Here is a 48,339-nt window from a genome sequence, read left to right on the forward strand (position 1 = left end):
TCATGAGTTTAAATATGTATTTGGGAGAAGTACAAAACCAAACTCAAAGTATGAATGCTGTATGTACTGCTACCATTCAAGGTATGGAACACTCGGGGGATCTTTTGAAGCTGGAAAAAGTGGATTCAAATTCCATGCACCATTTGGCCCTGGTGTAGGTTTATGGGGATTTGGTTTAGAAGTTAGTGTTAAGGAATAAAGGAGATAAGTAGTATGAATAAAAAAGTGAAACAATTTAAATATTTTATGATTATATTAGCTTGTATTGCAATTTTTGGTACAATTTTACCTAATGCATTGGATCCAAATGAAACATTAGCAGGTAATATCTCAGTTGCAGTTTTTGGTACAATGGGTACTTGTTTATTATTTTCCATTACTTATTTTATTATAAAAAAGGCTATTTTAAAAAGGGGAAACTAAGATGGGACAAAATTTAGAGTTGGAATTACTTCCAATAGGTTCTGTTGTAATCTTTAAAGATTGGGAACATCCATTAATGATTTATGGAAGAAAACAGATGGATTCTGAAACAAAAAAATATGGGATTATGTATGTTGTTATTTTCCTCATGGTAATATTTCTTCGGAGTATAATTTCTTTTTGAATCATGAAGATATTTCTAGTGTTTTACATCTTGGTTTTATTAATGAAACCGAATTAGAGTTTCAAAAATTATTTAAAAAAGAAGGTCAAGAAAAAAGGTGATTCTTTTAAGCTTTTGGTATTTTTGAAATGATTAATGAATGAATTTTTAATATATATATTTAAAGGAAGGGGCATCTCTATGAAATTGTTTCGTTCATTTCTCATTTTCATTCTTGTTATATTGTTAAGCGCATGTAATACAGTAACACAAGTCACAAAGGTTCAAAAAAATGGAGAAACGACTTTAACAATTGGTTCTTTGCAGGGGTATTATGATGTACAAACCCTTAAAGTTGAAAAAGGAAATGTAGAAATTCCTTATGAAGCAGCTGTTGAAGAAGGTACGATTTTTTTGCAAGTTACAAAGGATGATAAGGTCATTTATGAGGAAGAAGTTACTTCTCAAAAAGAAGGTTTACTTTCTTTTAAAGTATCAAAATCAGGATCATATGATTTAATTGTACGTGTGAAGGGTGAAGAAGAGAAAGCAAAAGGAATTCAAATACATACAAAGCTATAAAAAATGGCAATCGGATTGTACCCGTTTGCTAATTCTATTTCTAGTTGGTTTTGGTAATACATGCTTATTAATTTTTAAGAAGTAAACGTAAAGTAGCTCCAAAATATACAATAAAAATTGATTTTGGAGTTACTTTCACTTTTGGTGATTCGATTCTTAATAAAACATTTAATAAATTTCATAATAATTTAATTCTAATCATTAAAAATCCTACTCTTTCTTACTTTAATAGTTTCTAAAATATAAATAAGAATACCTAAACCAAATATCTTTTCAGAATTAGAAATCTTATTACCTAATTTAATAATAGGTACATTCAATCCGAATTTTTCACTCCATTCTAAAGGCATATATCCTTTTTTACAGTTTATTAATATACGATCATCTATTGTACGAAAAGATGTTTCAAAAAAATCAAATTCAACTTCTATCTCAGAAAGTTTTATCTCTTTTTCATTTATTAAAGAACCACGTACCATTCCAAATCCTTGTATAATATTTTCTTTAAACATACCTACACAATTATAATTTGAATCATAAATAGCCCAATCATAATTTTCAATTTCACTATGAAAGTATGCAAGAATTTCTCCATCATTTGCTTCTAATCCAAAAACTTCTTTATTTTTTAAAATAGGTAATGTTGAAGAAATCATTTTTGTTCCTGCTACATATCTTCCATCAGGAGTATATAAACCTAAATGTTTATTATTTCCAGGTAATTCTAACAAAACATAAGTATCAATATCCCAAAATGTTAAATCATTTTTAACTATATTTTTTTCTAGTAAATTTCCTTTTCTTAATTGCCAAAATCCAATACTAAAAAATACCAGGGAAGCTATAGTAATTAAGATTACTGGTCCCCAATTAATATTACCCCAAGTATTATACATACCAATTAATCCATAAAGAAAAAGCCCAGTTCCAATTAAACACTTAAACTTCCCCTTTTTTTTATAATACTCAAATAATTCCACACAAACACCCCTATCAGTTGATCTTAATACTCCAATTATTCTTCAAATATAACAAAGAAAAAATGTATAATCTAACGTTTTTTCGAAAATATGATTGAAAAATAGTAATTCTAAATAAATTAAATTTGAAATGTATCAAGAATATTGTCTTTTTCTTCTTTATTGATTCCGATATATTTGAGTGTAATTTGTGGTTGTAAACGCCAAGGAAAATTTACAATTCCCGCTAAGTTTCCTTTTACACATTAGATTACGCATAGCCCACTTGACATGGAGCCTCTACAGGTATGATAAACAGCCTTGAAGCCTTAGTAATAAAAGAACCATGGCTGATTTTACAAGGCTATCATACCTGCTTCTCCAAATAAAGTGGGCGACAAATGTAGATAAAAATGTAAAGTTCATATTAGAGAAAACTGTAAAATTTATTCTGGCGTTTACAATTGCTTCTTCCATTGATAAACCGTTGTAAAAGAAGGAATCATGAATGTAGCCACTGTATCCATTAACGATATACCCGATTGAGCCATAAAATTTAGTACGTCTGATTTAAACTCTACGGTGTAATTTGTATAGCTCTCGTGTAAACCTTCTTCCCCATGGAGTTTGTATAAGCGCAACCAGTATTGAAATTGTGCCTTTGTAATCTGCATCTGTTTTGCATATTCTGTTTGAGAAATTGTTTTTGGATTAAATCCTTGAACGATCGTTACCTTTGAATCCTTCGTAAATTTTGTCATAAAAAAAATGCACCTCCAATTGTTAGACTGTGTCTAACAATTAGGGTGCAGTTCAATCGTAAAATTTCACCGGCTTTTTAGTTTAGAGATGGGTTTTATCCCAGCTTCAACTTAGACAACAAAAGTACTTGAATAACATAGTAGAACAAGATCGTCGCTTTATAAAGAAGCGAATCCGTTCTATGCTAGGGCTCAAATGTTTTGACACAGCTACATCCATTCTTTCTGGGGTAGAAGCCATGCATATAATAAAAAAAAGAACAGCTTGATTTACTGGATCAGTCTGTCCAAAATCAGAAAGAATTCATCCATCAATTGTTTGGGCTTGCACCATAAGACACGATTCCGTTAGGGATATATGCGCTTTATTCTCTTTTATTTTTGCACCAGAACCTTATTTATTATTTATTATTTAATTTGTCTAATATATTAACCTTTGATAATTTGATTGCTGGTATTAGAGAAGCTATAATACCTAAAATAGGACTAATAGATAGGCAAATCAATAAGATTTTTAAAGGGAATATGAACGCTGCAGTTTTTAGTAATACTAGTAATTGATAGACTAAGATACTCCCACAAAATACCCCTATTATTCCTCCAGAAATTGAAACCATAGAACCTTCAAGTAAAGAGAGGCGAATAATTTGATTACGCTTAGAGCCTATAGCTCTCATAGTTGCAAATTCTCTAGCACGTTCCCTTAAACTACTTGCCATTCCATTCATTAGGGCGATAAAAGCCAAGAAAATTATCATGCAAATTGTATAGAGTAGTATCGCGATTCTTTGATAATATTGCTGAAGAAATTTATTTATCTCTTCTTCTTGACTATATAAAATTATCTTTGAAGAAGATTGATTTTGAATAAGTGATTTTATTTTTGCACTTACTGTATTTTTGTTATGAGTGATATTAAAATAAACTTTATCTATTGTATTTACACCTGCAATATTTTTCATTAATGTAGGGGAAGTATATATACGCAAGTCAGATTGATCATTTGTCAAAGGGTTGCGATCGATGATGCCGATAACTTTTAATGAGATAATGTTTTTTTCGAAATCGACATTTTCAAAATTATTTTTTTGATCTTTCGTTGCTAATTGCTCCTCGGGAATTAAACGAATTGTATCGTGAAGTTTGTATCCCAACATTTCAGAAGCAAAAGAAGTTAATATAACTCCTCCTTCATTTAAACTTTCCTCGGTTATAGTACCTTGTTTAATATCAATAGGTAGTGTTTTTTGAAGGGATGAAAAATCTAATCCTTGTATACCGACTAAAAATTGCTTTTGACCATTTATATTATATGTTACAGTATTTTCGGAATTAATATTTTGACCTGAATTTAAAGTGAAAAAAAGTTTAGATTTATATACTGGTATTGCATTAATATGTTTAATACTTTCTATGTTTTGATATAAACTTTCAGATAATCCGGGTTCTTCATAGGATGAATTAGAATGCAGTGTGTAGTTAAGTGGATATTGATGCTCTATATCGGTTTGAGTTATATCTTTAACCACTTTAAGAAAATGTAATCCAACAATACAAGTTACTATACCTAATATTAAAACACGTACTACTTGAATATTTCTTTTGATTTGTTTCAGTACGTTTCTACTAGCTAATAAACTATCGCCTTTAGAAAATTTTTTTAATAATATAGTTATTAGATTCGTAATTATTTTAAACATTGTAGGTAATCCTAGATGTATAGACATTAAAAATAAAACAATGCCTATTATATATATCTTGGATTGTTGCCAATAGTTGTAATTTAAAAGGTAGATGGTGCAGGATACTAGAAACATTAAGATACTAGCAGCTATTGTCAAAGGATTTTGTTTATAGTTAAGGTTAGTTGAACTATGATAAGCTTCAATAGGTGCAAGATTGCTAGCAGACAATGCCGGGAAAATACTTGCAGTCATTGTTAATATTATTGCTGAAAGAATTCCTATTAGAATAGAGTTCCATGGAATAGAAATAAATCCAAGTTGTAAATTCATTAGGTTTCCAATAAGTTTATATGAAAGCATAGATAAGAATATACCTGTTATTAAACCAGTTAATGCTGAAATTATGGCTATAATAAAAGATTCATTCATTACCAAAAGAAAAATCTTTCCTCTTTTAATCCCTAATAATCTTAAAGTAGCTAGTTCTTTTTTTCTTTCTTGAATAGACATTTGTAATGCCCCAATGATAAGTAACATACTACCAAGTAAAATAGCAATGCTTAACCATTGAATAATTGGTTTTAATCCACCTATATTTTCTCTCTCTTTATCTGCTTTAATTTGACTATCTATAGATAAGTTCTTATATTTGTTTTTTAAAGTTTGTATAAATTGTTCTTTATCCTCTAAATCATTTAATTTAATTATTAATGTAGTTGTATGACCATATTGGTTGGTCATATCTGCTAACCATTTATAATTAAATAATACAATTGAATTGAGGTATTGATTTTGCTCCATAATTCCTGATACTGTTACCTCCTTCACACCATTTGGTGGAAAAGGAAACTCAAGTTTAGAACCTATTTTTAAATTTTTAGAATGCGCCATATTATAAGGAATGACGATTTCATTTGAATTAGGTAATTTTCCAGAAGATAATTTTGCAAACATATGTTGTTTTGCTAACTCTTCATCTTTTATGCCCACATACATAGGTTGTTCAGCCATTTCTTTGTATGGATTTTGTTCACCGATGTATGGATATAGAAGCGGAGTGCTACCTTTAACTTCTTTTAAATTATTAATAGTGTTTATATCTTCTTGTGAAAGAAACTGAGTAGAATCTTTATATCCAATTATTAAATCGTAGTCCCCATATTTTTCTTTTATAGTTTTTTCGTTTGACTTTTCAACAGTGTGTATTAAGATGTTAGAAAAAATTAATAATGCTATTCCTATAGTTACACCAACTATAGAAAAAACAGTCCTGCTTTTTTGAGATTTTAAGAATTTTATTGATAGTAGAAAGGATCCTTTCATATAGAAATCTCCTCTATTTTATTTATTATTAAGCTAGTTTTTTCTCTGTAAGATAGATTTGAATTTTTCAGAATCAGTTCATCTTGGATTCTACCATCTTTTAGAAAAATCACTCGATGAGAATACGATGCCACCATAGCATCATGGGTGACAACAACTAAAGAGTGTTGTAAACGCTCACAAAACTCTCGCAATAAATCCAAAATCTCTTTACTTGTTTTTGAATCTAAGCTTCCTGTTGGTTCATCTGCTAATATAATTTTAGGTTGTGTTACTAGAGCCCTTGCAATGGCAACTCGCTGTTGTTGACCGCCAGACATTTTGGAAGGATATGCTGATTTTAAATTTCCTATACCAACTAGATCTAATAGTTCTGATGCTTTTTGTCTGATCTTTTCGATGTTATGTCCAGCTAATTCCGAAGGGAGCGTTACATTCTCCATAGCAGTTAAAACTGGTATTAAGTTAAAAAATTGAAATATGAATCCTATTTGATTACTTCTAATCTCGGTTAATTCATTATCATTTAGGTTATTTATCTTAATATTATTTATAAGTACTTCTCCTAAAGATGGTCGATCTAAGCCTGATAGGATATTTAATAAAGTAGATTTCCCCGAACCACTAGTCCCCATTATTGCTAAAAATTCACCTGTTTTGACCTCTAATGAAACGTTTTTTAATGCGTAAAATGTATTAGCTTCCTCTCCGTATATTTTGGAGATATTCTGTGCTTTTAATATGCTAGTCATTAAAGTCCCCCCTGTATTTTGTGAATTATGATACTACGCCAAGATAATAGACACAGATTTCTACCACGCTCTCGCTAGGTGACCTTCATAAAAAATTTAAAGTGAACTACTCGCCACTTAGCAAAGTTTGAAATGGGAGCTTCTCAGTTCCACGACAAAAGCAAGCTTTTTTCTCCCTGAGCGTTACTTCGGGGCATTCCAACCCTGTTCCTAGATGTCCAACGTTTGAACGTTCTTTTTTACTGTTGATATTTTACGCATGAAACGAATAGCTTGGTTTTTGCATTTTATTTTCTTCCTGTAACCTCGTATACCAAGGTATCAAAGAGCTTCATATAGCTAATTTACCAAAAATTTTTGGCCATACAAAACCGAAATTCATATCCCACCTACCGTTGGGATATCGCCCTACACACGCTTGAGGAAGGGGAATTCTTTCGGGTAAATTCGATAAAGAACCGTTTTAAAATTTTTAGTGCTAAAAATTTGGTAACCTGCAATAGACTTATATAAACATCTAGTATTCCCATAAAAATTCAAGCAGATTTTTTCAATCAAATCTATAATCATTTCAATAAACTCTAACTCTTCACTCGTTAAATCTCTTAATTTAGTAACTCCCGCTTTATTATTTGCGAAATATGTATCGTAAACAAATTTAAATCCATTCTTCTGTAGTTGACTATCTATATTTTTAATTAAAAAATATATTTTTATATGCCAAATTGCTTTTGAGAAAATCATTTAATTTCAATCAATCCTTTCTCATATAAATTCTCTATAAATCTTTCAGTATCATCGGATAATTCCTTTTGAATAATATCATAATTATTAACTAAGTAAGTTTTGATTACTTCTAAGCTGTTTTTTCAACAATTAATTTCCAAATGTCTAATCCAACCTCATCAATTCCATAATAAATACCCTAAGGGATATTTAATAACACTGCCTCACCTTCAAATTCTGAAATTATCGTTCCTGGTTTAACACTAATTCTAGAGAATTCACTAATTGTTCCTTTCATGCTGCTCCCCCTTTATTCCATTAACTTTTACAAAATCATACTAATTATCCCAAAAAATAATCCATAAAATCGGGATGAATAAACTTTTTTTCAGATAAATAAATGTTTTTTAGTAACGCGCGACAAAAATATGTTAAATTACAAGGTTATGGTGCAAAAAATGATAAATTAAATCAAAAGTGAGAAACCCTATTGTACTATTTCTTTATACTGTTAATCCAAATAATTGGTGGATAAAGAGATTCTGATTTTGGACAGACTAATTCCTCATATAAATTTGTCCTTTTTTGACCATATACATCGCTTCTACAACTACTTAAGATAGATACAGACGTTGGGTACGATTTGAATCCCTTCGATCATCTTTTTTTCTTTCTTCAATTGCAATTGGGTAAGCTGGATTTTTATCCACTGTAATCACATACCTTTTTTTAGAGTAATAGTATCAGTACGCCCAAGATTTAAAGATTCATTGCACAAGCTTTAAAATTTTTGCACAAGAACCAAAATTAATATCTTCTTCATATGAACCTCCTCTTTATAACATATAAAGACATTTTATCTTTTCCAAAAATCCCCTCTGATAATCCAAATTAAACTATTCATTACGACCCTTTATTATTAATAGATTGTTATTTTTTAAAAATTCATATATTTTAATTTTTAAAATTAAAACTTTACTTACACTGTAATTTTATAAATAATATGTTAAAATTTACTATAATGTAAACTATATTCACGCATAGGAGAAATAGTTATGAATAATCAAAATTTCGGGAGTACTTTAAAGCAAATTAGAGAATCACGAGGCCTTAGTCAAACATATTTAGGGAGAGATATCGTTTCAAGGACTTCGATTTCAAAAATTGAAAATGGAAAACAAGAACCTACTATTTCAAATGCAAAAAAATTAATTACGAGATTAGATTTAAATACTAACGAATTTTTTTATATTCAAAACGGCTATAAATTAGATTCAAAAATGCAAATACTTTATGACTTTATGAACTTATCTGAAACAACACAAGATGAACCTATATCTAAAATTATTAATGAATGTAAAAATTATCTATCTAATACCTTTGATGTCAAAATAAATAGCATTTTAATAGTTTTAGAGTCCCTTCAAAATTTCGAAAAAGGATATGATTTAAGTACTATTTATGAAAATTTGAAACCAGTGTGGGAGCGATTATCAAAATTAGACGATTGGTTAATTATTGATTTATTTTTAATTAATAATATTCTTTACTTTTTTCCAATTGATACAGCATCTAATATGGCAATTCATGCCTTAAAGACAATCAAAAGTAAATATCCACACTTGCTAAAATTAAAAAATGCTTTCTATCTCAATCTTTCTTTTCTATTTTTGCAAAAAAATTTGAAAGACCAAGCAACAGAATATTTATTTAAAAGCATTGAAATATGTAAAATTACTCACAGGTATGATTTACTTTTATTAGCTAAAATTAGATTGTCAATTTGCAACAAAAACCTTGAAAAGATTGTGGAATTCTGTGAATTGCTAACAGCAATTGAAGCAACAAATTTAGTACAAGGTGTAAAAAGGGAAGTAAAGTATTTTTTAAATGTAGATTTAAGTATTTAGATGATTTTTTATTCTAATTAGTTCTCAATGTAAACTCTATAAAGCGCTGTTGTAACAAAGGGTAAAACCTATTGGAATACTTTGTTGAACCTGATATAATACACTTGGTTCTGGCGTGGAAAAATGGTAAATTAAGCTAAAATAAATAATATACATTATATTATCCATCTATAATGTTAATAAAATAATTGGTGGATAAAGAGATTCTGATTTTGGACAGACTGATTCCTTAGCTTGATGGTGATGTAGCAGAGCCCCATCGCTATCAAGCTAAGCCCATACAACGTCAAGTAGAGTAGAGGTTGTTTCTTTTTCTAAAAGCTAGGTGTAGAGCATTTAAAGATTTGCATGCGAAATAAACCCTATCGAATTAGGCCGCTTGATCATCCATCAGACATGGTACAATTGTAAACGACACCTAATATATCAAAGACGTTTTTTCTCATACCTATAGGATTTTCGCCCGTTTTGCTGTAGGAGGTTGAACAGGCGAATGAGAATCTTTGATAGTTCTTGGGTGTCTTTCTGTGTAGCTTGATAAATAAGAAGAAAATAATCTTTTGAACTGCATCCTCTAAAATGGACAGTTTAATAAAAAGCCCTTTAAAAATCAAGCACTTAAAAGATGGTTTCGGTACTGTACCGGAGCCATCTTTTTTAGTGTCCACGATTCGGGGTACAGTTCAATTATATATTTAAGGCGCTCTTCTATATAAATACCAATAAATATTAATTGTTCTTTATAAAAAATTTATTTTTACTTAGCTATTATCAAACTATATTACAAAAAATAATTGAATTAAACCTCTAACTCAATCTTCCGCTTTACCATCACTTGTGATACGGTTCCCCACGATTAATCCGAAACGCACGATAGATTTGTTCTAAAAGGACAAGTCTCATTAGTTGATGCGGTAATGTCATTTTTGAAAATGATAGAGATTCATTTGAGCGTTTCATTACTTCTGTACTTAAGCCAAGGGATCCACCGATTACAAAGGCGATTTTGCTTTTTCCATATGTAGCGAGGCGATCTAAGCTTTCTGCAAATTGTTCTGATGATTTTTGCTTTCCTTCAATTGCTAGTGCAATGACATGCGTATCATCTGAAATTTTGTCTAGTATACGCACACCTTCCTTTTCTTTTACGATTAACATCTCTGCTTCGCTTAAGTTTTCCGGTGCTTTTTCATCTGGTAATTCAATTACTTCCACTTTTGCATAAGATGATAATCGTTTTAAGTATTCTGCAATACCTTGTTTTAAATATTTTTCTTTTAATTTCCCGATTGAAATAATTGAGATATTCACATGTATTCCCCACCTTACAAACACGTTATCCACAAAACTTATCCACATATCCACAATCATTAGCCACATATTGTGGGAGAATCTGCGTTCGATACAACATATGTCGCTTTGTTTTGACAAAATTCACATGTTTTTTCTTCTTTTTCTGAGTTATCCACACTGTTAATAACAGGTGCGACTTCGCATTCATCCACAATGATATCCAACGCTAACTCTACATGTTCTAAACAACAAGGGAAATTCATATTTCTCACCTCACTTTTCTACAATAGAAAACAGGAGGCAGTCCTCCTGTTTTTAATATTTTTGACTACCCAATTTCACTGTTGTTGTGGAGCGCTTTGTACCACGATAAAAAGTAAGAGTCATTTTATCATCGATTTTCTTATTATATAAAGCTGTCCGAAAAGCAATGATATCTTGTATTGGCTTTCCATCTACCGCGACAATAACGTCATGCTCTCTAAGGCCTGCGGCAGCACCTGGTGATGGACTTTTCACGTCTAAAATACACACACCATTTGTAACGCCACCCGGCAAGTGTAACGTTTCTTCCCAGTAGTAGTTTGGAATTTCATTTAATGACCGAAGTTCAATTCCAATATATGGCCTTCTTACAGTACCATACTTTTCAAGCTCATTCATAATAGGAACGGCCCTTGTCACAGGAATCGCTAAACCAATTCCTTCTACTTCTTTTGCAGCGATTTTCATGGAGTTAATTCCAATCAGTTTCCCCGCTGCATTTATAAGCGCCCCGCCACTATTTCCTGGATTAATAGCCGCATCGGTCTGTAACACTTCCACTTGCCAGTCATAATGTCCATCTTGGTCTAAATCTACAGGAACAATTCGTTCGTTTGCAGATATAATTCCTTGTGTTACTGTCCCTGAAAACTGTAATCCAAGTGGGTTTCCGATCGCAATAACTGCTTCCCCGCGACGTACTGTATTCGAATCACCAATTTCAATTACCTTTTTGACAGGCTTCGCATTTATTTCTATAACAGCTAAATCGGTCACAATGTCGCTTCCTAATATTTTTCCAGGAACTTTTGTCCCATCACTTAAGCTAATTTCAATTCGATTCGCACCAGCAATGACATGATGATTTGTGACAATATAAGCATGACCATTTGTTTTTTTATAAATAACACCTGATCCTGTGCCAGCTTCTGCATCTACTTCAGAAAAATGATCACGCTGAATATTGATTACACCAACGACCGCTTCGGAAGCGCGATCAACAGCATCTACAAAGCCGGAATGTTGCATCATTTGTGATGGTTCATTCACTATGTTTCCTTCACTTGCTTCTGCTTGCTGCATATTTTTAGTCTCGGACTTTGAAAACAAAGGAGCTCCAAATGCAAACAATGAAGCTCCTACAACAGTCCCCGCTATGCTAGAAATAACAAGACCTTTGTGCTTCTTTTCCCTTGTACGTTTCATACGATTTTCTTCATCAATAAAGGACATATTTGTTCACCTATCTTCCTGTAAACAGCTATATTTACCTTTATTGTTTACTAAAATGAAGAATTATACGTATTGAATTTTTGTTGGAGTCTTTGGATCTGTGTCATGTATTTCAAACGCTTCTCCAACTCCAAATCCTTTTTCTTCTAGTACTTGCGAAACAGCCATACGCGCTAGTTCTTTCATATTATTATCTAAGCTTAAATGAGCTAAATAAATATGCTTTGTTTCATCTGTAATAACGTCGGTCATTGCAAGTGCAGCATCTTCATTCGAAACGTGGCCTACATCACTTAAAATACGTCTTTTAATACTCCATGGATAGCGGCCCATACGAAGCATTTCAACATCATGATTACTTTCGAATACAAAAGCATTCGCACCTTTAATAACACCCTTCATACGATCGCTTACATAACCTGTATCTGTGATTAGTGCTAATTTTCTACCACCATGATGAAAAACATAAAACATCGGTTCTGCCGCATCATGGGAAACTCCAAACGATTCAACTTCAATATCTCCGAATGTTTTTACATCACCAATTGAAAAAATGAACTTCTGATCTGTTGCAATGTTTCCAATTAAATGTTCCATCGCATTCCACGTCTTTTCATTTGCATAAACGGGTAAATTATACTTACGTGCTAACACTCCAAGCCCTTTAATATGATCACTGTGCTCATGTGTTACAAGAATACCTGATATATCTTGAATATTTAATTCAGCTTGCTCAAATAAAGCCTCTGTTGCTTTACCACTCAAGCCTGCATCAACAAGCAACTTTTGCTTGTCAGTTCCGACATACAGCGCATTTCCTGTACTGCCACTCGCAAGTACACTAAAATGCAGACTCATTCCCATTCACTCCATTGTATTTTTCTTTTTCTTCGCCTAGCTTAATAACTTGTCCCTCAATGGCATTTACAAAGTGATCTTTTTTTCCTTTTTCCTTTAAATTCCACGTTGGAGTCAATACTTGTTTATTCGATTCAGCTAAAGAAACGAGTGTTGCATAACCAATTTGCGCTTCTTTAATATGCGTATTTGGGGTTAATTCCTGCTTCACAAATAAATTTTCTAAAGCTTTCTGAGCCGAAATAATCTCTTGTTCTTTCGCTTTATCATTCTCACCCATTTCTTTCAAATCCGTTAACATAGTTTGCGTATATGAAACGATTTCATCCTTTTCATTTAAAGTAACGATAATCATCGCATGATCATTGTAAAAAATAGGTTTGTCTTTATATTTTTGAAAGAAATAAATTTTTGAAGCCTCTGATTTTGCAAATTCATACTTTTGACCATCTACCACATAATTTCTTAAAAAATCACCATATTTATCTTTAGCTAGTGTTTTCGTATTTTGTATTGGCTCCTTTAGATCACTTTCAATTTTTTTAGCATCCTCTTGTAATCTAGGTGTTTGATTTTTTAAAGAATGAATATCTTCTTCCTTAAAAACTTTATTTTTCGCTATAATAAATGAATCTTTCTTTGGTTCGTTTGGTAAATCATCAACCGTAATATGATCAGCTTTTAGTTGCTGATCTATTTTTGTTTCCGTCATAAGTTCTAATTCATTATTATTTTGCTTTTGAATGAATTGAAACACGAGAAAGAGGTCTAAAACAAAAAAGGTAACAATAAAAATTGTTTTAATCCTATTCCAGTCCAATCAGACTTCCCCCTTTCTCTTCACTCCACTCATACATCATATGGTCTTCCCCATACTCCACGTACCAAATTGGTTTTAACATACCAGTTATTGTTTTAGTACCCATCGGTCCACTCGGATGATTTCCTAACACAAACTTATAACCAATTCCGATATTTTGAATCAAATTCTTATCGATATCTGGATTATTGGCTAATGACTGAATTACGGTATGACCAGGTGGAAGTATAACTTTGTCTTCTTGACTGCTTCCTGCAAATTTAAATAACGGCCTTTGATAACTAATCAGTCCCTCAGAACCCCAGATTTGTTTTATTGTCGTTAATCGATCTTTATTAAATACAGGTAGATCATTCTCATATAAACGGAATTTTGTTTCACCCTTAGGATCTACATATACAAAACGATAGTTATCTGTTATACCATTATGTCCATTCAGAAATTCAAAACTTTTTTGGACAAGAATATTATCATCTATACTATTATCACGAGTTATAGATGAATTTGTATATTCAAGCTTAATACCATTCTGTTTAATCTGCATGGAACGAATTCCATCCGTATATGTTTCATCTGTATGATTATTCGAAATTAGCGTTGCATAACGTGGATCACTAAACAGCGCATTTTTAAATGCCTCTATTTCCATATTGCTCGTAATATACATCCAATTTCTTTTTTCCGTGGCTCCATCTGGTAAGAATATGCTTTTTGCATTATTGATTCGATACTCAAAATATGGCCTTGCTAATACAACAAATTTATTTTCTGCATTTACAATATCTCGTACATTCACATCTTTTAATGTCATTCTATAAATTTGACGACTATTATACGCAACAAAATTGATATCAATGTTTTGATCTCGGCTTCTGGAAGGATCAATAATAATTCGATCAAAACTTTGCTTTTCTAACTTTTTATCTTTAATCGACAGCACGCTTCTTATGGCTCCAAATGGAATAGTGGTAGGGAAGACAATTTCAATTTTCCCTTCCCCATGTACATAGGATAAAAACTCACTCTTAGGAATTGTACTTGTTATATTTGTCCAATCTTGTAATTCACCATTTTTCAAAATGTTATATATTAAGTTTATATTTTCTTGTTTTTCACTTACGAAATGACGTTTATTATCTTTATGAACGATTACAGAAGATGGAAGAATGACGTTCGAAACATCCGCACTTTCTGGCACTGTAGTTCCTTCAACAAACTTCGTGTTCTGCATCGAATTAGAATCAGGCACATATGTCCATAGATTAAACGTAAGAAACAAACTAATAACTACTAAATTAATTAGCACAATGGTTTTAAAGTTTTCCATATTCATTCCCAATCGTCCTCTTCTTCTTTCGCCAACGGGAGGGTAAAGTAAATTGTCGTTCCTTTTCCTTCTTCACTCTTTGCCCAAATAGATCCACCATGTGCAATAATCATTTCTTTAGCAATTGCTAAACCTAGACCAGTTCCTCCCATTTGTCTTGAACGCGCCTTATCTACGCGATAAAAGCGTTCAAAAATTTTATCGACGTTTTCTTTCGGGATTCCCATACCTTGATCGCTAACGCTAATTTCTAACATATCCCCACGATCGCGTAAACGATATGTTATCGTTCCGCCTTCCGGTGAATATTTCAGGGCATTTGAAATAACATTGTATAAAACTTGGGTAATTTTGTCTGTATCCATATCAACAAATCTTGCTTTTTTCGAAAAAGAACGATTGAAGATTACATTTTGTTCCTTAGACATTTCAAATCGATCAATGACATTATTAAAGAACTCCGTAAAATCTACCCATTCTTTCATTAAACGATATTCTGTACTATCCATTTTAGATAGTTGTAACAATGCGTTTACAAGTCGAATCATTCTTTCAGTCTCTTCTTGTGTGACTGTTAAAAATTGCGGAGCAATATTTGGATCTTTCCACGCTCCATCACTTAACGCTTCAAGATAGCTTCGCATCGTTGTAAGTGGCGTTCGCAACTCATGTGATACATTCGCTACAAACTCACGACGTTCACGATCAATTCGCTCTTGTTCCGTTACATCATACAATACAGCAATTAAGCCATTTGCTTTACCAGTATCTTTTTGAATAACAGAAAAACTAGCTCTTAAAATGTACGGTTCATTACGTGTACTGAAATCTAATAAAACTGAATCAGGTTCTTCATATAAATGATCTAGTGTAAACTCTTCCTGAATCCCTAATATTTCTAAAATCGATTGATCCAATGCTGTTTCACGCGAAACATTCAGCATTTTTTCAGCAGGGTCATTTAATAAAATAATATCCCCTTTTCGATCCGTAGCAATTACACCATCAGTCATATGTGATAAAACCGATGATAGCTTGCGTCTTTCACTTTCTGTTGAAGAACGGGCTTGTTGTAATTTTTTCGATAGGTTGTTAAAAGATAGTGCCAATTGTCCAATTTCATCATGGCTATGTACTTTTACTTTGCGTGAGTAATTTCCCTTCGCCATTTCAATAGCCTGTCTTCTCATATCTGAAATTGGTCTTGTAATCGTTTGAGCCAATAAAATACCTAGAACGGCAGTTACTAGTAATGCAATAACTGTCCCTGTTGCAAAGATTTGATTAATATCTTTCATTTGCTTATATACATCTTCCATAGAAGCAACGATTTTTATAACTCCTGCTACTTCCTCTTCCCCTTGATTCCTTTCAATTGGGGTAAACATAACTTGAACACGATGTCCCGTACTTCCATCCTTCTCAATCTTTGATTCCGGCTTATTTTGTACAATGACTCGTTGAACAGTTATATCGGTAGACGCTCGATTCACCTGGCTTTTCTTAGCTGGCGAATTATCAGAAGTCGCCAATAGTTTCCTATTACGATCAAAGACACTTACTTCCTGAATATCACGCTTTCGGTCATTCGCAAACTTCTCAATCGAGTTATTAACAGCCTGCTGGAAAGATATCTCGTTTTTATCACGTTCTTTATTAAATTCTTTATTAAATTCCTGCTTTAAGTTATAAGACAATAAGTTCGTTTGTTGTGTTAATGAGTCTTTAAAACTTTGCACGAGGCTCTTTTCTAGCTCACGTACAAAATATACACCGATAACCTGCATTGCTATTAATATTAATAGCATATAGATGAGCACAAACTTAAAATGAATAGATTGAAAAAAACCAACTTTCTTCATGTTTTATTCCTGCTCTGGGTCACGCAAGTAATATCCTACTCCACGTCTCGTAACAATTAGAGTTGGATGACTTGGATTATCTTCAATCTTTTCACGTAAACGACGTACTGTTACGTCTACTGTACGTACATCCCCAAAATAATCATAACCCCATACAGTTTGTAATAGATGCTCACGTGTCATAACTTGTCCTAAATGCTTCGCTAAATAATGTAGTAACTCAAATTCACGATGCGTAAGTTCAATACTCTCTTCTCGCTTCGTTACACTATACGCATTTGGATTAATAACAATTGGTCCAATGACCATTTCTGTATTTTCCTCTTTTTCTGCTGCCCCGCCCTGTTGATGACGGCGTAAGTTCGCCTTTACACGAGCTAGCAGTTCTCTCGTACTAAATGGTTTTGTAACATAATCATCTGCTCCAAGTTCTAGTCCTAATACTTTATCGATTTCAGAGTCCTTTGCTGTTAACATAATAATTGGCATTTCAGAACTTTTACGGATTTCACGACAAACCTCTAGTCCATCTTTTCCTGGTAACATAATATCTAATAAAACCATATCTGGTTGTTCTTCATTAGCCTTTTCGATTGCTTCATCCCCATCATGGGCCATTACAATTTCAAAGCCCTCTTTTTCTAGATTAAACTTCAAAATATCTGCGATTGGCTTTTCATCATCAACTACTAAGATTTTTTTTCCCATCATCGTGTATTTCCTCCTCATAAAAATATGGTCAATAATCCTTAAACATATAGGCAGTTCCTGCTTAAAGTTCACCCTTCATTTAAGTATTTTCTCCTCTATTCTCATAGAATCATGTATGATCCACTTTTACACGGAATCCTATACGATCTATAGAAAAACCCCTAGCTTCAACTGCTAGAGGCTCCTTAGTCTATTTTAAAATAACTACCCTCATTTGTAAAATTGCACAAAATAAAAAGGATATTAAGTAGACCCACCTAATATCCTGAGAGTGGCTCGGGACGGAATCGAACCGCCGACACGAGGATTTTCAGTCCTCTGCTCTACCGACTGAGCTACCGAGCCAAAACATATATATATATAAAACCACTAATGGTGGTATAAACAAAAGTGGCGGTCCCGACCGGGGTCGAACCGGCGATCTCCTGCGTGACAGGCAGGCATGTTAACCACTACACCACGGGACCAAAATATAAACATGACCCGTACGGGATTCGAACCCGTGTTACCGCCGTGAAAGGGCGGTGTCTTAACCACTTGACCAACGGGCCACGAAAATGAAAATGGTGAGCCATGAAGGACTCGAACCTTCGACCCTCTGATTAAAAGTCAGATGCTCTACCAACTGAGCTAATGGCTCATACTCACCAACGTCATATTTTCGTGACGACAAGAGTTATCATAACATAATAACTTTCATTTGTACAATACTTTTTAAATTTTTTTTATAAAAGTTAAAAAGAATCCGCGTAAACACGGATTCTTTACTAAGTCTAATGTAGCTTTACATGAAAATCAATAATTAAATGCCATATACATTACGAACAATATTTGTTTGGCTACGGTCTGGACCAACAGAGAACATAGCTAATGGAATACCTGTTAGTTGAGATACACGTTCTACATAATGTCTTGCATTTTCAGGAAGTTCTTCTAATGATTTTACCCCTGTAATATCTTCTGTCCAACCTGGAAGTTCTTCGTATACAGGCTCACATTTTGCTAAAATGTTTAAGTTAGCTGGAACTTCATCCAGAACTTCTCCATTATATTTGTATGCAACACAAATTTTTACAGTTGGAATACCTGTTAATACGTCGATAGAGTTTAAAGAAAGATCTGTTAAACCACTAACGCGGCGTGCATGTCTTACAACAACACTATCAAACCAACCCACGCGGCGTGGACGGCCTGTTGTTGTACCATATTCACGACCAACTTCACGAATTTGTTGACCAATTTCATCATGAAGCTCAGTAGGGAATGGACCATCACCAACACGGCTTGTATATGCTTTACATACACCTACTACACGTTTAATTTTAGAAGGACCCACACCAGAACCAATTGTTACACCACCAGCAACTGGGTTAGAAGATGTAACGAATGGGTACGTACCTTGGTCGATATCAAGCATAACGCCTTGTGCACCTTCAAATAATACACGACGACCTTCATCTAATGCATCATTTAATACAACAGATGTATCGCATACATATTGTGCAATTTGTTGACCATACTCATAGTATTCTTCAAAGATTTCATCCACGTTAAAGCCTTCTGCATCATACATTTTTTCAAATAAACGATTTTTTTCCGCTAAATTGCGTTCCAGTTTTTCTTTAAAAGCTTCACGATCTAAAAGATCCGCCATACGAATACCTATGCGAGCTGCTTTATCCATATATGCTGGGCCGATACCTTTTTTCGTTGTACCAATTTTATTATCGCCCTTACGCTCTTCTTCTAACTCATCTTGTTTTAAATGATATGGTAAGATAACGTGCGCGCGATTACTGATGCGTAAATTATCAGTACTTACACCGCGATCGTGTAAGTATTTTAATTCTACAAGTAATGCTTTTGGATCTACTACCATACCATTACCAATTACACAAATCTTCTCTTTATAAAAAATACCAGATGGAATTAAGTGTAATTTATATTTCACACCATTAAAAACGATTGTATGTCCTGCGTTATTTCCACCTTGATATCTTGCAACTACTTCCGCATGTTCAGAAAGAAAGTCAGTAATTTTACCTTTTCCTTCATCGCCCCATTGTGTTCCTACAACTACTACTGAAGACATTATTCAAGCACCTCCGCGATTTTCAAACGAACTTTTCAAACAATATAATTGTACCAAAATGAAAAGAGAAGTCAATTTAAAAACGAACATTTTTTTAAGTTTTATCATATTTGTTCGTAAGAACTTGTTATTTTCAAAATGAAAACCCTATCTTTTCTATGTAAAAAAAGAAACACATCTTATTATAAGAAATGTGTTTCTTTTTTATACTTCCCTAAGCTGGCGGTGCATGTCCGTCATCGAACCGACGCTCTAAGTTCACGAATTTATTAAATTCTTTTACGAATGCAAGCTCTACAGTACCTACTGGACCATTACGTTGCTTCGCGATAATAATTTCAATCGTATTTTTATTTTCTGTTTCACGATCGTAGTAATCATCACGATATAAAAAGGCTACAATATCAGCATCTTGTTCAATACTTCCTGATTCACGAATATCAGACATCATTGGACGTTTATCTTGACGAGATTCAACCCCACGGGATAACTGAGATAAGGCAATTACAGGAACTTGTAGTTCACGTGCAATTCCTTTTAATGTACGGGAAATCTCAGATACCTCCTGTTGTCGGTTCTCTCCAGGTTTGCCACTTCCTTGAATGAGCTGTAAGTAGTCAATTAAGATCATACCAAGGCCTTGTTCTTGTTTCAATCTACGACATTTTGCTCGAATTTCACTGACGCGAATCCCTGGTGTATCATCAATATATATCCCTGCATTAGAAAGGCTTCCCATTGCCATGGTCAATTTCGCCCAATCCTCTGAAGTTAATGAACCTGTACGAAGCCTTTGTGCGTCAATATTTCCTTCTGCACAAAGCATACGCATAACAAGCTGATCGGCCCCCATCTCTAAACTAAAAATCGCCACATTTTCATCTGTTTTTGTCGCCACGTTTTGAGCAATATTTAATGAAAAAGCAGTTTTCCCTACTGAAGGCCGGGCTGCTACAATGATTAAATCGTTGCGCTGAAATCCAGCTGTCATTCTATCTAATTCAGTAAATCCCGTTGGTATACCTGTGATTTCACCTTTTTGATTATGCAAAAGTTCGATTTTATCATAAGCTTCTACAAGAACGTCTTTAATATTTTGAAACGCTTTTGCATTTGTTTGATGCGATACCTCTAGTATCTTTTTCTCAGCTTCATTTAAAAGCCCTTCTACATCATCTTCTCTTTCATATCCGTCTGATACAATATGAGTTGCAGTTCGAATTAACCGCCGTAAAAGTGCTTTTTCAGCAATAATACGAGCATAATATTCCACATTGGCTGCTGTCGGAACAGCCTCAGCTAATTCCGCTAAATAGGAAACGCCGCCAACTTCCTCTAATAAACCTCGATCTGAAAGCACAGCTGTTACAGTAACTAAATCAACCGGTTCTCCTTTATCAGAGAGCCCAAGCATAATTTCAAAAATCTTTTGATGTGCAGTTCGATAAAAAGACTCAGGTAGCAGCAATTCTGAAGCTGTTGTTAACGCATCTTGTTCAAGAAGAATAGCCCCCAAAACCGCCTGCTCAGCCTCTATATTATGCGGAGGGGTACGATCAGCAAGTACGTCACTCATACGCAATCCTCCTTGCCTAACTTATTTTTATTGTTCGCTAACATGAACTTTTACTGTAGCTGTTACTTGTGGATGCAATTTCACAGTTACATTTGTATAACCTAATGAACGAATTGCATCTTCCATTTCAAATTTGCGCTTATCAAGCTTAATTTTGTGTGTTTTTTGCAGTTCATCCACAATTTGTTTGCTTGTGATGGAACCGAATAAACGACCGCCCTCACCAGATTTCGCCTTTAACTCTACAGTTAATTTTTCTAGTGTTTCTTTTAACTTTTTAGCATTCTCAAGCTCAGCCGCTGCCTCTTTTTCTTCTTTACGCTTTTGAGCTTCCAAAGTTTTCATGTTACTGTTGTTTGCTTCAGCAGCTAATCCTTGCTTTAATAAAAAGTTATTCGCATAACCATCTGGTACGTTTTTGATTTCCCCTTTTTTTCCTTTACCTTTTACATCTTTTAGAAAAATTACCTTCATGATTGTGTGCCTCCCTTTAAATAATCCTCAATAACCAATTGAAGCTTCTCTTCCGCTTCATCGATTGTTGTATTTTTTATCTGTGTAGCAGCATTTGTTAAATGACCACCGCCACCTAGGTTTTCCATAATGAGTTGTACATTCACTTCGCCTAAAGAACGTCCACTAATTCCGATGAAGTTTTCCCCGCGTTTTGCAATAACAAAAGAAGCAATGATTCCTGTCATTGTCAGTAATGTATCAGCAGATTGCGCAATCAATACTTGGTCACAATATTCATCACTATCTACCTTGGCAATCGCGATTCCATTTTTATAAATGTACGCATTTTGAATTGTTTTTGCAACTCGTAAATACTGCTGCATATCTTCTTTTAACAATTCTTGTACAAGAACCGTATCCGCCCCGTGCGACCGTAAATAAGAGGCGGCATCAAACGTACGAGCGCCTGTACGGAATGTAAAACTTTTCGTATCTACAATAATCCCCGCAAGTAATGCCGTCGCTTCTAGCATCGTCATCTTTAAACGTTTCGGCTGGTATTCAAGTAATTCCGTTACGAGCTCCGCTGTAGACGAAGCATATGGCTCCATATAGACAAGCAATGGATCTTCAATAAATTCCTCACCACGTCGATGGTGGTCGATTACAACTACATTCTCAATTTTGTGTAGTAGCTTCTCCTCCATCACCATGGAAGGTTTATGCGTATCCACAACAACGAGTAATGAATCATCTGTCGCAAATTCCATGGCCTGCTGGGGTGTAATAAAACGAGACCATAAGTCCTTATTTTGCTTTACTTTCTCCATTAAACGTTTTATCCCTTTATCCGAGTCATTCTCATCTAACACGATATACCCTTCACGCTCGTTTAATTGAGCTACTTTTAAAATACCAATAGCGGCACCAATTGCATCCATATCCGGTGCTCTATGCCCCATTATCATCACGTTGCTACTTTCAATTACTAAATCTTTTAACGCATGAGAAATCACTCTTGCTCTTACACGTGTCCGCTTTTCAACAGGATTTGTCTTACCCCCATAAAACTTCACCTTACCTGTCGCTTGCTTAATTGCTACCTGATCTCCCCCTCGTCCCAATGCAAGGTCTAAACCAGATTGTGCCATTGCTCCAAGCTCAGATAAAGACAAGTCACCTGATCCCACACCAATACTTAATGTAAGCGGAATATTCCTTTTCGATGTTTCTTCACGCACTTGATCTAAAATATCAAATTTCCCTTTCTCCATTTGCATTAAAATGCTTTCATTTAATACAACGAAGAACCGCTCTGAAGAAGCTCGTTTTAAGTACGCTCCATATTTCAGTGCCCATTCATTTAAGCGCGATGTTACAAGACTCGTTATATTCGTGCGCAATTGATCATCTAATCCTTGGGTAACTTCATCGTAGTTATCCAAGTAAATAATCGCTAAAACTGTGCGTTGATCCTCATACATTTTTTCAATCTCTGTTTGCTCCGTTACATCAAAGAAATAGATTAATTTCTCTTCTTTTCTAACGAACACACGAAACTTACGATTATTTAAAGATACAATATCATCAGAACTTTCCCCTTTTATAAAAAGAAGTAATGTTTCTGATACATCATATAGATGCCAACCCGCCAAAGAATGTTGCCCCAAGCAGGAAGATAAGTAAGGGTTTGCCCAATCAATTCCATACTCCTTATTGTATAGTAAGATACCAATCGGCATTTGATTAAAGGCTTCATTACTTACTTTCTTTACCCTCGTAATCATATCAGTCGTATACTTTTCAAGCTTTTTTTGAAAAGTTAACTCAAAACGTATGGCAAAAAAAAGCACAATACAAAAAATAAAAAAGGCCACCATTCCCATAAACCAATGAAAGAAACTAAGAATGGCTATAAGTACAAACATAAAAAAGGCCAACACATAAACAGGATATAAAAACCGCTGTCTTTTATAAAATTCAGGCATGAATCCAACTCCTATAAAGTAAAACTAACATAGATGATACTCACACGTTAGTTGAACAAATTAAACGTCAGCCTAAGCAACGTTCATTACAGATTCCCATAGTATACCACAAATACTACAACGTTCTTTCGCTACCATTTATTTTGACTTTATTCTAGAACGGAATGGAAAACCTAAATCAATTATACCTAAGATTGTTACAAGAGAAAACAATTGCGGGACAAACATGCAGATAACAAATCCAACAATTGGGATTGCCTTTGAATACCCTTTAGCATGTGCCAAAAAGGCTATAAACCCAAATCCTTGAAACAAAAGCAATATTGAAAAAATAAAGTATACGTTAGAAAATGCAATATCGAAATATGAACTTGGCTCTGCCTTTATAAAAGCAGAACATATAATCAATAAAACATAGTACCAAATGATACTTTTTGGTAATTGCATATTTCGAAATTCAGGCCATTTAACAATTGGATACCGTAATTTTCTTAAAACATTTCCAGCTATCAAAACTGTTAGCCACGAATAAATCAATGCCACCATAACAAGTATGCTTGGTAATAGGTTTCTCAATAATCCCATCAGTTGTTCTAATTCCGCTTTTTGCTCTTGTGAAACCGGTACACCAGCAGCCTTGATTATTTTTTCACTTTGCTCGATTCCTTCTTTAAACATATCTTGCATTTGTTTCATTAAATCTAATTGTAAAAATTTGATGCTTCCAATATAAATGAACAAAAAGCAGACTAAATAGGAAAGTGTTCCTATTATTAATATTTCAACTGGTTGTCTTTTCTTTTTATACATATAACCTAAAGTAAATCCTATTATGCCACACATAACCGTTTTTACTAAGCTAATTGGCGAACTAACAACAAGCGTAACCAGCAGAGAAACAACAAACAACATACATGCACTCGGAAGCGAATAGCGAATGATAAATAATATAAAAGGCAATGGCAATGCAAACGTTGCAACGAGACTTAAGATAGGAACGTATAGCGATACAAGAAGTAACACTGCATATATAGCTAATAATGCCGCTCCCTCTGTAATAATCCTTGTACCTTTCATCTATAAACCTCTCCTTCTAAAAAGAAAAGCATAGCAAAATGCACAGTAAAGTTAGACTCTACTGTGCATTTCATACTTCATTATTCACCAACATATGGTAAAAGTGCCATTTGACGAGCACGTTTAATTGCAACTGTAAGTTTGCGTTGGTATTTTGCGCTTGTTCCTGTTACACGACGAGGTAAAATTTTACCACGCTCAGAAACGAAACGTTTTAATAAATCAACGTCTTTATAATCGATGTGCGTAATGCCGTTAGCTGTGAAGAAACACACTTTACGACGTTTCGCACGTCCACCTTTGCGTCCTGCCATGTTCATTTCCCTCCATTCTTTGTTAAAAATAACCGATCTATACCATTAGAATGGTAAATCGTCGTCCGAAATATCGATCGGTTGCCCTACATTTGAAAATGGATCGTCATTCTTCGTAAATCCAGAATTACCAGATTGACCAAATGGGTTAGAGCCTTGGTTTCCGAAACCAGCTCCTGATGGCTGCTGATTGAAAGAACCGCGTTGCTCCCCACCGCTATTACGCGGCTCTAAAAATTGTACGCTCTCTGCCAGAACTTCTGTTACATATACACGTCTACCATCTTGTCCCTCATAATTACGAGTTTGAAGACGGCCATCAACGCCTGCTAAGCTACCCTTTTTCAAATAATTTGCCACGTTTTCTGCTTGTTTACGCCATATTACACAGTTAATAAAGTCAGCTTCACGCTCACCTTGCTGATTTGTAAAAGCACGATTCACCGCTAACGTGAAAGTAGCTACTGCAACACCATTGGGCGTGTAACGTAAGTCAGGGTCCTTAGTTAGACGACCAACGAGGATAACACGATTCATCAATCGAACCACTCTCCCTATATATCTTAATTATTATTCTTCTTCTTTAACAACGATGTGACGAATGATATCTTCGTTGATCTTAGCTAAACGATCGAATTCTTTCACAGCTTCTGGGTTAGAATTTACGTTTAAGATCATGTAGAAACCGTCACGTAAGTCGTTGATTTCGTAAGCTAAACGACGCTTACCCCACTCTTTCGTGTTAATGATTTCTGCACCATTGTTAGTTAAAACGTTTGCGAAGCGCTCAACTAAAGCTTTTTGAGCTTCTTCCTCCATGTTTGGACGAATGATGTACATGATTTCGTACTTTTTCATTACACTTTCACCTCCTTTTGGTCTAAACGGCCCATAATGGGCAAGGAGCAATTAATTATTATAATAGTAATTACTCACGAGTTTAGATTATATCATAGTAAGTTAGATGAATCAACTAACCAATAAATAAAAAACTTGGTAAACATATAATATATTCACCAAGCTTTTCTCACTATTTTCCTAGGAAATATCAAATTATACATTAAAGCGGAAGTGCATAATGTCCCCGTCTTTTACAATATACTCTTTACCTTCTAAACGTACTTTTCCTGCTTCTTTCGCCGCTGTCATCGAACCATATTCCATTAAATCAGTATATGAAACTGTTTCAGCGCGAATAAATCCACGTTCGAAATCTGTATGAATCACTCCTGCGCATTGTGGTGCTTTCATCCCTTTTTTAAATGTCCATGCGCGAACTTCTTGTACACCAGCTGTAAAGTAAGTTGCTAGTCCTAACAAATCATACGCGGCACGAATTAATTGATCTAAACCAGACTCTTCAATGCCTAATTCTTCAAGGAATACCTTTTTCTCTTCTTCATCTAATTCAGCAATTTCTGATTCAATTTTTGCACAAACAACAATAACTTGTGAATTTTCTTTTGCTGCAAATTCTTTTACCCTCTGTACATACTGGTTCTCAGAAGGATCCATAATATCCTCTTCACTTACGTTTGCTACGTATAGCATTTCTTTCGTTGTAAGTAAATGAAGCCCTTTAACAACCTTCATTTGTTCTTCTGTAAACTCGATCGTACGAGCTGGTTTCCCTGCTTCAAACGCTTCTTTTAAACGAACTAAAATTTCATGCTCAAATACCGCTTCTTTATCTTTTTGTCTTGCTAATTTAGCAACACGTTCAATACGCTTATCAACAGATTCTAAATCCGCTAAAATTAATTCTAGGTTAATCGTTTCAATATCATCAATTGGATCGACTTTTCCTGAAACGTGTGTAATATTTTCATCTTCAAAACAACGTACCACTTGGCAAATTGCATCTACTTGGCGAATATGAGATAAGAATTTGTTTCCTAATCCTTCACCTTTACTTGCACCTTTTACAATACCAGCAATATCAGTAAATTCGAATACCGTTGGAACAGTTTTCTTCGGCTCAACTAGTTCCGTTAGTTTATTTAAACGATCATCTGGCACCTCTACAATTCCTACGTTTGGATCAATTGTACAGAATGGATAGTTTGCAGATTCTGCCCCTGCTTGTGTAATTGCGTTAAATAATGTTGATTTCCCTACGTTAGGTAAGCCAACGATTCCAGCCGTTAATCCCATATTTTTCACTCCTATGTCTCAATCTTCCATCATTATAGATAGTAACAAATAAAATGACAAGTTACCTAAAAATTCAAAAAAGTAACAGCTACCTTATGTAACTGTTACCTCGCATCTATTCTTCATGTTTCACAAGTACTTTTTTCATCTTACGATTAAATTCTCTTCGAGGAATCATTACGGAATGGTCACATCCCTCGCACTTAATGCGGATGTCCATTCCCATACGAATAATCTTCCAACGATTTTCACCACAAGGATGGGCTTTCTTCATTTCCACAATATCGTACAAGTTATATTGCTTCTGCTCCATTCTCTAATCCCCTCTTCCCATTAATTTGCTGTGTTATTAACCATCTCTTCACGATTATATAAAACCATACGTGGATATGGAATTTCAATACCGTGTAAATCAAGACGATTTTTAATCTCTTTTCGAAGAGCTCTTGCAATAATTGCATGTTTCATCGGCGCTACTTCAGCAATTACACGCAATACAACTTCAGATGCAGCAAGTGTTTGAACACCTAATAATTCTGGCTTTGTTACCATATCTTCATATTTTGCAGGCAATTCTTCTAATAATTCTTCAATCACTCGTTCTGCTTGGTCAATATCACTCTCATAAGAGATAGAAACATCAACAAATGCGACGCTGTTGCTAACAGAGAAGTTCGTTACTTGCATAATGCCTCCGTTAGGTAAAATATGAATTTCGCCTGTCCAACTTTTTATTTTCGTTGTACGTAGCCCAATTTCTAAAACAACACCTTCAAACTGACCAATGCAAACATAATCACCAACTGAAAATTGATCTTCTAATAAAATAAACAATCCTGTAATAACGTCTTTTACTAAACTTTGGGCACCAAAACCGACCGCTAAACCGATTACCCCTGCCCCCGCTAATAAACCTGATGCATTAATGCCAAATATCCCCAAAATAGCAATTAGCATAATAAATATAACAACGTATGCCACAATATTTTCAAGCAGTTTTGCTACCGTCATTGTACGGCGCTCTGAAATTTGAATCGGCGAACGGCTGCCCATTCGAAATGCATTTCTTACAATTGCCCTAGCAATTCTAACTACAATTGCACCAAGCACTAAAATAACTACTATTTTGATTGCTCCCATTCCAATATGGGACCAATCAATAGAATCAAACCATTTAGTTAATAAATCCATCTGTTTTACCTCTCCAATAATAATCTTTTATTCATCCCTTATTGTATCAGAAGTTTCCCTTATTTCTTTAAAAACTTTGCTATCTTATTTACATTTTTACCCCGCTATTTTAGGGCAGTAAGACTCCCACCTCAAGATTCAGAGAGAAACAAGGAAGATAGGTGAGAAATTAACTGCCCGTAACAGCCCGATTGGTGAGGGCTCATAATCAGTGGGAGGTGAAGACCCCCACTGATTAAAGTTTCACTTTCTCTTTTGATTAAGGTATAAAATGACACAAAAAAATATATACTGGTACTATTCTTTTCTCTCTTATAAATAATTTGCAACATATATGCTTATAATTCCCCACATCTTAGCTTAATGTAATATTCTTAATAGAAAAAAAGAATGTATAACATATTAAAAAAATGAATAAAAGGATGGGTGCTTCATGAATATTGGGAGTTTTCGCTTACCTTTTTTTGAAAAAGAATCACAAAATGTTATGCATCATGATGTAGAAGCCTCAGAAATATTAAGCAATTTCTTACTATCACACATACCGACCGAATCACCACTTATACTAGTTTGCATAGGAACAGACCGTTCAACTGGTGATGCACTTGGGCCGCTAGTTGGTACAAAATTAGAACAAATAAATATTCAAAACTTCCAAGTATTCGGCACCCTTGATGAACCTGTGCACGCTCTAAATCTCGAAGAAAATATTCAGAATATACAATCTTCAAATCCGAATTCTTTTATTATTGCAGTTGATGCATGTCTTGGCAAGTCACAAAATATCGGTTCCATAACGGTAGGAAAAGGACCTAGTAAACCAGGCGCTGCAATGAATAAAAAACTTCCAGCAGTGGGAGAATTACATATACATGGCATTGTAAATTTAAATGGTTTTATGGAATTTTTTGTGCTTCAAAATACAAGATTAAGCTTAGTGATGAAAATGGCCGATGTAATCGCCCAAAGCATAAAAGAAACAGATCAAAAGTTATCTGTATTAAAAAAGGCAAACCATCTGTAAATAATAAGATGGTTTGCTTTTCAGTTCCCCCCTGAAAGTAGTTCTAAAATTCGATTCAAATCTTCTTTATTAAAAAATTCGATTTCGATTTTCCCTTTTTCTTTTTTTGTTTCCTTAATTTTCACCTCTGTACCGAACTTTTCTCTTAATATTGTTTCACGTTCTATAAAAAAGATATTTCTTTCTTTTTTCTTCTTCTTTGTTTCACGTGAAACTCGCTGATTGATCTCTTGAACAATTTTTTCTAATTGCCGAACATTCAAGCCTTCTTTTTCAATGCGCTTTAATAAAGATTTTAATTGTTCTTCATCCTTAATGGTAAGTAAGGTGCGTCCATGTGCCATTGATAACTTCCCACTTGCAATCATATCTTGCACAAATGAAGGGAGAGTCAGTAACCTTGTGTAATTCGCGATATACGGTCTACTTTTTCCAAGGCGCTTCGCTAATTGTTCTTGTGTTACATTTAGCTCATTCATTAACATTTGATAGGCCATAGCCTCTTCCATTGGATTTAAATCTTCACGCTGTAAATTTTCAAGAAGAGCGAGTTCCATCATTTGCTGCTCGCTCAATTTACGTACAACAACTGGTACCTTTTCAAGATTTGCTTCCTTTGCAGCTCTATATCTTCTTTCACCAGCTACGATTTCATACCCTTTAATACTCTTTCGCGCAATTAAAGGTTGTAAAATGCCATGTTCTTTAATAGAGATTGCTAATTCTTGAATCGCTTCTTTATGAAAGTTTTTTCTAGGTTGGTACGGGTTAGGTCTTAGTTCAGTTACTGCAATCTCTTGAATCGTTTCTTCTTCTTTCACATCTAAATCAGGGAAAAATGCATTTATTCCTCTTCCCAGTCCTTTAGCCACCTGCAATCACTTCCTCTGCTAAATCTATATATACTTCAGCCCCTCTTGATTTAGCATCATACTGCATAATCGGTTTACCATGACTCGGCGCCTCGCTCAAACGAACATTGCGTGGAATAATAGAACGATATACCTTATCTCTAAAGTATTTTTTCACTTCATCTATAACTTGAATTCCTAGATTTGTGCGCGCATCTAACATCGTTAATAATACGCCTTGAATTGCTAAATTTTTATTTAAATGCTTTTGTACAAGACGAACTGTATTTAATAGTTGGCTCAATCCTTCTAATGCGTAATATTCACATTGAACAGGGATAATGACAGAATCGGCTGCTGTTAACGCATTAATTGTTAACAAACCTAAAGATGGAGGACAATCAATAATAACGTAATCATATTCAGTACGAACTGGTTGCAATGCCCTCTGCAAACGTACTTCCCGGGAAATGGTTGGCACCAATTCAATCTCAGCTCCTGCTAATTGAATGGTAGCGGGTAGAACATCTAAGTTTTCAGTTGCGGTCTTCTTTATAACCTCTTGAACAGCTGTGTCTTCTACAAGGACATTATAAATACATTGATCTAATTCGGACTTTTCAATTCCAACACCAGTTGTTGCATTCCCTTGAGCATCAATATCAACAAGAAGAACTTTCTTTCCCATTTGTGCCAATCCGGCTCCTAAATTAACGGATGTTGTTGTTTTTCCAACACCGCCTTTTTGGTTAGCAATGGCAATGATTTTTCCCATGATGTCACCTACTTTCAACCTTTCTATCTTATTCTAAAAATAGTTATATTTATTGTACCATGAAATCAAATATTTTCTTTTATGTCCTTTATTAAACTTCAAAATTTATTTTTAAACTCCTTCTTCATTCCAATAAGAAAAAAGATATATCGTTATTTTTCCGTCATGTATAAGACAAAAACCTCATGAATTGTTTCAATACATGATCCTCTTTCGCCTAAAAAATTGTTTTTCTTTTGTATCAATATAATAAAAAAGCCTCATCAAAAAGATGAGACCTCTATCATATATTGAACCCGCTATTTTCGGGTAACTCAGTTCGTGAAGACTACGAATCAGTAGGGGATGAAGCCCCCACCAATTAAAGTTTCACTCTATTATTTTTTCTTAGGAATTTTAATTGTGATTTGATAATATTCATCAAATTCTTCTTCTTCAGAGTTCACATTCAAACCGCTTTTTGCAACCATTTGTAAAGATTGCCTAATCGTGTTCATCGCAATCCTCATATCGCGACTTACCGCTTTTTTCTTTGCTTTACGCTTCGGTTTTACTTCCTCAAGTAACTTTGCGATTCGCTCTTCTGTCTGTTTTACATTCAATTGTTTTTCCACAATTTCTTGTAAAACTTTTAACTGTAACTCTTCATTTTTCAAAGGAATAAGTGCACGAGCATGCCGCTCTGTAATACTTTTTTCTAATAATGACCTTTTAATATCTTCAGGTAACTTTAATAACCGTAATTTATTTGCGATAGTTGATTGTCCTTTACCAAGTCTTTGTGCGAGTGCCTCTTGCGTTAAATTATGTAACTCAATTAGCTTTTGATATGCAACAGCTTCTTCAATTGCTGTTAACTCTTCACGTTGCAAGTTTTCAATTAAAGCAACTGAAGCTGTTTCCGTATCATTTAAGTTTTTTATAATTGCAGGAACCTTTTCCCATCCTAATTTCGTTGCAGCACGAAAACGCCTTTCCCCGGCAATAATTTCATAACAATCTTCTTCATACTGCCTTACAACAATTGGTTGAATAAGCCCATGCGTACGGATTGTTAATGCTAGTTCATCGATGCGTGCATCATCAAACACCGTCCGTGGTTGATAACGGTTTGGAATGATATTTGCTATCGGAATTTCATGTATTTCTTCATGTATCTTTTTATTTATATCTTCATGGCTTTCATTTTGTATTTCGAGTTCGCTCATTTTATCTCCAAAGCCAAATAAACGAGAAAACGTATTTTTCATACATATTCCACCACCTTTGGGCCTATTGAATATTCTACATAAACATATTCCTTATCAAACATTTACGGTTCCATTTATATAATTTAATCTTACGTCTAATAAGATTTATTTTTCAATAGGTAATTTATTGGGTGTACCTGGCTTACGTGGATATTTTTTCGGTGTTTTGCGCTTTTTCTTGATTAATAAAATGTTCCGTTCACTCTCTTCAAATGGCAATTGGAACGTAGATACCTCTTCTAATTGTCCGCCAAGCACTTCTACAGCATATTTACCATTTTCAATCTCTTCATTAGCTGCTGCACCTTTCATGGCAATAAATGTTCCGCCAACCTTTACAAGCGGTAAACATAATTCACTTAATACAGAAAGGCGAGCTACTGCACGCGCCATTACAATATCGTATGATTCACGTACATGTTCTTTTTTACCGAATGTTTCAGCACGATCATGACAGAAAGCAACGTCACTGAGCTCCAGTTTTTGTGCTAAGTGATTCAAAAAGTTAATCCGCTTTTGCAGTGAATCAACAATTGTTACTTTTAAGTGCGGGAAACAAATTTTTAATGGTATACTCGGAAATCCTGCACCTGCGCCAACATCACAAATAGATAGTGGATTTGAAAAATCGTAGTAAAAAGCAGCAGTAATAGAGTCAAAAAAATGTTTTAAGTACACTTCTTCTTTCTCCGTAATCGCTGTTAAATTCATTTTTTCGTTCCACTCTACTAATGTTTCAAAATACATTTCAAATTGCTCTAATTGTCTAGGAGAAAGAGAAATCCCTCTTTCTCCTAGCATAGATTGAAATTGTTCTATGTTCATCTCGCAATATCTCCTTACTATTTATTGGTTCGATACTCGCGCAATTTTCCCTTGTTCAATGTATACAAGTAAAATGGAAATATCAGCTGGATTTACACCTGAGATACGAGATGCTTGCCCTACAGACAGTGGACGAACCTCTTTTAATTTTTGTCTTGCTTCTGATGCAATACCAGAAATAGCATCATAATCTATATCAACAGGAATTTTTTTACTTTCCATTTTCTTCATACGTTCTACTTGTTGTAAGGACTTTTCGATATATCCTTCATATTTAATTTGAATTTCAACTTGCTCTGCAACCTCATCATTGATTTCTAATTCACTTGGTGCAAGTAAGCGAATATGTTCATATGTCATTTCTGGACGTCGCAGTAAGTCGCTAGCACGTATACCATCTTTTAATTCACTTCCACCAACACTACGAATTAACTCTTGTACTTCAGGACGTGGTTTAATAATAATTCCCTCTAAACGAGCCTTTTCTTGTTCAATTTGTTCTTTCTTTTGAGAATAACGTTCATAACGCTCTTCTGGGATTAATCCAATTTCATGACCGATTTCTGTTAAGCGAAGATCCGCATTATCATGACGTAATAATAAACGATATTCCGCACGAGAAGTTAACAGACGATATGGTTCATTTGTCCCTTTTGTCACAAGGTCATCAATTAAAACGCCAATATAAGCATCAGAACGACCTAAAATGACTTCTTTTTTGCCTAAAGAGCGACATGCAGCGTTAATTCCAGCCATAATCCCTTGGCCAGCCGCCTCTTCATAACCAGACGTACCATTAATTTGCCCCGCCGTATATAAGTTTTTAATCTTTTTCGTTTCAAGGGTTGGCCAAAGCTGTGTTGGTACAATTGCATCGTATTCAATCGCATAACCTGTGCGCATCATTTCAACATTCTCTAAACCAGGAATTGTTTTCAACATTTCACGCTGTACATCTTCTGGTAAGCTCGTTGATAATCCTTGAACGTAGACTTCTTGCGTATTACGTCCTTCTGGCTCTAAGAAAATTTGATGACGTGGCTTATCATTAAATCGTACTACTTTATCCTCAATTGATGGACAATAACGAGGACCTGTTCCTTTAATCATACCAGAATACATAGCAGAACGATGTAAGTTTTTGTCAATTAAGCGATGGGTTTCTTCACTTGTATATGTTAACCAGCACGGAATTTGATCTAAAATAAACTTCGTTGTTTCAAATGAGAACGCACGCGGTTGATCATCTCCTGGCTGAATCTCTGTTTTACTGTAATCAATTGTATTACTATTTACACGAGGAGGTGTCCCCGTTTTAAATCTAACAAGTTCAAATCCAAGCTCTTCTAAATGCTCTGATAATGTAATAGATGGCTGTTGGTTATTTGGACCACTTGAATATTTCAAGTCTCCCATAATAATTTCACCACGTAAAAACGTTCCAGTTGTAATAACAACTGTTTTCGCTGTATATTCCGCACCTGATTGTGTAATTACTCCTTTACACACACCATCTTCAACAATTAAACGTTCAACCATTCCTTGACGTAATGTTAAGTTCGGCGTTTCTTCAATGGTTTTCTTTAATTCATGTTGATATAAAAATTTATCCGCTTGCGCACGAAGAGCGCGTACAGCAGGGCCTTTCCCTGTATTCAACATACGCATTTGAATATGCGTTTTATCAATATTTCGTCCCATTTCGCCGCCTAATGCATCGATTTCACGAACAACAATCCCTTTTGCGGGTCCACCAACAGAAGGGTTACATGGCATGAACGCAACCATATCTAAGTTAATTGTTAACATTAATGTTTTTGATCCCATTCGTGCTGCTGCAAGACCAGCTTCACATCCTGCATGGCCTGCACCGATTACTATGACATCGTAAGAACCGGCATTGTATCCCATTATTTATTCCTCCTACTATCGTCTATCATCTTGAAAGATCTTTATTATTTTCCTAAACAAAATTGAGAAAACAGTTGATCAATTAAACTTTCATGAACTGTATCACCAGTAATCTCACCAAGTATTTCCCATGTTCTTGTTAAATCAATTTGAACCATATCAATTGGAACACCGTTCTCAATTGCAGCAATTGCATCTCCAATCGTTTTTCTTGCTTGTGTTAGTAAACCGATATGTCTTGCATTAGAAACATATGTCATATCAGCTGATTCAATTGTTCCTTCAAAGAACAGATCAGCAATTGCTTTCTCTAATTCATCTACGCCTTTTTCTTCAATTAAGGATGTTGTGATAACACGTTTCTCACTCGCTAATTCTGTTACGCGTTCCATCTCAATCCTTTGTGGTAAATCTGTTTTATTTACAATGACAATGAAATCTTTTCCTTGTACAGCACGGAATAGCTCTTCATCTTCATTCGTTAATGGCTCACTATAATTTACTACTATTAATACTAAATCAGCTTGGCTCATCATCTCTTTTGATCGCTCAACACCAATTTGTTCGACAATATCTTCTGTTTCGCGAATTCCAGCTGTATCAATAAGTCGAAGTGGTACACCACGTATGTTGACATATTCTTCAATAACATCACGAGTTGTTCCTGCTATATCTGTTACAATAGCCTTTTTCTCCTGAACAAGACTATTTAATAATGAAGATTTTCCGACATTTGGTCTTCCGATAATTGCTGTTGCAATTCCTTCTCGCAAAATTTTTCCTTGCTTTGATGTTTCCAAAATCTTTTCAATCTCATTTTGAACATGAGTTGCTTTTTCAATTAAAATACGATGTGTCATTTCCTCCACGTCATCATATTCCGGGTAATCTATATTTACCTCAACATGAGCTAACGTTTCTAAAATTTCTTGACGAAGACGACCAATCAATTTGGATAAACGTCCTTCCATTTGATTAATCGCTACATTCATTGCACGATCTGTTTTTGCACGGATTAAATCCATTACTGCCTCAGCTTGAGATAAATCAATACGACCATTTAAAAAAGCACGCTTCGTAAACTCACCAGGCTCAGCTAAACGTACTCCTTGTGCTAAAATCAGTTGCAATACTTTATTTACAGAAACAAGACCACCATGGCAGTTCACTTCTACGATATCTTCACGTGTAAATGTCTTAGGAGCACGCATAATAGATACCATAACTTCCTCAATAACTTGATTTGTATCTAAATCCACAATATGACCATAATGAATTGTATGAGAAGATACTGCTGTTAAATCTTTTCCTTTAAAAATGCGATTGACCTTCTCAATCGCATCCTCTCCACTTACTCGAACAATGGCAATCGCGCCCTCCCCAAGTGCCGTGGAAATCGCAGCAATTGTATCAAATTCCATGTCCTTTCACCTCACTTGCTTATTTCTCTCTATTTCAACATAATTTTTTCCTTCACTAAACTATTAGGATACCATAATGAACCTATCTACAAAAGAATATTAACTCATTTTATTATGTCCTCATGTAAAAAACACTAAACTTATTCACAGTGGATAAGTTTAGTGTTTTTAGTTATCCACAGCTGTTTTTTCGTCAGTCAAATCTGCATATAAACCTCTTATTTTGATACATGAAAACTTGTTAGAACAAACTCATAGAAAAAACCGGTACTCAAATGAGTGACCGGTTATTTGGGAGATATTACAACATGCCGATGCGGATCTTTTCCCTCAGAAGATGTAATAACATTTGGATGATTCGCTAATGCTTGATGGATAATTTTTCTTTCAAAAGAAGGCATTGGCTCTAATACAACATTTTTCTTTGTACTTGCTACTTGTTTTGCTAATCGATAAGCAAGAGATTCTAATGTATCTTTTCGCTTACTACGATAGTTTTCAGCATCAATTGTTATACCAACATATTGCTTTGTACTACGATTCGCAACAAGATTTGTTAAATATTGTAAAGAATTTAAAGTATGACCTCTTTTTCCAATTAAAACACCTACATTTTTTCCAGAAAGAATGAATTCCACATCTCTTCCCTTTACTTTTTTTGTAATCGCTACATCCACTCCCATCGCCTGAACGACATTACGTAAATACTCTTCAGCTTCCTGGACTGGATCTTTTTTTACGATCACCTCTACCACAGCAGGTCGATTCCCAATCAAGCCTAGAAATCCTCGCTTGCCTTCGTCGATAATATTTATATCTACTTGTTCTTTTGAAACTTTTAATTGCCTTAAAGCATCTTGTACTGCCAGCTCGACGGTTTGTCCTTTAGCAGTAATTATACTCACTTGCTTGATCCTCCTGCCTTACTACCCTTAATTTCAGGGCCTTTGATCATATACATTTGAGCGATACCAAAGATGTTACCAACTACCCAGTATAAAGATAATGCTGCTGGGAAGTTAATTGCAAAGATTAAAATCATAATTGGCATAAGCCATACCATCATCGCCATTTGTGGATTCTGTCCAACAGTACCCGTCATTGCAATCTTTTGCTGAATAAATGTTGTAATTGCAGCAACAATAGGAAGAATATAATAAGGATCTGCATGTCCTAAATCAAACCATAAGAAACTGTGTTGCTTAATTTCAGCCGTTCTCATAATCGCATGGTAAAATGCGAATAAAATTGGCATTTGAATAAAAATTGGCAAACAACCTGCTAGTGGATTGACACCATGCTTTTGATACAGTTGCATCATTTCTTGTTGTAATTTTTGTTGTGTTGCTTGATCTTTAGAGCTATATTTTTCTTTCAATTTTACCATTTCTGGTTGCAGTGCTTGCATTGCTTTTGTACTCTTCGTTTGCTTAATCATTAATGGTAATAACGCAAAACGAATAATAAGGGTCGTAATAACGATTGCTAAACCATAATTACTACCAAATAAGTTTGCAAAATACGTGATTAACTGAGAAAGCGGGTATACGAAATATTCATTCCAAATCCCTGTACTTTTCGGTGTAATCGGCTGATTCACTTCACTACAACCTGCAGCAATCGCCATCAAAGCGATAACCATGGCAAGTAAGCCTATCTTCTTTTTCACAGCCTGCTCCTCCTTGTTTCGGTATGTATATAGTGTAATTCATTTTCCTTTTCCTACGCTACTTGTTTGTAATTTTTATCCCTGAACGTTTGAAGGCATGAATTAAGCTTTTCTTAAACTCTTCGTATGTCATCTCTGCACAAGGCTTCCTTGCTATTATAACAAAATCCTTCCCAGAATCTATCTCATCTTTTAATTCTGTAATGGATTGACGAATCATACGTTTAATCCGATTGCGAACTACTGCATTCCCGATTTTCTTACTCACAGAAAGACCGATTCGAAAGTATGGTTGTGTTTCCTTATCTAATTGGTAGATAACAAACTGACGATTGGCACTAGATCTTCCTTTTTGAAAAACGGCCTGAAATTCATCATTTTTTTTAATACGATTCTTTTTCTTCATATCAATTGACACTCCTGTATTTCATCAGTGGAAATTCATTACGGCTAGAAAAAAAGACCACTGATCGTTCAGTGGTCTACGCAGATAATACTTTTCTTCCTTTACGACGACGAGCTGCTAGCACTTTACGTCCGTTCGCTGTGCTCATACGGCTGCGGAAACCATGTACTTTGCTGCGCTTACGTTTATTTGGTTGGTAAGTTCTTTTCATTATATGACACCTCCCTGAGGAATATCTGTTAAAGACAGTCTTATAAATTATAGTTAATTAACTAGGAAAATGTCAATGGTTCTCGAAATTTTCATCAAATATTCACTTTAAACCTATTCACACCTTTTTTCACAAGTATCCCATTCTTTTGTGGATAAATATATTTTTTACTTTTTTATATCCACAAATTATTTTTCGACTTTTACACAGTATATCGTGTTGTGGACAAGTTTATTCCACAAGGTATTGATTTTGTGGATAACTTTCTAAAATTCATTGCTATGGCTACTTTTTTTTGATATTATAGTTGTGTTTTCACCTTGAATAATTTTTACACATTTAAACTTTATCCACAATTTGTGAATAACTTGTGGACAGTTATACTCACATGTGGGTAAACAGTTGTCCACATATGCTATTTTTGTCGAAAACTCTATCTCGTATACAAACAACGTTTTTAGGTTTTAAAATGCGTTTCGTATAAATATACATTGAAGTTTAAAGGGGTTGTACATTTGTTGCACAACCTTATTCTTTTATCATGTTCGCAAAGGAGGGACACCCTTGGAAAATATCGCTGATTTATGGAATAGTGCGTTAACTGAATTGGAAAAGAAGGTAAGTAAACCAAGTTATGAAACATGGCTCAAATCAACAAAAGCACATGCTTTAAAAAAAGATACACTAACCATTATAGCTCCCAATGAATTTGCCCGTGACTGGTTAGAATCTCACTATTCAGAGCTAATTTCAGAAACAATTTATGATATAACAGGAGCAAAGTTGAATATTCGTTTTATTATTCCTCAAAGTCAAACTGAAGAGGAAGTTGACTATCCTCCTGCAAAAGCAAAAAAGATGAATGATGAATCCAATCATCTGCCACAAAGTATGTTAAATCCAAAATATACTTTTGATACATTTGTTATTGGATCTGGTAATCGTTTTGCTCACGCAGCTTCACTCGCTGTAGCTGAAGCACCAGCGAAAGCATATAATCCCCTATTTATTTACGGGGGCGTCGGACTTGGCAAAACCCACTTAATGCATGCAATTGGACATTATGTGATCGAACATAACCCAAACGCAAAAGTCGTTTATTTATCATCTGAAAAATTTACAAATGAATTTATTAATTCGATTCGTGATAATAAAGCGGTGGACTTTCGAAATAAATACCGAAATGTAGATGTTTTATTAATAGATGATATTCAATTCCTTGCCGGAAAAGAACAAACGCAAGAGGAATTTTTCCATACATTTAATGCATTGCATGAAGAGAGTAAGCAAATTGTAATCTCAAGCGATCGACCACCGAAGGAGATTCCGACATTAGAAGATCGTCTTCGTTCACGTTTCGAATGGGGATTAATTACGGATATCACACCACCAGATCTTGAAACAAGGATTGCAATTTTACGTAAAAAAGCAAAAGCAGAAGGCCTCGATATTCCAAATGAAGTTATGATTTATATTGCGAATCAAATCGATTCAAACATCCGAGAACTGGAAGGTGCATTAATCCGAGTTGTTGCTTATTCCTCCTTAATTAATAAGGATATCAATGCCGATTTAGCTGCCGAAGCATTGAAAGATATTATTCCTAACTCCAAGCCGAAAATTATTTCCATTTATGATATTCAAAAGGCAGTTGGAGATGTTTATCAAGTGAAATTAGAAGATTTTAAAGCGAAGAAACGCACAAAATCTGTTGCATTTCCTCGTCAAATTGCAATGTATTTATCACGCGAATTAACAGATTCATCTTTACCAAAGATAGGGGAAGAATTTGGAGGTCGCGACCATACAACGGTTATCCATGCACATGAAAAAATTTCGCGGCTCTTAAAAACAGATACACAACTACAAAAACAAATTGAAGAAATTAATGATATTTTAAAGTAGTAGCTGAATAGTGTGAATAACTTTTCCTGTTTTACGCACAGTCTATCCACATGTAGATAGACTGTTTTTACATCTTTGAACGGAGTTATCCACATATCCACAGGCCCTATTACTATTACTACTACTTTTTATCTTTATTAAATAAATAAAATCTTATACTTACCGGAGGTTTTCACTATGCGTTTTTCAATTCAAAAAGACTATCTTGTAAGAAGTGTACAAGATGTAATGAAAGCTGTTTCCTCTCGCACCACAATTCCGATCCTTACTGGAATTAAAGTTGTAGCTACAGAAGAAGGAGTTACATTAACAGGAAGTGATGCAGATATTTCAATCGAATCATTTATTCCTGTTGAAGAAGATGGAAAAGAAATCGTAGAAGTTAGTCAATCAGGTAGTATTGTTTTACAAGCAAAATATTTTAGTGAAATCGTAAAAAAATTACCAAAAGACACTGTCGAAATTTCTGTCGAAAATCATTTTATGACAAAAATAAAATCTGGAAAATCAGAGTTTAATTTAAATGGATTAGATTCTGCGGAATATCCATTATTACCACAAATTGAAGAACATCATGTATTTAAAATACCAACAGATTTACTAAAACATATGATTCGTCAAACTGTATTTGCAGTATCAAGTTCTGAAACTCGCCCAATCTTGACAGGTGTAAACTGGAAGGTATATAACAGCGAGTTAACTTGCATTGCAACAGATAGTCACAGATTGGCACTTCGCACAGCGAAAATTGAAGGGCATAACATTTCTGATGAATTTCAAGCAAATGTTGTCATTCCAGGTAAAAGTTTAAATGAGTTAAGTAAAATTTTAGATGAGTCTGAAGAAATGGTGGATATTGTTATTACAGAGTATCAAGTATTATTCCGAACAAAACATTTATTATTCTTCTCTCGATTATTGGAAGGGAATTACCCTGATACAACTCGCTTAATTCCTGCTGAAAGTAAGACGGATATCTTTGTCAATACGAAAGAGTTTTTGCAAGCTATTGATCGCGCTTCCTTGTTGGCAAGAGATGGGCGTAACAACGTTGTAAAACTATCAACATTTGAACAGAAAATGCTAGAAATTTCTTCGAATTCACCGGAAATTGGGAAAGTAGTAGAAGAAGTTCAATGTGAAAAAATAGATGGTGAAGAATTAAAAATATCATTTAGTGCAAAATATATGATGGATGCATTAAAAGCTTTAGATAGTACTGAAATTAAAATTAGCTTTACTGGTGCGATGAGACCTTTCTTAATTCGTACAGTAAATGATAACTCCATTATTCAACTAATTTTACCGGTTCGTACTTACTAAAAAGAATGAGGGTTGCTAGTTTTTATGTACTAGCGACCCTTGTTTGATTTTGGGTATTACTTTCCTAATGCTAGTTTATTTAGTACAATGAAAGAATGAACACTTTCAGAAAGTGAGCGATTTTATGAAACGTATTAAAATTTCAACAGAATATATTACATTAGGGCAATTTTTAAAACTTGCCGATGTAATTGATACAGGTGGAGCTGTAAAATGGTTCTTGCAAGAATATGAAGTGTACGTGAATCAAGAACTTGAAAATAGACGAGGTAGAAAATTGTACGCCAATGATATAGTTGAAATTCCGGGAAACGGAACATTTCAAGTTCAATCATAAAGGGGGAGCCCTTTGTTTATTTCAGAAATACAATTAAAAAATTATCGAAATTATGAAGATTTAAACCTTTCTTTTGAGGATAAAGTCAATGTAATCATTGGTGAAAATGCACAAGGGAAAACAAATTTGATGGAAGCGATCTATGTGTTAGCAATGGCGAAATCTCATAGAACTTCAAATGATCGTGAACTCATCCGATGGGATGAGGATTATGGTAAAATAAAAGGTAGATTACAAAAACGAAATAGTTCCGTATCTTTGGAATTAAATATTTCTAAAAAAGGAAAAAAGGCAAAATTGAATGAACTTGAACAACAAAAGTTGAGCCAATATATTGGTGAGATGAACGTTGTTATGTTTGCCCCTGAAGATTTAAATCTTGTAAAAGGAAGTCCTCAAGTCAGAAGACGCTTTTTAGATATGGAATTAGGACAAATAGCTCCTGTTTATTTGTATGAATTAAGTCAATATCAAAAAGTGCTCACACAACGAAACCATTTGCTTAAGGCAATACAAGGTAAAAATGAGGAAACGATGTTGGATGTATTTACGCTTCAACTTATTGAACATGGTACGAAAATTCTACAAAAACGTTTTGAATTCTTACATTTACTACAAGAGTGGGCTGCTCCAATCCATCGTGGGATTAGCAGAGGGCTTGAGGAATTGGAAATCGTTTATAAGCCAAGTGTAGATGTATCAGAATCAATGGATTTGTCGAAAATAAAAGAAGTATACTATGAAAGTTTTCAATCTGTGAAACAACGTGAAATTTTCCGTGGTACGACTTTAATTGGTCCTCATCGTGATGATTTACAATTCTTCGTTAATAGTAAAAATGTTCAAGTCTTTGGCTCACAAGGCCAGCAACGAACAACTGCACTATCCCTAAAATTAGCTGAAATTGAATTGATTTATGCAGAGGTAAAAGAGTACCCAATTCTTTTATTAGATGATGTATTATCAGAATTAGATGATTACCGTCAATCACATCTTTTAAATACAATTCAAGGAAAAGTGCAAACATTTGTGACAACGACGAGTGTCGACGGAATTGAACACGAAACATTAAAAAAAGCGAAAACAATTCATGTAAAAAGCGGCACGGTAGATTGTGAAATAGACAGAATATAACTTCTGTTTAAATGGAAAAGTAGGTGATCTTTGTGTCAATGGAACAAAAGGAAATGCAAGCAAACTCATATGATGAAAGTCAAATACAGGTACTTGAAGGGTTAGAAGCAGTTCGAAAACGCCCAGGTATGTACATTGGATCGACAAGTGGAAAAGGTCTTCATCACCTTGTATGGGAGATTGTAGATAATAGTATTGATGAAGCGTTAGCGGGATATTGTGATGAGATTAATGTGGTCATCGAAGAAGACGATAGTATCCGTGTAACGGATAACGGCCGTGGGATTCCAGTTGGTATACAAGAAAAAATGGGACGTCCTGCAGTAGAAGTCATTATGACAGTACTTCATGCTGGTGGTAAATTTGGCGGTGGTGGTTATAAAGTTTCCGGTGGTCTTCATGGTGTAGGGGCATCTGTAGTAAACGCCCTATCAACCGAGTTAGAAGTATTTGTACACCGCGAAGGAAAAATTCACTACCAAAAATATGAACGAGGCATTCCAGTTGCAGATTTAAAAGTAATTGGTGAAACAGATCGCACAGGAACAGTAACTCGCTTTAAGCCAGACCCAGAAATTTTTAAAGAAACAACCGTGTATGATTTTGATATATTAGCAACTCGTATGCGTGAACTAGCATTTTTAAATCGTAATATTAAATTAACAATTGAAGATAAACGTGAAAATAAACAGAAGAAAGAATTCCATTACGAAGGTGGAATTAAATCTTATGTTGAACATTTAAATCGTTCGAAGCAGCCAATTCATGAAGAACCAGTATATGTAGAAGGCGCAAAAGATGGGATTCAGGTTGAAGTTTCTCTCCAATATAACGAAGGATATACAAATAATATTTATTCATTTACAAATAACATCCATACGTATGAAGGTGGTACGCATGAGGTTGGATTTAAAACAGCTTTAACGCGTGTGATTAATGACTATGGAAGAAAAAATAATATTTTAAAAGATGCTGATAGTAATTTAACTGGTGAAGATGTTCGGGAAGGTTTAACTGCAATTGTATCCATTAAACATCCGAATCCGCAATTTGAAGGGCAGACAAAGACGAAACTTGGTAATAGCGAAGCGAGAACGATTACAGAGTCTGTATTTTCAGAGGCGTTTGAAAAGTTTCTTCTAGAAAATCCAAATATTGCACGTAAAATTGTGGAAAAAGGGACAATGGCAGCAAGAGCACGTGTAGCTGCGAAGAAAGCGCGTGAATTAACTCGTAGAAAGAGTGCGTTAGAGGTTTCAAGTTTACCTGGTAAGTTGGCGGATTGTTCTTCTAAAGACCCATCCATCAGTGAAATTTATATCGTAGAGGGTGACTCTGCGGGTGGATCTGCAAAGCAGGGGCGCGATCGTCACTTCCAAGCAATCTTACCGCTTAAGGGGAAAATCATTAACGTTGAGAAAGCTCGATTAGATAAAATTTTATCCAATGATGAAGTGCGTACAATTATTACAGCAATTGGGACAAACATCGGTGGCGATTTTGATATATCAAAGGCCCGCTATCATAAAGTTATTATTATGACCGATGCCGATGTCGATGGTGCACATATTCGTACCCTATTATTAACGTTCTTCTATCGTTATATGCGTCAAATTATTGAACATGGTTATGTATATATTGCACAACCACCATTGTTTAAAGTGCAACAAGGGAAAAAGATTCAGTATGCTTATAACGAAAAAGAACTTGAAAGAATATTGGCCGAGTTGCCAGCGCAACCTAAGCCAAGTATTCAGCGTTACAAAGGTCTTGGTGAGATGAATCCGGCTCAATTATGGGAAACGACAATGGATCCAGAGGTGCGTTCATTATTGCAAGTTTCTTTACAAGATGCAATCGAAGCGGATGAAACTTTTGAAATTTTAATGGGAGATAAAGTTGAACCGCGTCGTAATTTCATTCAAGAGAATGCAAAATATGTAAAAAACCTTGATATTTAAGATAAATAACGACAGGAATCTCAATGTTCCTGTCGTCTATATATAAATCAATGTAATTTGTAACGGAAATGTAAGAGGAGGTGCTGGTTGATGTCAGATAATCAACAACAAGCACGAATTCGAGAGGTTAATATTAGTCAGGAAATGCGTACCTCGTTTTTAGATTACGCAATGAGTGTTATCGTATCTCGTGCATTACCAGATGTGCGAGATGGATTAAAGCCTGTACATCGCAGGGTTTTATATGCAATGAATGATTTAGGTATTACTGCTGATAAAGCGTATAAAAAATCAGCACGTATTGTTGGGGAAGTAATCGGTAAGTATCATCCACACGGTGATTCAGCTGTTTATGAAACTATGGTACGTATGGCACAAGATTTTAGCCAGCGCTATATGCTCGTTGATGGACATGGAAACTTTGGTTCTATTGATGGTGACTCTGCAGCAGCGATGCGTTATACAGAAGCAAAAATGTCTAAAATCTCTATGGAACTATTGCGCGATATTACAAAAAATACAATAGACTATCAAGATAACTATGATGGTTCTGAGAGAGAGCCGGTTGTACTACCTGCTCGTTTCCCTAATTTATTAGTAAATGGTGCGACTGGTATCGCTGTTGGTATGGCGACAAATATTCCACCTCATCAACTTGGAGAAGTAATTGATGGGGTCTTAGCTTTAAGCCGTAATCCTGAGATTACAATCGCGGAGTTAATGGAGTATATTCCAGGGCCAGATTTCCCTACAGCAGGTCTTATTTTAGGGAGAAGTGGAATTCGCAGAGCCTATGAAACTGGGCGCGGTTCTATTACACTACGGGCAAAGGTTGAAATTGAAGAAAAAGCGAATGGACGACAATCCATTATTGTCACAGAAATACCTTATCAAGTAAATAAGGCTCGCCTTATTGAAAAAATTGCAGAATTAGTTCGCGATAAAAAAATTGATGGTATTACAGATTTACGTGATGAATCTGATAGAAGAGGTTTACGAATTGTCATGGAAGTTCGTCGTGATGCAAATGCTAACGTGCTTCTAAACAATTTATATAAACATACGGCCCTTCAAACAAGTTTTGGCATTAATATGCTTTCACTTGTAGATGGAGAACCAAAAGTATTAAATTTAAAACAAACGCTATATTATTACTTGGAACATCAAAAAGTAGTTATTCGTAGACGCACAGCTTACGAATTAGAAAAGGCAGAGGCTCGTGCTCATATTTTAGAAGGTTTACGAATTGCTTTAGATCACCTTGATGAAGTAATTACGTTAATACGTAGTTCGAAAACAGCAGATATTGCAAAACAAGGATTGATAGAGCGATTTGCTTTAAGTGAAAAACAAGCACAGGCAATATTAGATATGCGCTTGCAACGCTTAACAGGATTAGAACGAGAGAAAATCGAGCAAGAATATCAAGAACTATTGAAATTGATTGCTGAGTTAAAAGCAATCTTAGCCGATGAAGAAAAGGTTCTAGAAATTATTCGTGAAGAATTAACAGAAGTAAAAGAACGATTTAACGATGAGAGAAGAACTGAAATTACAATCGGTGGTATTGAATCTATTGAGGATGAAGATTTAATACCAGAGCAAAATATTGCGATTACGTTGACTCATAACGGATACATTAAACGATTACCAGCTTCTACATATAAAACGCAGAATCGTGGAGGTCGTGGTGTACAAGGAATGGGTACAAATGATGATGATTTTGTTGAACACTTATTAACGACATCAACACATGATCATATTTTATACTTTACCAATAAAGGTAAAGTATACCGTACAAAGGGATATGAAATCCCAGAGTATAGCCGTACAGCGAAAGGAATACCGATTATTAATTTATTAGAAGTAGATAAGGATGAGTGGGTCAACGCTATTATTCCAATTCGTGAATTTGGTGATGATCAATTCTTATTCTTTACAACAAAACAAGGGATCTCTAAGAGAACGCCGCTTTCATCATTCTCAAATATTCGTACAAACGGCTTGATAGCCATCTCTCTTCGTGAAGAAGACGAGGTGATTTCTGTACGTTTAACATCTGGTGACAAAGATATTATTGTTGGTACAAGTAACGGTATGTTAATTCGATTTAATGAACAAGATGTGCGCTCTATGGGACGTAATGCAGCCGGGGTAAAAGCTATAACATTAGATGAAGATGATCATGTTGTAGGTATGGAAATTGTCGAAGAGAATATGAATGTGTTAATTGTAACGAAGAATGGATACGGAAAGCGTACACCGATTGAGGAGTATCGCATCCAAAGTCGTGGCGGGAAAGGTTTGAAAACGTGTAATATTACAGAGAAAAACGGCAAGTTAGTAGCAGTTAAGTCTGTAACAGGCGAAGAAGATATCATGCTGATTACGGCAGCAGGTGTTATTATTCGAATGCCAGTTGAACAAATCTCGCAAATGGGGCGTAATACACAGGGTGTACGTTTGATTCGTCTGGAAGATGATCAAGAAGTAGCAACAGTAGCAAAAGCCCAAAAAGAAGATGAGGAAGAAAGCGAAGAAGCTTCTGAAGAATAAGAGAGAGGGGGAATAATCCCTTTCTCTTATTTTTTTAGATTCATGCTTGCAAAGTAAAAGAAAAGCCTATATAATAGGCAAAGTCAGCAAATAAAGAAGTAAATGCACTTCAAAAAAATGTTGACGAAAAAAGTATATTATGTTACATTATAAAAGTCGCTGAAACGCGATGTTGAACTTTGAAAACTAAACGAAACAAACAACGTGAAACGTCAATTTTTATTTATGATGCTAGACAAACTTTATTGGAGAGTTTGATCCTGGCTCAGGATGAACGCTG

The 48,339-nt window shown here is 34.7% G+C and carries 43 protein-coding genes, 4 tRNA genes and 7 pseudogenes; 13 read left to right on the forward strand and 41 right to left on the reverse strand.

What is annotated here, in order from left to right; all coding sequences use genetic code 11:
* Positions 1–85: 85 nt before the first annotated feature.
* The 4 genes and pseudogenes from MR056_RS22905 to MR056_RS19670 all read left to right on the forward strand — a co-directional run.
* Positions 86–199, forward strand: a pseudogene (locus tag MR056_RS22905) (WXG100 family type VII secretion target); the annotation flags it as partial.
* A 14-nt stretch (positions 200–213) separates the two neighbouring features.
* Positions 214–423 carry a hypothetical protein gene (locus tag MR056_RS19660; protein WP_242136644.1) on the forward strand — a complete coding sequence of 70 codons (210 nt, stop codon included), beginning with the start codon at positions 214–216 and terminating at the stop codon, positions 421–423.
* A gap of 1 nt (position 424) precedes the next feature.
* Positions 425–708: pseudogene (locus MR056_RS19665) on the forward strand (DUF4176 domain-containing protein).
* A gap of 79 nt (positions 709–787) precedes the next feature.
* Positions 788–1,168 carry a BA_1872 family lipoprotein gene (locus MR056_RS19670; RefSeq protein ID WP_242136645.1) on the forward strand — a complete coding sequence of 127 codons (381 nt, stop codon included), beginning with the start codon at positions 788–790 and terminating at the stop codon, positions 1,166–1,168.
* A gap of 194 nt (positions 1,169–1,362) precedes the next feature.
* Here MR056_RS19670 and MR056_RS19675 read toward each other — a convergent pair whose 3' ends face one another.
* The 3 genes and pseudogenes from MR056_RS19675 to MR056_RS19685 form a co-directional block, all read right to left on the reverse strand.
* Positions 1,363–2,148: an ABC transporter ATP-binding protein gene (locus MR056_RS19675; RefSeq protein WP_242136646.1), complete on the reverse strand. Its 786-nt coding sequence runs from the start codon at positions 2,146–2,148 to the stop codon at positions 1,363–1,365.
* Positions 2,149–2,267: 119 nt separating this feature from the next.
* Positions 2,268–2,342 (reverse strand): annotated as a pseudogene (locus tag MR056_RS19680) (tyrosine-type recombinase/integrase); the annotation flags it as partial.
* A gap of 249 nt (positions 2,343–2,591) precedes the next feature.
* A pseudogene (locus tag MR056_RS19685) lies at positions 2,592–2,888 on the reverse strand (helix-turn-helix domain-containing protein); the annotation flags it as partial.
* Between the two features lie 104 nt (positions 2,889–2,992).
* Between MR056_RS19685 and MR056_RS19690 the strand changes: the two are divergent.
* Positions 2,993–3,224 (forward strand): annotated as a pseudogene (locus MR056_RS19690) (DDE-type integrase/transposase/recombinase); the annotation flags it as partial.
* A 65-nt stretch (positions 3,225–3,289) separates the two neighbouring features.
* On the opposite strand, the gene MR056_RS19695 reads toward MR056_RS19690, so the two are convergent.
* From MR056_RS19695 to MR056_RS22745, 4 genes and pseudogenes are all read right to left on the reverse strand, one after another.
* A complete protein-coding gene (locus MR056_RS19695) occupies positions 3,290–5,896 on the reverse strand; it encodes an ABC transporter permease (RefSeq protein WP_242136647.1) in 2,607 nt (868 codons plus the stop codon).
* Entirely contained in the window at positions 5,893–6,648 is a 756-nt protein-coding gene (locus tag MR056_RS19700) for an ABC transporter ATP-binding protein (protein ID WP_242136648.1), read from the reverse strand. The genes MR056_RS19695 and MR056_RS19700 overlap by 4 nt, the downstream gene beginning before the upstream one ends.
* Positions 6,649–7,056: 408 nt before the next feature.
* Entirely contained in the window at positions 7,057–7,392 is a 336-nt protein-coding gene (locus MR056_RS19705) for a hypothetical protein (RefSeq protein ID WP_242136649.1), read from the reverse strand.
* 539 nt (positions 7,393–7,931) lie between these two features.
* Positions 7,932–8,117 (reverse strand): annotated as a pseudogene (locus MR056_RS22745) (IS6 family transposase); the annotation flags it as partial.
* A 312-nt stretch (positions 8,118–8,429) separates the two neighbouring features.
* On the opposite strand from MR056_RS22745, the gene MR056_RS19710 reads away from it, so the two are divergent.
* A complete protein-coding gene (locus tag MR056_RS19710; protein WP_242136650.1) occupies positions 8,430–9,284 on the forward strand; it encodes a helix-turn-helix domain-containing protein in 855 nt (284 codons plus the stop codon).
* Positions 9,285–9,667: 383 nt separating this feature from the next.
* On the opposite strand, the pseudogene MR056_RS19715 reads toward MR056_RS19710, so the two are convergent.
* The 24 genes and pseudogenes from MR056_RS19715 to MR056_RS19830 all read right to left on the reverse strand — a co-directional run.
* Positions 9,668–9,845, reverse strand: a pseudogene (locus MR056_RS19715) (IS4 family transposase); the annotation flags it as partial.
* A 270-nt stretch (positions 9,846–10,115) separates the two neighbouring features.
* Positions 10,116–10,595 (reverse strand): 23S rRNA (pseudouridine(1915)-N(3))-methyltransferase RlmH, encoded by a 480-nt coding sequence (rlmH, locus tag MR056_RS19720; RefSeq protein WP_087095644.1) that lies wholly within the window; start codon positions 10,593–10,595, stop codon positions 10,116–10,118.
* A 59-nt stretch (positions 10,596–10,654) separates the two neighbouring features.
* Complete coding sequence (locus tag MR056_RS19725; RefSeq protein ID WP_012096444.1) at positions 10,655–10,840, reverse strand: CxxH/CxxC protein; 186 nt, start codon at positions 10,838–10,840, stop codon at positions 10,655–10,657.
* A 52-nt stretch (positions 10,841–10,892) separates the two neighbouring features.
* Entirely contained in the window at positions 10,893–12,074 is a 1,182-nt protein-coding gene (locus tag MR056_RS19730) for a S1C family serine protease (protein ID WP_242136651.1), read from the reverse strand.
* Positions 12,075–12,137: 63 nt separating this feature from the next.
* A complete protein-coding gene (locus tag MR056_RS19735) occupies positions 12,138–12,932 on the reverse strand; it encodes an MBL fold metallo-hydrolase (protein ID WP_012096446.1) in 795 nt (264 codons plus the stop codon).
* Entirely contained in the window at positions 12,916–13,752 is an 837-nt protein-coding gene (locus MR056_RS19740; protein ID WP_012096447.1) for a two-component system regulatory protein YycI, read from the reverse strand. The genes MR056_RS19735 and MR056_RS19740 overlap by 17 nt, the downstream gene beginning before the upstream one ends.
* On the reverse strand, positions 13,739–15,085 hold the full coding sequence (locus MR056_RS19745) for a YycH family regulatory protein (protein WP_041810164.1): 1,347 nt from the start codon (positions 15,083–15,085) through the stop codon (positions 13,739–13,741). The genes MR056_RS19740 and MR056_RS19745 overlap by 14 nt, the downstream gene beginning before the upstream one ends.
* Complete coding sequence (gene walK, locus MR056_RS19750) at positions 15,082–16,941, reverse strand: cell wall metabolism sensor histidine kinase WalK (protein WP_012096449.1); 1,860 nt, start codon at positions 16,939–16,941, stop codon at positions 15,082–15,084. The genes MR056_RS19745 and walK overlap by 4 nt, the downstream gene beginning before the upstream one ends.
* Positions 16,942–16,944: 3 nt before the next feature.
* A complete protein-coding gene (gene walR, locus MR056_RS19755; protein WP_002174499.1) occupies positions 16,945–17,652 on the reverse strand; it encodes a cell wall metabolism DNA-binding response regulator WalR in 708 nt (235 codons plus the stop codon).
* A 272-nt stretch (positions 17,653–17,924) separates the two neighbouring features.
* Positions 17,925–17,997: transfer RNA gene (locus MR056_RS19760), tRNA-Phe, on the reverse strand.
* Between the two features lie 46 nt (positions 17,998–18,043).
* Positions 18,044–18,119: transfer RNA gene (locus MR056_RS19765), tRNA-Asp, on the reverse strand.
* Between the two features lie 12 nt (positions 18,120–18,131).
* Positions 18,132–18,203: transfer RNA gene (locus MR056_RS19770), tRNA-Glu, on the reverse strand.
* A 13-nt stretch (positions 18,204–18,216) separates the two neighbouring features.
* Positions 18,217–18,292: transfer RNA gene (locus MR056_RS19775), tRNA-Lys, on the reverse strand.
* A gap of 162 nt (positions 18,293–18,454) precedes the next feature.
* Entirely contained in the window at positions 18,455–19,744 is a 1,290-nt protein-coding gene (locus tag MR056_RS19780; protein ID WP_012096450.1) for an adenylosuccinate synthase, read from the reverse strand.
* A 214-nt stretch (positions 19,745–19,958) separates the two neighbouring features.
* Positions 19,959–21,320, reverse strand: coding sequence for a replicative DNA helicase (gene dnaB, locus MR056_RS19785; RefSeq protein ID WP_012096451.1), 1,362 nt, complete (start codon positions 21,318–21,320; stop codon positions 19,959–19,961).
* Between the two features lie 27 nt (positions 21,321–21,347).
* A complete protein-coding gene (gene rplI, locus MR056_RS19790; protein WP_012096452.1) occupies positions 21,348–21,794 on the reverse strand; it encodes a 50S ribosomal protein L9 in 447 nt (148 codons plus the stop codon).
* On the reverse strand, positions 21,791–23,764 hold the full coding sequence (locus MR056_RS19795; protein ID WP_012096453.1) for a DHH family phosphoesterase: 1,974 nt from the start codon (positions 23,762–23,764) through the stop codon (positions 21,791–21,793). The genes rplI and MR056_RS19795 overlap by 4 nt, the downstream gene beginning before the upstream one ends.
* 138 nt (positions 23,765–23,902) lie before the next feature.
* The gene (locus MR056_RS19800) at positions 23,903–24,841 is read right to left on the reverse strand and encodes a YybS family protein (protein WP_242136652.1); all 939 of its coding nucleotides are present in this window, start codon (positions 24,839–24,841) and stop codon (positions 23,903–23,905) included.
* 80 nt (positions 24,842–24,921) lie between these two features.
* Positions 24,922–25,155 carry a 30S ribosomal protein S18 gene (gene rpsR, locus MR056_RS19805; protein ID WP_012096455.1) on the reverse strand — a complete coding sequence of 78 codons (234 nt, stop codon included), beginning with the start codon at positions 25,153–25,155 and terminating at the stop codon, positions 24,922–24,924.
* A 45-nt stretch (positions 25,156–25,200) separates the two neighbouring features.
* Complete coding sequence (ssb, locus tag MR056_RS19810) at positions 25,201–25,695, reverse strand: single-stranded DNA-binding protein (protein WP_012096456.1); 495 nt, start codon at positions 25,693–25,695, stop codon at positions 25,201–25,203.
* A gap of 30 nt (positions 25,696–25,725) precedes the next feature.
* Positions 25,726–26,013: a 30S ribosomal protein S6 gene (gene rpsF, locus MR056_RS19815; protein ID WP_012096457.1), complete on the reverse strand. Its 288-nt coding sequence runs from the start codon at positions 26,011–26,013 to the stop codon at positions 25,726–25,728.
* 195 nt (positions 26,014–26,208) lie between these two features.
* Positions 26,209–27,309: a redox-regulated ATPase YchF gene (gene ychF, locus MR056_RS19820; RefSeq protein ID WP_012096458.1), complete on the reverse strand. Its 1,101-nt coding sequence runs from the start codon at positions 27,307–27,309 to the stop codon at positions 26,209–26,211.
* A 115-nt stretch (positions 27,310–27,424) separates the two neighbouring features.
* On the reverse strand, positions 27,425–27,622 hold the full coding sequence (locus tag MR056_RS19825) for a DUF951 domain-containing protein (protein ID WP_012096459.1): 198 nt from the start codon (positions 27,620–27,622) through the stop codon (positions 27,425–27,427).
* Between the two features lie 20 nt (positions 27,623–27,642).
* The gene (locus MR056_RS19830) at positions 27,643–28,500 is read right to left on the reverse strand and encodes a mechanosensitive ion channel family protein (RefSeq protein WP_242136653.1); all 858 of its coding nucleotides are present in this window, start codon (positions 28,498–28,500) and stop codon (positions 27,643–27,645) included.
* A 433-nt stretch (positions 28,501–28,933) separates the two neighbouring features.
* Here MR056_RS19830 and yyaC point away from each other — a divergent pair, with 433 nt between their 5' ends.
* On the forward strand, positions 28,934–29,524 hold the full coding sequence (yyaC, locus tag MR056_RS19835; RefSeq protein ID WP_012096462.1) for a spore protease YyaC: 591 nt from the start codon (positions 28,934–28,936) through the stop codon (positions 29,522–29,524).
* Between the two features lie 20 nt (positions 29,525–29,544).
* On the opposite strand, the gene MR056_RS19840 is transcribed toward yyaC, so the two are convergent.
* The 10 genes from MR056_RS19840 to rpmH all read right to left on the reverse strand — a co-directional run bounded on the left by MR056_RS19840 (position 29,545) and on the right by rpmH (position 38,843).
* Positions 29,545–30,396 (reverse strand): ParB/RepB/Spo0J family partition protein, encoded by an 852-nt coding sequence (locus MR056_RS19840; protein ID WP_012096463.1) that lies wholly within the window; start codon positions 30,394–30,396, stop codon positions 29,545–29,547.
* Positions 30,389–31,150 carry a sporulation initiation inhibitor protein Soj gene (gene soj, locus MR056_RS19845; RefSeq protein WP_012096464.1) on the reverse strand — a complete coding sequence of 254 codons (762 nt, stop codon included), beginning with the start codon at positions 31,148–31,150 and terminating at the stop codon, positions 30,389–30,391. The genes MR056_RS19840 and soj overlap by 8 nt, the downstream gene beginning before the upstream one ends.
* A 377-nt stretch (positions 31,151–31,527) precedes the next feature.
* Positions 31,528–32,400, reverse strand: a complete 873-nt coding sequence (noc, locus tag MR056_RS19850; protein WP_012096466.1) for a nucleoid occlusion protein — start codon at positions 32,398–32,400, stop codon at positions 31,528–31,530.
* Positions 32,401–32,505: 105 nt separating this feature from the next.
* Entirely contained in the window at positions 32,506–33,225 is a 720-nt protein-coding gene (gene rsmG, locus MR056_RS19855) for a 16S rRNA (guanine(527)-N(7))-methyltransferase RsmG (RefSeq protein WP_012096467.1), read from the reverse strand.
* Between the two features lie 21 nt (positions 33,226–33,246).
* Positions 33,247–35,136, reverse strand: coding sequence for a tRNA uridine-5-carboxymethylaminomethyl(34) synthesis enzyme MnmG (gene mnmG / locus MR056_RS19860; protein ID WP_012096468.1), 1,890 nt, complete (start codon positions 35,134–35,136; stop codon positions 33,247–33,249).
* Positions 35,137–35,180: 44 nt separating this feature from the next.
* Positions 35,181–36,557 carry a tRNA uridine-5-carboxymethylaminomethyl(34) synthesis GTPase MnmE gene (gene mnmE / locus MR056_RS19865; RefSeq protein WP_087099624.1) on the reverse strand — a complete coding sequence of 459 codons (1,377 nt, stop codon included), beginning with the start codon at positions 36,555–36,557 and terminating at the stop codon, positions 35,181–35,183.
* Between the two features lie 287 nt (positions 36,558–36,844).
* Positions 36,845–37,462 (reverse strand): RNA-binding cell elongation regulator Jag/EloR, encoded by a 618-nt coding sequence (gene jag / locus MR056_RS19870; protein ID WP_012096470.1) that lies wholly within the window; start codon positions 37,460–37,462, stop codon positions 36,845–36,847.
* A complete protein-coding gene (gene spoIIIJ / locus MR056_RS19875) occupies positions 37,459–38,226 on the reverse strand; it encodes a YidC family membrane integrase SpoIIIJ (protein ID WP_012096471.1) in 768 nt (255 codons plus the stop codon). Before spoIIIJ ends, jag begins: the two co-directional genes overlap by 4 nt.
* Before the next feature lie 58 nt (positions 38,227–38,284).
* Positions 38,285–38,632 (reverse strand): ribonuclease P protein component, encoded by a 348-nt coding sequence (rnpA, locus tag MR056_RS19880; protein ID WP_012096472.1) that lies wholly within the window; start codon positions 38,630–38,632, stop codon positions 38,285–38,287.
* Between the two features lie 76 nt (positions 38,633–38,708).
* Positions 38,709–38,843, reverse strand: a complete 135-nt coding sequence (gene rpmH, locus MR056_RS19885; RefSeq protein ID WP_000831901.1) for a 50S ribosomal protein L34 — start codon at positions 38,841–38,843, stop codon at positions 38,709–38,711.
* 564 nt (positions 38,844–39,407) lie between these two features.
* On the opposite strand from rpmH, the gene dnaA reads away from it, so the two are divergent.
* The 6 genes from dnaA (at position 39,408) to gyrA (ending at position 48,059) form a co-directional block, all read left to right on the forward strand.
* Complete coding sequence (gene dnaA, locus MR056_RS19890) at positions 39,408–40,748, forward strand: chromosomal replication initiator protein DnaA (RefSeq protein WP_011983148.1); 1,341 nt, start codon at positions 39,408–39,410, stop codon at positions 40,746–40,748.
* Positions 40,749–40,925: 177 nt separating this feature from the next.
* Positions 40,926–42,071: a DNA polymerase III subunit beta gene (gene dnaN, locus MR056_RS19895; RefSeq protein WP_087099626.1), complete on the forward strand. Its 1,146-nt coding sequence runs from the start codon at positions 40,926–40,928 to the stop codon at positions 42,069–42,071.
* Positions 42,072–42,195: 124 nt separating this feature from the next.
* A complete protein-coding gene (gene yaaA, locus MR056_RS19900; protein WP_011983150.1) occupies positions 42,196–42,408 on the forward strand; it encodes a S4 domain-containing protein YaaA in 213 nt (70 codons plus the stop codon).
* Positions 42,409–42,420: 12 nt separating this feature from the next.
* Positions 42,421–43,542, forward strand: coding sequence for a DNA replication/repair protein RecF (gene recF / locus MR056_RS19905; protein ID WP_087099628.1), 1,122 nt, complete (start codon positions 42,421–42,423; stop codon positions 43,540–43,542).
* A gap of 38 nt (positions 43,543–43,580) precedes the next feature.
* A complete protein-coding gene (gene gyrB / locus MR056_RS19910) occupies positions 43,581–45,503 on the forward strand; it encodes a DNA topoisomerase (ATP-hydrolyzing) subunit B (protein ID WP_087099630.1) in 1,923 nt (640 codons plus the stop codon).
* A gap of 90 nt (positions 45,504–45,593) precedes the next feature.
* On the forward strand, positions 45,594–48,059 hold the full coding sequence (gene gyrA, locus MR056_RS19915) for a DNA gyrase subunit A (protein ID WP_011983153.1): 2,466 nt from the start codon (positions 45,594–45,596) through the stop codon (positions 48,057–48,059).
* Positions 48,060–48,339 lie beyond the last annotated feature (280 nt).

It is taken from the genome of Bacillus cereus group sp. BfR-BA-01360 (genome assembly GCF_022663595.1).
Classification (GTDB): domain Bacteria; phylum Bacillota; class Bacilli; order Bacillales; family Bacillaceae_G; genus Bacillus_A; species Bacillus_A cytotoxicus.

Coding starts and splice junctions, on each gene's coding strand:
- MR056_RS19660 (WP_242136644.1), top strand. CDS start 214: ATGAATAAAAAAGTGAAACAATTTAAATATTTTATGATTATATTAGCT.
- MR056_RS19670 (WP_242136645.1), top strand. CDS start 788: ATGAAATTGTTTCGTTCATTTCTCATTTTCATTCTTGTTATATTGTTA.
- MR056_RS19695 (WP_242136647.1), bottom strand. CDS start 5,896: ATGAAAGGATCCTTTCTACTATCAATAAAATTCTTAAAATCTCAAAAA.
- MR056_RS19700 (WP_242136648.1), bottom strand. CDS start 6,648: ATGACTAGCATATTAAAAGCACAGAATATCTCCAAAATATACGGAGAG.
- MR056_RS19705 (WP_242136649.1), bottom strand. CDS start 7,392: ATGATTTTCTCAAAAGCAATTTGGCATATAAAAATATATTTTTTAATT.
- MR056_RS19710 (WP_242136650.1), top strand. CDS start 8,430: ATGAATAATCAAAATTTCGGGAGTACTTTAAAGCAAATTAGAGAATCA.
- MR056_RS19725 (WP_012096444.1), bottom strand. CDS start 10,840: ATGAATTTCCCTTGTTGTTTAGAACATGTAGAGTTAGCGTTGGATATC.
- MR056_RS19730 (WP_242136651.1), bottom strand. CDS start 12,074: ATGTCCTTTATTGATGAAGAAAATCGTATGAAACGTACAAGGGAAAAG.
- MR056_RS19735 (WP_012096446.1), bottom strand. CDS start 12,932: ATGAGTCTGCATTTTAGTGTACTTGCGAGTGGCAGTACAGGAAATGCG.
- MR056_RS19745 (WP_041810164.1), bottom strand. CDS start 15,085: ATGAATATGGAAAACTTTAAAACCATTGTGCTAATTAATTTAGTAGTT.
- walK (WP_012096449.1), bottom strand. CDS start 16,941: ATGAAGAAAGTTGGTTTTTTTCAATCTATTCATTTTAAGTTTGTGCTC.
- walR (WP_002174499.1), bottom strand. CDS start 17,652: ATGATGGGAAAAAAAATCTTAGTAGTTGATGATGAAAAGCCAATCGCA.
- MR056_RS19780 (WP_012096450.1), bottom strand. CDS start 19,744: ATGTCTTCAGTAGTAGTTGTAGGAACACAATGGGGCGATGAAGGAAAA.
- dnaB (WP_012096451.1), bottom strand. CDS start 21,320: ATGAGTGACGTACTTGCTGATCGTACCCCTCCGCATAATATAGAGGCT.
- rplI (WP_012096452.1), bottom strand. CDS start 21,794: ATGAAGGTAATTTTTCTAAAAGATGTAAAAGGTAAAGGAAAAAAAGGG.
- MR056_RS19795 (WP_012096453.1), bottom strand. CDS start 23,764: ATGCCTGAATTTTATAAAAGACAGCGGTTTTTATATCCTGTTTATGTG.
- MR056_RS19800 (WP_242136652.1), bottom strand. CDS start 24,841: ATGAAAGGTACAAGGATTATTACAGAGGGAGCGGCATTATTAGCTATA.
- rpsR (WP_012096455.1), bottom strand. CDS start 25,155: ATGGCAGGACGCAAAGGTGGACGTGCGAAACGTCGTAAAGTGTGTTTC.
- rpsF (WP_012096457.1), bottom strand. CDS start 26,013: ATGAAAAAGTACGAAATCATGTACATCATTCGTCCAAACATGGAGGAA.
- ychF (WP_012096458.1), bottom strand. CDS start 27,309: ATGGGATTAACGGCTGGAATCGTTGGCTTACCTAACGTAGGGAAATCA.
- MR056_RS19825 (WP_012096459.1), bottom strand. CDS start 27,622: ATGGAGCAGAAGCAATATAACTTGTACGATATTGTGGAAATGAAGAAA.
- MR056_RS19830 (WP_242136653.1), bottom strand. CDS start 28,500: ATGGATTTATTAACTAAATGGTTTGATTCTATTGATTGGTCCCATATT.
- yyaC (WP_012096462.1), top strand. CDS start 28,934: ATGAATATTGGGAGTTTTCGCTTACCTTTTTTTGAAAAAGAATCACAA.
- soj (WP_012096464.1), bottom strand. CDS start 31,150: ATGGGAAAAATCATTGCCATTGCTAACCAAAAAGGCGGTGTTGGAAAA.
- noc (WP_012096466.1), bottom strand. CDS start 32,400: ATGAAAAATACGTTTTCTCGTTTATTTGGCTTTGGAGATAAAATGAGC.
- rsmG (WP_012096467.1), bottom strand. CDS start 33,225: ATGAACATAGAACAATTTCAATCTATGCTAGGAGAAAGAGGGATTTCT.
- mnmG (WP_012096468.1), bottom strand. CDS start 35,136: ATGGGATACAATGCCGGTTCTTACGATGTCATAGTAATCGGTGCAGGC.
- mnmE (WP_087099624.1), bottom strand. CDS start 36,557: ATGGAATTTGATACAATTGCTGCGATTTCCACGGCACTTGGGGAGGGC.
- rnpA (WP_012096472.1), bottom strand. CDS start 38,632: ATGAAGAAAAAGAATCGTATTAAAAAAAATGATGAATTTCAGGCCGTT.
- rpmH (WP_000831901.1), bottom strand. CDS start 38,843: ATGAAAAGAACTTACCAACCAAATAAACGTAAGCGCAGCAAAGTACAT.
- dnaN (WP_087099626.1), top strand. CDS start 40,926: ATGCGTTTTTCAATTCAAAAAGACTATCTTGTAAGAAGTGTACAAGAT.
- yaaA (WP_011983150.1), top strand. CDS start 42,196: ATGAAACGTATTAAAATTTCAACAGAATATATTACATTAGGGCAATTT.
- gyrB (WP_087099630.1), top strand. CDS start 43,581: ATGGAACAAAAGGAAATGCAAGCAAACTCATATGATGAAAGTCAAATA.
- gyrA (WP_011983153.1), top strand. CDS start 45,594: ATGTCAGATAATCAACAACAAGCACGAATTCGAGAGGTTAATATTAGT.